Source organism: Actinoplanes cyaneus (assembly GCF_016862095.1).
Classification (GTDB): Bacteria; Actinomycetota; Actinomycetes; order Mycobacteriales; family Micromonosporaceae; genus Actinoplanes; species Actinoplanes cyaneus.
Genome location: NZ_BOMH01000002.1, coordinates 1 through 55,617 on the forward strand (window position 1 = coordinate 1; position 55,617 = coordinate 55,617).

A 55,617-nucleotide genomic window follows, 5' to 3' on the forward strand; every position below is an offset into this window, starting at 1 on the left:
GCCCTCGCCCTCGCCCTCGCCCTCGCCCTCGCCCTCGCCCTCGCCCTCGCCCTCGCCCTCGCCCTCGCCCGCACCCGCACCCGCACCCGCACCCGCACCCGCACCCGCACCGGCAGCATCACTCTCACCCAGCAGGCAAGCTCCCCAGGGGGAACTCAGCCCACCCGCCACCCACTGACACCACGCCGCCCCTGTCGAAGCCAGGCATACCCACCCCGTCGGCCTCCAGCCGCCCACGGCAGGGGCGGCCCTCCACCTCCCACCTCCAGCCAGCAGCCAGCAGCCAGCAGCCAGCAGCCAGCACGCCACGCCACGCCACGCCACGCCACGCCACAGAGAATGATGTCGAAAGGCGTCCTCACCGCACCCGATAAAGGCTCAGCTACGCACTTAAAAGGCACACCCAAATGTCGGCGGACCACGCCCACTAGACACCTTGAAACCGCAGCGAAAAACCCCAATAATATCCGCTCTGAGCCGAACCAAAGCCCGGTGACCACAACGAACCCGGCGGCATCCCACCTTATCGAGTGCCACCTTGACCACCATCACACACCAGCCCACTAAAACAATGAACAACCCAGCTCGCCCACGGCCGTCCCCAAGCCGAAAACTTACGGGTGAGGACGATCCGGCCACGCGCTGCGGCGCGGGCTGCGCCGCGGGCAACGGCGCGAGCGGCGGCGCGGGCTGTGCCGTGGACGGCGGCGCGAGCGGCGGCGCAGGCTGTGCCGTGGACGGCGGCGCAGTCTCCGGCGCGCGCTGCGGCGTGGGCTGTGCCGCGGGCAACGGCGCGCGCTGCGGCGCAGGCCACGGCGCGGTCCACGGCGCGAGCCGCGGCGCGGGCTGTGCCGTGGACCGCGGCGCGAACTGCGGCGCGGGTGGCGGCGCGAGCCGCGACGCGGTCTCGGGCGCGGGTGGCGGCGCGGGTGGCGGCGCGAGCTCCGAGGACGGTGGTACTTCACCGGCAGCTTGGCCTGCCGACGGGGCGGCAACCGGTGCCAGCGGGCTCGGACCAGGGTCCACTGGCTGCGGCGGAACAGAAACTACTGACACCGCCTGCCGCTGCTGATCCTCACCTGCGGTGACGGCCGCCCACGCCGCCGAAGCACCCCAACCCGCCCGGACCAGCTTCCGCGCATGGCGCTGCCGTAAACCCCAAGCACGATGCCGCTCATGCTCACGCCGGAACTCCTCTCGCTCCGCCGAGTAATTGCGCGCCAGAGTGCGGTCCCGCATTCCTGCGACCTCTGCCCGACTGAACAACGACATCTGCGCCACCATTTGATTATCCCGCCCCCGAGACCCCGGCGTAAGTCTCACGACGTACCAAAAGTTATTTCCCCTAAAGAGCGCCGAAGCGGAACTTAGTACCGAACTGCGGGGATGGCCGAATTGCCCCCACCTGCGTTCCGGATGAATGGCGGCGCGTAATCTATGCCGATATCGCTGACGTCGCGAATCGCGCTCGGGCCGGCTTCCGCCGTCGCACGCCCAGCCGGCCGCCTGCCCGAGCCGATGACCGGCCGCCTGCCCCGAGCCGATGAGCGGAGGCGACCTCGCGTGACATGCCGGGTCAAGGACGCGCGTTGCGAGATCCACCGCCGGGTCAAGGATGCGCGTTGCGGAATCCACCAGGTGACAGCTGAGCGCGCTCGCCCTGCACGCCGAAGAGGGTGAGCAACTCGGCGGCCTGGTCGCCGGCGCTGCCGATCCAGTGCGGTGTCCTGGTGTCGAACTCGGCCGCTTCGCCGATGCCGAGCTGGAACACCTGCTCACCGAGCACGAAGGTGACGCTGCCGTTGAGGACGTAGAACCACTCGTACCCGTCGTGGGTCTTCAGGGTCTTCGAAGCCGCCTGCCCGGCGGGCGGATAGATCACCTTGTATGCCTGCACGCCGCCGGCCCGCCGCGTCAACGGGATGATCGTCAGTCCGGAGCGGCGTACGGGCCGCAGGTGGATGCGCGGGTCACCGGTGGGAGGCGCCGCGACCAGGTCGTCGAGCGGGACGCCGTAGGCGCGGGCCAGGGGCAGGAGCTGCTCCAGTGTGGGACGGAGCTTGCCGGTCTCCAGCCGAGAAAGGGTGCTGGTGGTGAGCCCGGTCTCGGCTGCCAGCGCACTCAGCGTGATGCCCCGGGTGCGACGCAGCGCGCGCAGGCGCGGCCCGACCCCCGCGAGAACATCCTCTGCCCTGTCGTCCATGACCGCATTTTGCGGATCTGCAAGTTCTCTTGCAACGGGCAACAGAGGGTGACGATCCTGACCGCGGAGGTCACCGTCATGATCGCAACAACGACGTCTGTGCAGCCCGGGCACCAGCCGCCCTCCACAGCCGGCGTCACCGACCACGTTCCCCTCATTGAACGGGCCGGCGCATGAGCCGACGGGTGAAGGACGCCGGGCCCCCGTGGACCGGCGCCGAGGAACGGGCCACGCTGCTGGGGTTCCTCGACTACCTGCGCGACTCGATCGCGGGCAAGGTCACCGACGTGCCCGAACCGCACGTCCGCACCCCTGGCGTGCCCTCCGGCACCAACCTCCTCGGCCTGATCAAACACCTGACCCGGGTCGAACGGTTCTACTTCCTCGGCGAACCGATCCACAGCGTCCGCCGCACCATGCGACCCGCCCGGGCCGAGACCGTCGACAGCCTGCTCGCCGATTACCGGCAGACGACCGCGCAGGCGAACGAGGTCATCGAGAGCTGGACCGACCTCACCCTCGACGCCCCTCGCCCACCCGGGCGCGGCCTGCCGCCGTCGAGGAGGTGGGTCCTGGTGCACCTGATCGAGGAGACCAGCCGGCATGCCGGCCACGCCGACATCCTCCGCGAGCAGATCGACGGATCGACCGGCCGCTGACAATCTCGGCCGACGGCGCCCACGGGACGACCTACGGGTCGCCGGTGGCGGGGATGGTGCTCACCGTGGCTTGCCTCCTCGTGCGGGCGAGGTGCTCTTCGGCGGGGCCGAGGTGCTGCAGGACCACCTTGGTTCAGCAGGTAGCCGCCGCACCCGCCTGCACCGGGCCGCGGGAGGCGGTCACCTCCGCGCTGGGCACCGCAGACGACGTCCTTCCGGCCGACCGGGAGTCCTCCCGCCAGCGCCAGCGCGTCATCACGGCACACCCCGACCTGCAGGAACGAGAACTCATCAAGCTCGCCACGCTGTGCGGGGCTCTGGCCGGCGCCCTGCAGCGGCGCGGAGTCCCGGAGCGCACGGCCCGGCTGGCCGCCGACACGGCGATCGCGGTCTTCACGGCCGCGTTCGCCCGCTGGCTGGAGACGCCGGAGCGACCGGACTTCGCCACGCTCGTCCACGAGGCAGTCGAGGAACAACGGGCGGTCGTCGGAGGGTAGTCAAGGCGCAGGCCGTACGGCCGGCGGCGATCAGCGGTCGGGAAGTGACGTTGCCAGCTGAGCCCGCTTGGTCACGGACAGTTTCTGGAAGATGTGGGTCAGGTGCGTCTCGACAGTGCGGCGGGTGACGTAGAGCTGGTCGGCGATCTGCTTGTTGCTGTGCCCGAGCGCCGCCAGCACGGCGACCCGCTGCTCGGCCGGGGTCAGCGCGCCCGGCCCGGAGACGACAGTGCGCCGCGGGCGGCCACCGGCGGCCAGCAACTCCTGGCGGGCGCGGCGGGCGATCAGGCGCATGCCGCCCTGCTCGGCCAGGTCCAGGGCCTGGGTGAGCGGCGCGCGGGCGGCGGTGCGCTGGTTGGCACGGCGCAGGGCGGCGCCCAGGTCGGTCAGGACGCGGGCGTGTTCCAGGCGCATCGGGGACGTGGACAGCAGGTGGGCGGCCTGGGTCAGCAGCGGGACGGCCTCGGCCGGGGTGACCGTGCGGGCCAGCGCGCGCAGGCCGGCGGCGCGCGGGCCGGGCAGTCCGACCCGTGCGGCCAGGTCCAGGTGTTCCTCGGCCAGGCGGCGGGCGGCCGGCGGGTCACCGAGCGCGGCCAGGGCGAAGCAGTCGTCGACGCGCCACGCCGCCAGGCCCGGATGCCGGATGTCCAGGGCACGCCAGGTCGCGGCGGCCGCGATCAGGTCGGCGTGCGCATCGGCCGGGCGGTGCTGGGCCAGCCGCAGCCGGGCCCGGCGCTCCAGCAGCAGTCCGGTCCGCAGCTGTCCCGCCCGCAGCCCACCCGGCGCCACTCCGGCCCGCCCGCTCGCAGCCCACCCGCTCCCAGGCTGGCCGCTCCCCGACTGGCCGCTCCCCGACTGGCCGCTCCCAGGCTGCCCACTCCCAGGCTGTGCGCTCCCAGGCTGACCCGTCCCAGGGCGGGCCGGCTTGGCGGAAACGGCGGCCGGGTGGTCCGGAAGGCCCCAGCCCCGGGACTCGGCGACGGCCAGCGCGGCGTCGGCACCCGACAGATCGTCGGCCTCGGTCAGCGCCTCCACCAGCGGGAACAGCGTCCAGACCAGGCCCGGCGCCGGCGGGTTGGCGAGCTTGAACTCGAACGCGAACCGGGCGTCCGGCACGGCGTCGCGCACCCGCCCGGCCGGCACCAGGGCGTGCGCTCGGAGGAAGCTGCCGTGGGCCAGCGCGGTCATCCAGCCACGCGGGCGGACCTGGTCGATCAGCCCGTCGCAGAGCGCCCGGACGATGTCCAGCTCTTCCGCGGCGACCAGGGCGAACTTGAGGACGGTCGCGAGCAGGGAGTCGATGTCGGCGTCCAGGACCGAGCTCAGGATCGCGGCGGTCTCGGCCGCCGGGCGGGCCTCGGCGATCGACAGGTGCCCGTGGTGGACGCCCCACATCGGGGACGCGCCGGGCCACGGATGCCGGAGCGTCCGTGCTCGCGCGTCAGCCTCGGTCGTGGCGTCGAGCCAGGCGGAACAGACCAGCTCGGCCTCGATGCGGTCGAGGACCGCCGGGTCGGCCGGACTCGCGGGGCCCGCGGCCAGGCTCGCGGGGCCGACGGCCGGACTCGCGGGGCCGGCCGCCGGGATCACCGGATCGACGGCCGGACTCGCGGGACCGACCGCCGGACTCGCGGAGCCGACGGGCGGGCTCGCGGGACCGAGGGCCGGGCCGGGCTCGAGGATCTGGTGGCAGAGCCGCAGGGCGTCGTCGTGGAAGCCCGCCATCCCGAGCGCCCGCGCCCCGGCAAGGGTGATCGCCGCGCGCTGATCAGGATCGGTCGCGCAGTCGACGGCCCGGGCCAGCAGCGGGTAGGACTCCGGTTTGACCTGCTCGGCGGTGACCAGCCCGAGACGACAGAGCAGATCCGCTTCGGCGTACGCCTCGATCGCGCCCTCGGCCAGCGCCCGGAGCAGGAAGGTGGCGGCGTTCTGCGGCGCGCCGCGGTGCCAGGCACGGTCGGAGGCGGTGCTCAGTGCCTCGACGGTCCCGGGTTCACCCGCGGGTTCGGTGCGCAGCAGGTGCAGCGCGACGGTCTCCGGGCCGGCCCGCTCGGTGACGAGCATGCGGGCGGCCCGGCCGTGCCACAGCGCACGCTCCCCCGGCGGCAGACCGTTGTAGAGCGCCGCCGCGACCAGGGGGTGCACCAGCGCGTACCCCTCAATCGTCTCCTCCAGGAGGCCGGCGGACCGCAACCGATCAGCGAGCCGCAACGCCCGCGGATGATCCAGACCGGTCAGATCGCGGGCCTGCCGCAGCGGCGCGCCACGGCCCAGCACGGCGAACGCACGGGCGAGATCGGCCGTGCCGTCCGGCAGCCGGGCGAGTTGGCGGTCGACCGCGCGGGCCACCTGGTCGGGGCCGAAGTCGCTGAGCCCGGCGGCGACCTCCTCGGACGGCTCGACGCGCTCGGCGGCGAGGTGGTCGAGCAGCGCGCCGAGCAGGAACGGGTTCCCGGCCGTCGCGCCGTGGCAGGCCCTGGTGAACGCGGGCCCGGCCGTGGGGAGGCGGTCCAGCACGATCGACCGGACCGCCTCCGGTCCCAGCGGGGCCGGCCGCACCGGTGCCCCGGCCGCGGCGAGCAGCTCGGCGAGCAGGTCCGGCTCGGCCGGTGGCTCGCCGGAGCGGACCGCGCACAGGATCCCGAGCGGCAGCCCGCTCATCCGGCGGGTGAGCTGCCCGAGCCAGCGCAGTGACGGCGCATCGGCCCAATGTACGTCGTCGACCAGCAGCAGTGTCGCCGCCCGCGCGGCGAGTCCACAGGTGAGCCACGTCAGCCCGTGCGCCGAGGCCTGCATGGCATCCCCGGCCGGGGCCTGTGTGGCACCCTCGTCGTCGAGCGCGCGCCGGGCCGGGGCGGCGGCGCCGACGGCCAGGGTGTCCCACTCGCCGCTCTCCCGCAGCGGGGCGAACAGTTGCCGGGCGATCCCCCAGCCGGCGTCGCGTTCGAGCGGGCCGCCCCACGCCGGGAGCACCCGCAGGCCGGCCGCGGCGGCTCCGGTGCCGGCCGCGGCGAGCAGACTGGACTTGCCGATGCCGGCCGGGCCCTCGACCACGATCACCGCACCGGTCCCGGAGCGCACCTGTCCGAGCCGGTGGACGAGCATCGCCAGCTCCGCATCGCGCTGTAGCAACAGCCGCGGCATGGCGACGACCGTACGTCGTCGTGGTCCTGCGCGAAACCTCGTGGTCGGATCCACGATTCAACACGTCGCCGGCGGGTCCAGCCTGGGTGCATGGAAACCACTGATTACGCGCTGGGACGCACCGACGCGGAGATCGAACGGGTGCGCGCGCAGGCACGGCTCTGGTCCGCGGACACCGCCCGGCTGCTGGACCGTCTCGGGCTCGCCCCGGGTGAGCGCTGCCTGGACGCGGGGTGCGGGCCGGGCGAGACGATGCGGTTGATGGCCGAGCGGGTCGGCCCGTCCGGCGAGGTGACCGGCATCGACGTGGACCCGGGGATCAGCAGGCTCGCGCCGGGCCGGGTGATCGTTCACGACCTGACCGCCGACGAGCCGGTGCCGGGCGGCCCGTACGACCTGGTGCACGCCCGGCTGCTGCTGTTCCACACGCCGCGGCAGGCGGACGTGCTGCGCCGCCTGTGGGACGCCGTCGCGCCGGGCGGGCGGCTGCTGGTGCAGGACTACGACATGCGCCCGGTCGGGATGAACCCGGTGCTCGACATCAGCGAGGAGATGACCGGGGTGGTCGTCGCGGCGTTCGGGGCGGCCGGCTGCGACGTGCGGGCCGGCAGCCGGTTGCCGTACCTGATGGCCGAGGCCGGGATCGGCGCGCCGGACGGCACCGACGTCGCGGGCCGGCTGGTCCCGTCCGCCGTGGGCCTGCCGATCCTGGAGAGCGTCTACCGCAGCCTGCTGCCGGTGGCGTTCGCGCACGGCCTGACCACGCCTGAGGAGTCCGCGAAGGCCATCGACACGCTGCGGCGCGAGACCGCCGCCGAACCGCACCGATACGTCCTGCTTCCCCTGCTGAACGGCGCGTGGAAGACCAAAGGGGAGTGAGGGCTCAGTCCAGCTGGACGCGGTCGATGAGCCCGGCGCCGGTGAACGCCTTGACCAGCGGATCGTGGCCCTCGGTGAAGTGCGCCCAGCTGTCGAAGTGCACGAGGACGATCTGTTCCGCGCCCAGGATGCGGGCCGCCTCGGCGGCCTGCTCGCTGTCGAGGGTGAGCAGCGCGCCGTCGAAGAGGCCGGTGCGGACGGCGCCGGCGAACAGGATGGCGGTGTCGACCGGGCCGAAGCGCCCGGCGATCTCCCGGACGTTCTCCAGGGACGCGTTGTCGCCGCTGACGTAGACGGTGGGCAGGCCCGCACCGGTGAGGACGAAGCCGGTGACGTCGCCGGTGATCGGCTCGCAGCCTTCGGGGCCGTGCCGCGCCGGGACGCCGGTGATCGTCACGTCGCCGAGCACTGCCGACTCCCACGGGGCCAGGCCGCGGGCGGTGCCGCCGAGACGTCCGGCGCCGCTGACCGTGGTGAGCGTGAGCGGCACCTCGGCGAGCAGGGCGCGGCCGGAGTCGTCGAGGTTGTCGGCGTGCTCGTCGTGCGAGAGCAGGACGGCGTCGACGCGGCCGAGCGTCTCCGGGCCGGCCTTCGGCGGGGCGAGCTTGGTCAGCTCCGTCCCGGACGGGGAGACGTACGTCTGCGGCTCGTCGAACGTCGGGTCGGTGAGGAAGCGCAGGCCGCCGTACTCGAAGAGCGCCGTCGGACCGCCGAACGCCTTGACAGTGATCATGGAAACCTCACGGATAGAAGGGGTGTCATCCGTGAAGCTAGTGGTTTGTCACGGATAAAAGCAAGCGGTACCGTGAGACTCGTGATCGAGACTGCGCCCGGGGCGGACGTGCATCCCGGCCTCGACCTGGCCAACAGCGTCCTCGTCGCGCCGGGCGGCGTGGTGACCGATCTGCTCGACTCGCCCGCGACGGCGGCCACCTGGCTGACCGAGCGCGGGCTGGCGCCGGCCGACGCGGTGCTGTACGAGATCTGCGCGGGCCGGCTGCGAGCGCTGCGCTCGGCCCTGCGTGACCTGTTCACGGCAGCCGTCCGGCACGAACCACCGCCGGCCGAGGCCCTGTCCGTGGTCAACACGGCACTGACCAGGGTGCCGACCGCGGCGGAGCTGCACTGGGATCCGGCGCGCGGGCTGCACCGGTCGGTCCCGCACCCGACGGACCAGGTGGTCGATCATGCGCTCGGCGTGCTCGCGGCGGACGCGGCCGACCTGCTCACCGGGGCGGACGCGGCTCGGCTGGCGGCGTGCGACTCCCGGCCGTGCCAGCGGTTCCTGGTGCGCGGCGGACGGCGGCAGTGGTGCTCGGTGCGGTGCGGGGACCGGGCACGGGCGGCCCGCGCCTATGCCCGGCGATCCCCGGAACGCCCGGTCGACCTCAGTCCGCTGTGACCCGCCGGTCGAACAGGGCGTAGCGCAGCAGCGGAACGTAGATCCGCGCCGAATCGGCCAGGCCGCTGAAGTGCGAGCCCGCGTTGCCACTGAGGTAGGTGGCCGGAATCGGCACCTCGTCGATGGGGTGGCCGGTGGCCGCGGCGTGCAGCAGCACGTTCATCTCGTACTCGAAACGCTCGCCCGGCACCGCGCAGAGCCGGTCGAGCAGATCGGCCGGGTAGGCCCGCAGGCCGGTCTGGGTGTCGGTGACGGTCCGGCCGGTCGCCGCCCGGAACACGGCCTGGGTGACGGTGTTGCCGAACCGGCTGCGCGGCGGCATCCGATCGAACCGGCGCACGCCCAGCACGATGCGCCCGGGCTCGCACCGCCCGGCGACCGCGCTGATGTCGGCGACGCTGTGCTGGCCGTCGCCGTCGGCGCAGACCACGGCCGAACCGGGGTATCGCGACCGGATGTGCCCGAACCCGGTCTTGAGCGCGACGCCCTTGCCCCGGTTCACCGGAAGCCTCAGCACCGTGCAGCCCAGCGCTTCGATCTCGGCCAGCCGGGCGTCGGCGGCCGGGCCGGTGCCGTCGTCGACGATCACCACCCGCGCCGGTTGGTACCCCTCGGCGAGCAGCGCGGTGACCAGTTCGGACAGATGCGGGCCGGGCTTGAACACCGGGAGCAGGACGATCGTGTTCTCGGTGTGCGGCACCGGTTCTCCTTCACTGCTGTTCGACGGTGCGGCGTCTATACCCAGGCCGGCCGTTGATCACCCGCCGGGCCAGCCGGCCGGCGGCAACCATCCCCCGTTCGCGTCGCAGCAGCTGATCGGCTCGTGCGCCGAGGAAGCCGAGCCGGGCCAGCAGCAGGGCACCGCGGTCGTCGCGCACCTCGCCGCCGTACGCCGGCACGTCCCGCAGCGCCGCGCCGGTCAGCCCCAGCACCCGGCCGGCCAGGAACCGCACCCGCGGCAGGTGCCAGGCGTGCGTCACCAGGCCGAGCGGGGCCCGCGCGTCGAACGCGTACCCGCTCAGCAGCCCGTCCTCCACCGTGTTCAGCAGGTTCTCCAGGGTGCTGCGCGAGCGCGTCTCGGCGTACAGATCGGCGTGCTCGTCCAGGCCGGCCGCGTACGCGGCCCGCACCATGAGATCTCCCTCGCGCGCGCCCACCGGCGGTGCGGCGGCGCTGGCACTGGCCTCCGGCCAGCCACCGGTGAAGACGATCCGGATCCGGTCACCGCCGGCGAGGGCCGCGCGGTGAGCCGCCACATAGTCGGCGGCCGCGCGCACCCGCGCCGCTCCACCCGGCGTGAGGACGAAGTCATCTCCGGTACGCACGACGCCGCGCCCGAACACCAGCAATACCCTGGCCGGCGCCGTCATCGGATTCCCTCCTGTCCGCGGGCGCACCTTGATCGGCCGCCGCAGCCATTGTCCGCGACACCGCCCGGGCGAAGAGTCCTCACCGCCGGCAGCCGCCGATCACCGCCGCGATGCGGGGCACGTCGATCAAGATCACGGTCGCCTCGGCACGGCCTCCCCCCAGGCCGCCAGTTCGTCGGCGGCGAGGAACGTCGAGCGCAGGAACGTGGCCAGGACGGCGTCGGGATCCGACGAGTTCGCCACCGCCTCGTACGGCAGCAGGAACTCACCCAGCGTGGTGTCGTACCGGGCGTCGTCGAGCGGGATCAGCCAATCGCGGTAACCCGGGGGCTCCGGATACGCGTACGCGTAGAAGGCTCCCTCGGCCCCGCCGCCGGGCCAGAAACCACAGCTGGCCAGCTCGTGCGAGTAGCCTTCGCGCATCACCGACGGCGGGCAGTTCGGTGCGCCGCCCGGATGCGGCGGGGCGGTCCGGCCGGAGAAGCGGGTGTACGCCAGATCCATCGCGCCCCAGAAGAAATGGACCGGGCTGGCCTTGCCGGTGAACTCCGAACGAGCCCGGTTCATGACGTGCCCGGCCCGGGTCAGTTGCCGCCAGTAGGACTGGACGGCCGCTCCGTCGTACGCGCGATGGGTTCGGTCCTCGGCGAACGGGATCGCGTGCTCGACCTCGTTCGGGACGGGATGGATGGTGGTCGGCACGCCGAGCGCGGTCAACGACTCCATCACCTCGGCGTAGAAGGCGGCGACGGTCTTCGGTTCCAGGGTGACGACTCGCGACTGTCCGTGACTGGTGCGGATCCACAGCTCGTGGGCGAGGAAGTCGAACTCCACCTCGAACAGGCCATCGGCGTACGGGATCGCCATCGTGCTCAGACCACGGGCGCTCGGATGCAGAGTGACATGCCACCAGTGGTTGACCGGTGGCGCGTGCACCATCCGGACCTTGCCGACGATCTGGGTCCACAGCTGCAGGGTGTCCCTGGTGTCGGACCAGGTCGCGACTTCGAGTCGTGGCCACGTGACCATGAGCGTCTCCTCCGGTTCTCGCACACCCGGACACACCGTCATGGACAGTGCGGCTGAAGCCGACGACCTGCTAGGCGGTGATGACCGCGTCGCCGCTGGATCGCCCGGCCGCGCAGGCCGGCACCGGTGAGGTCGGCGTGGCGGGCGGCGGCCTCGCCAGTCTAGTCGGGCGGTGTTCCGCGTCGTCACCGATGCGGGCAAGAACGACAAGACGCACGTGCCGGACGGTAACCGGAAGAGCCCGCCACCGGCCGGAACCCCTCGCCGGTGGCCCTCGTGATCGCCGATCAGTACTTGGTGTACTTGGCCCAGTCGTAGCCCGCGGTCACCCGGCCCCGGTAGGTGAACCGCTGCAACCAGCTGTCGACGCCGACGCCGGGCCACAGGTTCATCATGATGCGCTGCGGGTGGGTGGGTAGTGGGCCGCGCGAGCCGTTCTCCTGGTGGACGAGCGCCCCGTCGACGAACCAGTTGATGGTGCCGCCCTTCCACCACTCGAAGGCGTAGTTGTGGTAGCCGGCTGAGGCGTCGAACCCCAGGTTGATGACGGTCTCGTGGCCGCCGGTGCCGTTGGTGAAGTAGTTGAGCTGGACCTGGTTGGTGTTCTTGCCGAGGATCTCGACGTCGATCTCGTCCCAGGGCTGGCCGTCGCTCGGCCCGGTGTAGGTGAAGAACGACGTCACGACGCCGGGGTTCTTGACGGCTTTGAGCCGGGCCTCGAAGCGGCCGTACGAGTACAGGTCGGTGGTGCGGTACTCCCCGGACGCGTACGGCTTGCCGGAGCAGCCGCCCGGGCACGGCTGGTTGTCGAGGTTGAGGTTCATGGTCCCGCCGACGGTGACGTGGTCGGCGCGCCAGCCGGCGTTGAACATGCCGCCGTTGCTGTAGCCGTCCGCCTTGTACCAGCGGCCGGTGTCGAAGCGGTCGAAGTTGTCGGTGAAGCTCGGGCCGATGGCGGCCCGGGCCGGTACGGCGCCGGGGCCTGCGAGAGCGATGGCCAGGCCGAGGATGACGCCGGCGGCGCGGGATCGGGTGATGAGCACGGGAGACTCCACTCCTCTGGGCGAGACTTGGAAGCGCTTCCAGACAGTCAGATCGATGAGAAGTCTGAAACCGGGCGTTAACGATTGTCAATAGACGCCTGCCCAGTCATCACAGCGAGCACTGCCCGCGCCCCTTCAGGAAACCTCTGCTTTACATAGATCGACGTCGGTCGTACCTTGTCACCGGAAGCGCTTCCAACGACGAGGAGGCAACATGCGCAGGCGAACCTTGCTGGGCACGGCCGCGACCGCCGCGGCCCTGGTGGTGTCCGGCACCGACGCTGCGAACGCCGGCCGGAGGACGACCCGCTACCTGGGCGTGTTCCGGGAGGGAGACCCGACGGCGACCGCCGGCGACGTCAGAGAGCTGTACGGCGTCACCCCGGCCAGCGTGATGTGGTTCGACAGCTGGGCGACCGGCCGGGCGTTCCCGGTGAACCAGGCCAGGATGCTCTGGCGGCGCGGCATCATGCCGCACTACACCTGGGAGCCGTGGAACACGGCGCTGGGCCTGAACGATCCCGCCCAGATCCACCTGCAGGACGTCATCGACGGCGCCTGGGACGGCTACATCACGGCACGGGCCCGGGAGTTCGCGGCCGTGCGACTGCCGATCCTGGTCCGCTGGGCGCACGAGTTCAACGGCAACTGGTATCCGTGGGGCATCGCCAACAACGGTGCCGACCCGTCGCGGTACGTGCGGGCGTACCGGCACGTCCACGACCTGGTCGAGGCGGCGGGGGCTCGCAACGTGCAGTGGGTGTGGGCGTTCAACAACGGCTCGTCACCGGACGAGGCCTACAACGATCCCGCGGCCGCGTACCCCGGCGACGACTACGTCGACTGGGTGGGAATCGACGGCTACAACTGGGGATTCGGCCCGTCCTGGGATCCGGCCGGTGACCACTGGACGAGCTTCGACGCGACCTTCGACGCCGCGTACGCCAAGGCCCGCGCGGTCGCCCCGGACCGGCCGGTGATGCTCGGCGAGTTCGCGTCCGGCGAGGACGGCGGCGACAAGGCCCAGTGGCTCCGGGACCTGAACACGACGCTGGCCACGGGCGCGTACCCGGAGCTCAAGCTGCTGACCTACTTCGATGTGATCAAGGAGGAGGCCTGGTCGCCGTCGTCGTCACCGGCCGCGCTCGCCGCATTCACCTCCTGGGTCCACCAGAGGTACATGAGCGGGCAGGGCCACCAGCTGGCCCGCGTGGCGTCATGCCGATTCCCGTAGGACCATCCTCGTCGGCAGGATGAACGGCTCCGGCTGCGCGCCGTCCAGCAGGTCGATCAGCATGCGGGCGGCTTCGCGGCCCAGAGCCTGCACCGGCTGGTGCACGGTGGTGAGCTTCGGGTCGGTGTGCACCGCGACGGGCAGATCGTCGAAACCGACCACCGCCACGTCACCGGGGACCGTGCGGCCGGCCTCCCGCAGCACCCGCAGGGCCCCGGCCGCCATGTTGTCATTGGCCGCGACCACGGCGTCGAGGTCCGGATGCGCGCTCAGCAGCGCGCGCATGGCCCCGGCGCCGCCCTCCTCGAGGAAGTCGCCCGGCTCGACGGCGTACGGCCCGGAGCCCGCCAGCAGCAGCGCCTCGGTGTACCCGCGGCGGCGTTCCCTGCCGACGGCGGTGTCCTCCGGGCCGGTGATCATGGCGATGCGGCGGCGGCCGTTGCGCAGCAGGTGCTCGGTCGCCGCCCGGGAGCCACCGGCGTTGTCGACGTCGACGTAGAAGGGCGGCGTCCCGTGGATCGGCAGCCCGACGAAGACGGTCGGCAGCCCGGACTGCGCGGCGATGTCGATGAGCGGGTCGTCGCCGCGCATCGCCACCAGCATCACCCCGTCGGCGCCCCGGGTCTGCAGGAAGGCCTTCAGCCGCTGCCGGCCGTGAACGGGCGTGGCCAGGCTGAGCATGAGATGCAGCTCGGTCTTCTCCAGGGCGGCGGACGCCCCGACGATGATCTGCGCGAAGAACGGATCCCCGAACACCTCCGGCCCGTCACCGGAGACCGCGAGGACCACCACGCCCGTCTGGCGGGTGACCAGCGCTCTGGCGGCCCGGTTGGGGGTGAACCGCAGCTCGCGGATCGCCTTCTCCACCGCTTCGCGCTTGGCCGGGCTCACGTGCGGGCCGTTGTTGATCACGCGGGAGACGACGGTGCGGGACACCCCCGCACGCTCGGCGACCTCGTCGAGGGTCGGCGGCCGGGACCGGGCGGGTGACGGCATTGCGTGGGGTCCCTCCGCTCGCGCCGATCACCAGGGGGATCGTTGCGCCGGCCTGGTTCCGGGCGATCCTAGTTGACATCGTCCCCGTCCTGAAGGACGCGGACCGGCCCGCGCGGCGCCCGGAGGCGGCCGGGCCGCTCAGCTCGACTCCTGCGGCGAACGCCACCCGGCGGATCGGCGGCGGCGCCGGCCGGATCGCGGGCGAGTATGGTCGCGCCCGGAACGGGCTTGATCAAGTCCGTGGGCACGTGGGAGGGAACCGCTGTGGCCGACGGTCGGCAGACGACGTCGCACGGGCACGACAGTGTCCGGCCGGCCGTGGTGGTCGGCGCGCTCGGGGTGGTGTTCGGCGACATCGGGACCAGCCCGATCTACACCCTGCAGACGGTGTTCAGCCCGGAGGACCCGCACCCGGTGCCGGTCAGCGACGCCAACGTGTACGGCGTCGTGTCGCTGATCTTCTGGTCCGTGATGATCATCGTGACGGTCACCTACATCCTGCTGGCGATGCGCATCGACAACGACGGCGAGGGCGGCATCATGGCCCTCATCGGGCTGTTGCGCCGCCAGGCCGGGGCCGCCGGGCGACGGACCGCGCTGCTGCTCGCCGCCGTCGGGATCTTCGGGGCCTCACTGTTCTTCGGCGACAGCATGATCACCCCGGCCATCTCCGTACTGTCCGCGGTCGAGGGCATCGAGCTCGTCGAGCCGTCCCTCGACACGTTCGTCGTGCCGATCACAGCCGTCATCATCGTTCTGCTGTTCCTGGTGCAGCGCCGGGGAACAGCCGCGGTCGGCCGGGTCTTCGGCCCGATCATGATCGCCTGGTTCACGGCGATCGGCGGGCTGGGCATCGCCGGCATCAGCGACCATCCGCAGATCCTCGAGGCCCTTTCCCCGGCGTACGCCGTGGGGTTCCTCGCCGGGCACTTCGGGATCGCGTTCTTCGCGCTGGCCGCGATCGTGCTCGCGGTCACCGGCGCCGAGGCGCTCTACGCCGACATGGGTCACTTCGGCCGCCGGGCGATCAGCCGTGGCTGGCTGTTCCTGGTCCTGCCCGCGTGCACGCTCAGCTACTTCGGCCAGGGCGCGCTGATCCTCGCGGACAGGGCCAACATCAGCAGCCCGTTCTTCCTGCTCGCGCCCGGCTGGGCCCGGCTGCCACTGGTCCTGCTCGCCACCGCGGCCACCGTGATCGCGTCGCAGGCGGTCATCACCGGCGCGTTCTCGGTGGCCGCGCAGGCCGGACAGCTCGGCTACCTGCCGCGGCTGCGGATCGCGCACACCTCCGAGTCGTCGATCGGCCAGATCTACGTACCGTGGATCAATTGGCTCTTGATGGTTTCCGTGCTGACCCTGGTCTTCGCGTTCCGCAGCTCGGCCGCGCTCGCCTACGCGTTCGGGATGGCGGTGACCGGCACGATCACCATCACCACCCTGCTGTCGCTCTACATGGCCCGGTCCCGCTGGGGCGCCCCGATGTGGCTGGTCGGCGCCGCCGCGGCCGTACTGCTCTCGGTGGATCTGCTGTTCGTCGCGGCCAATCTGACCAAGCTGGTGCACGGCGCCTGGCTGCCGCTGGCGATCGCGCTGACCGCGTTCACCCTGATGACGACGTGGCAGCGCGGCCGGCAGGTGGTGACGGCCGAGCGTGAGCAGCTCGAAGGCCCGCTGCGGGAGTTCATCGAGAGCATCCGCAACGGCACGCAGCCGACGCAGATCGTGCCGGGCACGGCGGTCTTCCTCAACCGGGGCAAGCTGACCGCACCCCTGGCGTTGCGCGCGAACGTCAAGCACAACAGCATCCGCCACGAACACGTCATCATCATGTCGATCGAGACCCAGCCGGTCCCCCGGGTTCCGGAGGCGGAGCGCATGGTCATCGACGACCTCGGGTACGCCAACGACGGCATCTTCCACGTCATCGCCCGGTACGGCTACGCCGAGACGCCCGACGTCCCGGCCGCGCTGCGCGCCCTCGACCCGGACACCACCGAGGGCCGGGTCGACGTCGACGACGCGTCGTACTTCCTGTCGAAGATCGAGCTGCGGCCCGGTGGCCGGACCAAGCGGCTGCCGCCCTGGCGCAAGCGGCTGTTCATCGCGACCGCGCACGCCACGGCGGATGCCGCCGACTACTTCGGGCTACCCCGCGACCGTACCGTGATCATGGGTTCCCGCATCGACGTCTGACCCGGCCGCGGCCTCACCGAACGCCGCGGCCCGCGGTGGAGCCACGGCGGGCTCATGTCCACCTGGGCCGTCGGCCAGACCGACCGAATCGGCCCGCAGCCCCATGACGCGGTCAGCCCGATCTCCTTCGCCTGCCGCATCCGTGCCCCGGTGCTCATCCTGCACGGACGTCAGCGGTCACGTCGTCGTGCCGTTCCATCGTTCCGCGCAGATTCGGCCTGCCTCGGTACTGATCCGGTTGACGGTCGGAGTCGCGGCCGAAGCGGCGGCGGTACTCGGTGGGGGTCAGCCCGGTCTCGCGGCGCAGTAGGGTGCGCAGGTTCGTTGCCGTGCCGAGACCGCTGCGGCGGGCGACCACGTCCAGCCGTGACTCGCCGCGTTCGAGCAGGCGGCAGGCGAGGGCGACCCGCTCGCCGGTCAGCCAGGCCAGCGGTGTCGTGCCCAGTTCGGCCCGGAACCGCCGGTGCAACGTCGCAGGGCTCACCGCCAGATGACCGGCCAGGTCCGTGACCGTCAGCGGGCGGTCGAGGTGCTCCTGGACCCAGGCCAGGAGCGGGGCCAGCGAATCGTCCGGGATGGTGGGGATCGGGCGCTCGATGAACTGCCGCTGGCCGCCGTCGCGGTGGGCGAAGACGAGCCGGCGGCTGACCGCGTTGGCGATCTCGGCGCCGTGGTCGCGCCGCACCACGTGCAGGCCCAGATCGAGGGCCGCGGCACTCCCCGCCGCTGTGAGGATGTCGCCGTCGTCGACGAAGAGAACGTCGGTCTCCAGGTGCACCCGGGGGAAACGCGACCGGAACTGAGCAGCCCACTGCCAGTGGGCGGTGGCTCGTCTCCCGTCGAGCACCCCGGCTTCGGCCAGCGTGAACGCTCCGCTGCAGAATCCGATCAGGCGGGCGCCCCGGGCGTGGGCACGGCGGATCGCGTCCAGCACGGCCGGACGCCGCGGAACCTCCACGTCGGGCCGGTTCGGGACGATGATCGTGTCCGCATCGTCGACCGCGTCGAGCGGGGCGATCCCGGTCAGATCGAAGAAGCCGTCGCGCATCCGAGTGGTACGGGTGGCCGAGCAGAGACGGAAGTCGTACAGGTCACGGCCCAGTTCCGGGCGGTGAAGTCCGAACACCTCGGTGGCGCAGCCGAGCTCGAAGGGATTGGAGCCGGCGTCGATCAGCGCCACGACGCGGTGCAAGGATTCTTTCGTCATGTGCGATTCCTAGCACTCACGCCGTACGCGGGAAAGGTCCCACGATGAGGGGCGTGACCGAACCGATCTCCCTGACCACCGCCCTGGCGTCCTTCGCGGAGCTGTGGAGCCCGCGCATCGTGACCCGGGTCAACGACTACGACATTCGCGTCGCCAAGGTGCGCGGCGAGCACATCTGGCACACGCATGACCACACCGACGAGTTCTTCCTGGTGCTGGAGGGCGAGCTGACGATCGCCCTGCGCGACCGCACGGTCAGGCTGCACCGAGGTGACGTCTTCACGGTGCCGCGCGGAACCGAGCACAAGCCGTCGTCGGAGGGCGGCGCGTCGATCCTCATGGTGGAGCCGGCCGGGACCGTCACCATCGGCGATCAGCACGAGGACGTGCCCGGCCACGTCGACGCCACGACCGGGCACGCCTTGTAGCACCGGCAGCGTTCACCACGGCGCGGGCTGACCGGCCGCGGCGGATGACCCATGCTGCATCATCGAAGCGGTTCGATTGACATGGGAGCGTTCCCATGTCAACGTTTCTCGCCGGGCGCGGACCGGAGTCACCGCCGGTTCCCCCCGCGCTCGCAGGCACGAGAGGAACCCCTTATGAGTTCGATGGCAAGGAGGGCCGGGCTCGCCGCCGTCGCCGCCGCCCTGGCACTCACCGCAGCCGTGTACGGCGTGACCAGGCCCGCCTCGGCCGACGTCACCGCCCAGCTGACCGCTCCTCAACTGGTCGCCGACATGGGCGCCGGGTGGAACCTCGGCAACCAGCTGGAGGCGAGCAACAACGGCATCCCCAGCGAGACGGCGTGGGGCAACCCGGTCATCACCCAGGCCCTGATCAACCGCGTGAAGGCGTCCGGCTTCAAGACGATCCGCATCCCGGTCTCCTACCTGGCCAAGATCGGCGCCGGCCCGGACTACACGGTCGACGCCGCCTGGCTGAACCGGATCAAGGAGGTCGTCGACTACGCCTACGGCCAGGGGCTGTACGTCGTGCTGAACATGCACGGGGACGGCTACAAGTCGGTCGCCGGCTCCTGGCTGATCTGCGACGCCGCCGACCAGACGACCGTCAAGGCCAAGTACCAGAAGGTGTGGCAGCAGGTCGCGACCAAGTTCGCGAGCTACAACGAGCACCTCATCCTGGAGTCGATGAACGAGGAGTTCGACGGCCAGTACGGCAATCCGACCCAGCCGTGCTACGCGAACATCAACGCCTACAACCAGGCCTTCGTCGACACCGTCCGCAGGACCGGCGGCACCAACGCCTCGCGCTGGCTGCTCGTCCCGGGCTGGAACACCAACATCGACTACACCGTCGGCAACTACGGGTTCGTGCTGCCGACCGACCAGTACCGGTCGTCGTCCATCCCCACCGCCGAGCAGCGGATCATGATCTCCGTCCACTACTACGACCCGTGGGACTTCACCGGTCAGGAGGACGGCGTCATCACGCAGTGGGGCCCGAACGCGACCAACCCGGCGAAGACCTCGACCTGGGGACAGGCGGACTATCTCGACGGGCAGTTGAAGAAGGTGCACGACACCTTCGTCGCGCGCGGCTATCCGGTCCTCGTCGGTGAGTACGGTTCCATCGACAAGACCGCCGCCGACTCCACGAACAACCGGTACCGCGCCGACTACGCGCGCGCTCTGGTCTCCGCGGCCAAGAAGTACGGCGCGGCCACCGCCTACTGGGACAACGGCTACAACGGGGCGTACGGGTTCGGGCTGTTCAACCGCAGTTCCGCCACGGTGACCCAGCAGGGCATCATCGACGCCATCATCAGCGCGGCCGGCACGAGCACGCCCTCCAGCCCGTCGTCGCCGTCCACCAGCCCGTCAGCCTCCCCGTCGACCTCCCCGTCGACTCCCGGCCCGGTCGGCGCGTGCCGGGTCACCAGCGCGGTCAGCGCCTGGAACACCGGACTGACCAACAGCATCACCATCACCAACAGCGGCACCAGCGCCGTCAACGGCTGGAGCCTGACCTTCACCCTGGCCGCCGGCCAGTCCATCACCTCCGGATGGAGCGCCACCTACAGCCCGGCCAACGGGAATGTGACAGCCACCAACGTCAGCTACAACGGCACTCTCGCGGCGGGTGCCTCGACCACCATCGGGTACCAGGCCGGGCACACCGGCAACGCCGCCGCCCCCACCGGGTTCCGGCTCAACGGCGCCACCTGCAACTGACCCGCCATGATGGGCCGGGGCCGCACATCGGCCCCGGCCCATGCGGCGGGCGGCTGCCATCATGCTCAGCTATGAAGATCGCAACGCGGATGGCATTGCCGATGGCCGGGATGCTGGCCCTGCTGAGTGGCTGCTCCGGAGACCGGGCCGAGGACGCGTCGGACGCTCTGGGCAAAGCCGGCAGTTTCCGGTACGACATCCAGGTCGACGTCAAGACGCGACAACTCGCCGGTCCGTACACCTCGGCTACGTACCAGGGCAGCGGGACGGGCCTGCCCCAGCGGCACCAGCTCGACCTGACCTTCTCGGAGCCGGGAGCCGGTCCGCGGCACGTGATCACCGACGGGGAAACCCAGTATGTGCAGGTCAACGACAAGTGGGCCAAGGAACGGCGGCCCTCGTTCGGCAGGTCGCTGTTCGCCACGTCGCCGACGGCCACGTTCGACGGCGCGCTGTTCGACCCGGCCTCGTACCTTCCGCGCATCGGATCGGACAAGCAGTTCTTCAACACCGTCGGTGACGCCTTCGTCTACACCTGCTTCATGGACAGCTCAGTGAACGCCTCGTGCGACAACATGGGTCTGGACCTGGGGATGATCCAGGACCGGTCGACGATCGGCCAGGCCGACCTCAGGCTCACCCTCGACGGCGACGGCAGGCCCACCGGCATCGAGGCGGAGATCACGTACGGTGACGGGTCGACCTTCGGCGGGACGGTGACCACGAAGGCGACCCTGCGCGACTTCGACGACCCGATCACCATCCAGCTTCCCGCACTCTCCTGATCCGGGCGCCCGTGGTCGAGACTGGCAGCATGACGCGCTTCTATCTCGTGGACGTGTTCGCCGACCGCCCACTGACCGGTAACCCCCTGGCGCTCGTGCCGGACGCCGACGAGCTGACCGTGCCGCAGATGCAGGCGATCGCCCGGGAGTTCAACCAGTCGGAGACCACCTTCCTGCTGCGGCCCGGGGAGGAGGGTGTCGACTGGCGGCTGCGCTCGTTCACCCCGGCCGGTGTCGAGGTCGACGGCGCCGGGCACAACGCTCTGGGCGCCTGGCTGTGGCTGGCCGACCAGGGACTGAGGGGCGAGGGGCCGTCGGTGACGATGCATCAGCGGCTCGGCACCGAGGTCCTGCCCGTCGAGATCCTGCGCGTCCCGGGAGAGCCGGTCCGGGTCGTCATGGATCAGGGCACCCCGTGGTTCGGCAAGCAGGTCACCGACGGCGAGCGGCTGACCGCCGCGCTCGGCCTCGAGCCGCGGCACCTCTCCCCCGGCGCCGTCGCCCAGGTCGTCGGCACCGGCACCGGGCACCTGCTGGTCCCGCTCGTCACCCGCGAGGCGGTCGACGCGGCCGTGTCGCACGACCGGGAGCTGGCGGCGATCCTGGCCGAGGCCGGCGGTGAGGGGTGCTACCTCTACACGACCGAGGGCGACGAGGCCGCGTACACCCGGTTCTTCAATCCGACGGTGGGGATTGCGGAGGATCCGGCGACCGGTACGGCGGCGGGCCCGCTCGCCGTCAGCCTCGTGCGCTCGGGCCGGGCGCCGGTGGACGAGCCGGTCATCCTCGAACAGGGCCGCCGCCTGGGGCGTCCGAGCCGCATCCGGGTCGACGTGGCAGGTGACCGCGTGCGGATCTCCGGCTCGGGAGTGATCACCGCGCACGGAGAACTGCACCTCACCCCGTCATGAGTCTCCGCGCGCGGGCCTTCCTCAGACCAGGGCGCGGGTGGTGTTGACGCACTCGGCCACGTCCAGCACCAGCAACAGCCGGCCCTCGGTCTTGTACGCGCCGGTGACCAGCGACCGCGACGGGCCGGTCAGGGTCGCGGGAGGCTCCTCGAACATCTTCGCCTCCAGGTCGGCGACCTGCCCGATGCGGTCCACCAGTAGGCTCACCGGCTCGTCGTCGTACCGCACGATGACGTTCTGCACGAGGCCGGACATGTCACGGCGGGGCAACCCGAACTGCACCCGCAGGTCAACCGCCGCGATCACTTGCCCGCGCAGGTTGAACAGTCCACCGACGGCGTTCGGTGCCAGCGGCACGGGCGTGTACTCGCTGTACGACAGCACCTCCTGGACAGCGTCCACGTCCACGCCGAAGAACTGGTCAGCGACCTCGAAGGTGACGAACTGGCGACTGGACATGCGCTGCTCCCGGGGATGATGCCCACCAGATGGAAAAGCGCGGCGGACTGCCAGCATCATCGGGAGCCGGGGCGCCGAACCAAGGAATCCGGCGTGTCGGATCGGTCTCCCCCGTCGAGCGGCAGGCCCGCGCCCAGACCTCGGTCGAGGGCGCGGGCCGGTTCGTCACGTCGCCGGGATCACCAGGACCTGACCGGGAATGATCCGATCCGGGTTGGACAGGATGGCCCGGTTCAGGTTGAAGATCTCCGGCCACCGGTTCTGGTTGCCCAGCAGCGTCCTCGCGATGCCGCTGAGCGTGTCGCCCTTGCGGACCGTGTAGAGGCGCGGGATCGTGCCGACCGGCGTCTTCGGCGGCAGGTGCAGCACCTGGCCGGGGAAGATCACGTTCGGGTTCTTGATGATCGTCCGGTTCAGCACGAAGATCTGCGGCCACCGGTTCCCGTCGCCGAGTTGCGACTTCGCGATGCCGACGAGGGTGTCGCCCCGCTTCACCGTGTACGTCGTGGGCGGCGGCTGTGGCGTCGTGCCGGCGGACAGCACTCCGGCGAAACGCAGCAGATCGGCCAGCTCGAACGTGCCTGGTGTGGCAGCGGCCAGCGACGGCGCCCAGCCCGGCTGCCGCAGGAACGAGTCCTGACTGCGCCGGATCAGCCCGATCAGCACCTCGGCGACGAGCGTGCTGCCGACCGGGCCGAGGCGCTGCCCGCCGTGGGCATGGTTGGCCTCGGCGAGGACGTAGAACCACAACGGCGTCCTCGACTCGAAGCCCCCGGCCTGCAACGCGGTCACCTGCTCCGGGCTGCCCGCCGCGGCCAGGACCTCGTCCTTGGTCATCACCGGCAGGCCCAGGTGTTGCGCCAGGGCCTGACCGGTCGGCAGCCGCAGCCGGTAGCCGCGGAGCAGGTTGCGCACCGGCAGCCGCCCGGCGTCCGGCGGCGTCTCGGGTTTGCCGTCGACCTTGCGCAGCGAGAACAGTGCCGTGTCCCCGACGGCGGCCACGTTGGTGTCGAGCTTGCGGGCGCGCATGACGTTCGGCCCGTCGACGATGTTCTCCCACTCGATGATCCAGTTCTCCGGGAGCGTCGGGTTGTCCGGGCCACCGACCTCGCCGCTGAGCGCGGTGAACGAGAACAGCAGCTCCAGGCTCGCCGGGATGCCCCCGGGCCGGGTGTGGAAGTTCAGGTTGAAGTCGTACGCGGCGCGGACCATCGTGTGGCCCAGCCGGTACCCGGCGACCGCGAACTCCAGCGGCATCCGCAGCGGCTCGGCCGTGTAGTCGAACCAGCGGTTACCGTGCTCGACGATGTCGTCCACGATGCCCGGCTCGGCGATGCGCTTCAGGAAGTCGTGCACCACGATGTGCTGGTAGTGCTGGCGCAGCGTGCGGCTCGCCTGGCCGAACGAGAAGCCCTGGGCGATCAGCCGGTTGTGTGCCTTGAGGAACGCCACGTGCAACTGGGCGATGATCAGGTTCTCGTCGTTGCGCGGGTCGCCGGTCAGCGCCGCGCGGTCGTGCTCGATGTCGCCGCCGGCCGGCTCGCGGGGCAGGTCGTTGTCGTCGCCCTTGCCCGGCGGGCGCCGCCGCGGCCCGGTGGTGTTGTTCCGCAGCGTGGTGACCTTGCCGACCAGCATCTTCGCGGCGTTCGCCGGGTCCCGCGGGGCCGGCGCGCCGTAGACGCTGTCCAGATCGAGTTCGCCGGTGCGCAGATTGCGCAGCGCGTTGCGGACCTCGGCGAGCGCCAGGGGCGTCATGGTCGGGTCCAGCAGCTGGGCCATGGTCGCCGACGCCCCGGACTCCAGGGTGATGTCGTGGTCGATGAACTGCCCGAGGTACGTGTAGGCCGCCGGGATCGGGCTGTCCTGGCCGGACACGTCCGTGTCGACCATGGACGCGCCGAGCTTCTTCAGCAGTTCGGGTGTGTTGGCGGCTTCGGGCAAAAGGTTCGCTTCGTCGTCCTGCAGGGTCGGGAACAGGAAGTCGAAGTGGTGGCTGTCGGTCGGTGTGGTCACCGCGAACCGGGCCGGTGACCGGGCGCTGAACTCGGCGAGGTCGCGGGCCGCGCGGTTGAGCTCTTCCTCGGTGACGATTCGTCCGTGCAGGAGACGCGGCATGACGCCGCCCCCTTCCCCCTTAAGAGTGCTGTGGTGTGGTGCGACACCGCACCATAGGCCCGGATCCCGGATACATGTCGTCGCTAAATAGACAATAGGCAATGGTCAGACATTCACGACATTGATCAACCCATACGGAACTCCTGCAACAAACCTGCAAATGAGAATCGTTGACTCGCCTCTTCCGATGGTGGGAGATTCGGTCACGGCACCACTTCCGTTCCCCCCGGTACCGCCGGCTTGTTCATCCCCATCATTCGGGCCGCGGCGCAGGTCAGAGCTGCGTCGCCATGCACAATGACTGCACATTGAAGCAGCGCCCGGAAATGCTGGCGGGATCCCTTTCCGACAGGGAGAAGAATCGCATGGCACCATCCGTACGCCCTCGCCGCATGCGCCGGCTCGCCGGTGCTGGCGCCCTGGCCGCACTGGTCACCGCCGGACTCGCGGTGACCGTCGCGACCGCCGAGGCGGCAACCGTGTTCAGCGCCGACTTCGAGTCCGGCTCGACGAGCGGCTGGTCGAAATCGGGCGGCACCTGGTCGGTGGTCACCGACGGCACGAAGGTCCTGCAGCAGTCCGACACCAGCAGTGAGCGGGCCCGCGAATTCGGCGGCACCACGTCCTGGACGAACTACGCGGTGCAGGCGCGGGTCAAGGCGACCGCGTTCGGCTCCAGCAGCGGGGTGGTCGCGCTGACCGCCCGGGCCGCCGGAGCGACCAAGATGTACCGGCTGTCGCTGACCGGCGCGAACAAGGTGCAGCTGGAGGCGATGAACGGCAGCGCGGTCACGGTCCTGGCGAGCCTGAACCAGACGATCTCGACCAGCACGTTCTACACCCTGAAGCTGACCGTCAACGGGACCACGATCAGCGGCTCGGTCAACGGCGTCGGCGTGGGCAGCGTCTCCGACCCGTCCATCGCCAGCGGGCGGATCGGGCTGCTCACCGAGCACGCGGCCGGGCGCTTCGACGACATCGTGGTGGACGACAGCGGCACGACGACGCCGACCAGTTCCCCGGCCACCTCCTCCCCGTCGCCGTCCGCCCCGTCACCGTCCGCCCCGTCACCGTCCGCGTCGGTCTCGACCCCGCCGGCCTCGGGCGCGCTCTACGTCTCCCCCAGCGGCACCGACAGCGCGGCCGGCACCCAGTCCGCGCCGACGACGCTGACCTCGGCGATCACGCGGATCGCGGCGGGCGGGACGATCTACTTGCGCGGCGGGACCTACAACTACGCACAGACGGTGACCATCGCGCCCGGGAACAACGGGGCGGCCGGTGCGCTCAAGACTCTCTCGGCGTACCCGGGCGAAGTTCCGATCCTGAACTTCTCGGCGCAGACCGAGAACTCGGCGAACCGCGGACTGGCCCTCAACGGCAACTTCTGGCGCCTGTACGGCATCGTCGTGGAACGCGCCGGCGACAACGGCATCTTCGTCGGCGGCAGCAACAACACCATCGAACGCACGGTGACCAGGTTCAACCGTGACAGCGGCCTGCAGATCTCGCGTATCGCCTCGGACACGCCGAACTCGCAGTGGCCGTCGAACAACCTCGTGCTCAGCTCCGAGTCGCACGACAACGCGGACTCCGACGGCGAGGACGCGGACGGTTTCGCGGCGAAGCTGACCGTCGGCACCGGCAACGTGTTCCGTTACACGGTGTCGCACAACAACATCGACGACGGATGGGACCTCTACACCAAGACCGACACCGGGCCGATCGGGCCGGTGACGATCGAGGACTCGCTCGCCTACGACAACGGGACGCTGACCGACGGCTCGCAGGCCGGCGCGGGTGACCGCAACGGCTACAAGCTGGGCGGCGAGAACATCCCGGTGAACCACGTGGTGCGGCGCAGCATCGCCTACCAGAACGGCAAGCACGGGTTCACCTACAACAGCAACCCGGGCTCGCTGACCATCTCCAACAACCTGAGCATCGACAACAGCGAACGCAACTTCAACTTCGACGCCGGTACGTCGGTGTTCCGCAACAACACGTCGTGCCGGTTCAGCAGCGGCACGAACGACCGGATCATCGGCGACGCGGACAGTTCCAACCAGTTCTGGTCCGGCACGAACGGCTCCCGCTGCGCGAACTACAGCGGCGCGCTGGCCTGGTCGTTCAGCTCCACCGGCACCCTGGTCGTCACCATCGGCGGCCGAACCGTCTCCCTGTAGCCCCGCCGAGACCCGGGCCGGCGCGGATCACTCCGCACCGGCCCGGGTCCGGTCACTGCGGAACGGCGACGACCTGGCCGTCGGCCCACCGCAGACGCGGCGGCGGCCGGGTGACGACTTCGGGTGCCCCGGCCCCTCGTAGCGCGTGGCCCTTGTCGCGAACGCCGGGAGAACGGTTATGGTGCTGCGATGGAGCGCACCGCACTGATCACCGGAGCGTCCTCGGGAATCGGCCTCGCCACCGCCGCCGCGCTGGTCAAGCGGGGTTACCGGGTGATCGGCACCAGCCGGCACCCGGAGTCGGTCAGCACGCGGGTCGCCGGTGTCCGGTACGTGGCGCTGGACCTGGAATCCGACGACTCGATCACCGCGCTCCGTCCGCTCCTGGGAGACGTCGACGTCCTCGTGAACAACGCCGGGGAGAGCCAGTCCGGCCCCCTCGAAGAGCTGCCGATGGACGCGCTGCGACGGTTGTTCCAGGTCAACGTGCTCGGGCCGGTGCGGCTGACGCAGTTGGCGCTGCCCGGGATGCGCGAGCGCGGCTACGGCCGGGTCGTCATGGTCGGCTCGATGCTGGCGTCGTTCCCGCTGGCGTACCGGTCGTCCTACGTCGCGTCGAAAGCGGCGATCAAGGGCTTCGCGAACGGCGCCCGGCACGAGTACTCGCCGTACGGCGTGTGGCTGACCACCGTCGAACCCGGCTCGATCAACACCGGGCTCAGCGAGCGCCGCACGAACTACCTCGCTCCCGGCTCGCCGCACCGGGCCGAGTTCGAGAAGATGCTGACCGCGCTGAACCGCAACGAGGAAGCGGGCACGTCCGCCGAGCGTGTCGCCGCCACCATCGTCACCGCCATCGAGAGCGACAGGCCCCGGCAGCGGTACGCCGTCGGCAGCAACGCCCCGTTCGTCTTCGCCCTGCGGCGCGTCGTCCCCGTCCGGCTGGTGGAAAAGATCACTCACCGTAAGCACGACCTGAGCCGGTAAGCTCGTCGGGTGCCGGACACGGGTGGGTTGCTGCTGGTTCTCGACGGGAACAGCCTGCTGCATCGGGCGTTCCACGCCAGTGACGGCTCGCTCGAGCCGGCGCCTGCCCTGCGGGGCCTGATCGGTTACCTCGCGCGCGCCGCGGCCCAGCTCCGGCCGGACGCGGTGCTGGTCGGCTTCGACTGCCCGCACGACTCGGCCCGCCGCGTCGACCATCCGGGCTACAAGGCGCACCGCCCGCCCAAGCCGGCCGATCTCACCCGCCAGCTGGAGCTCGCCCCCGAGGTGCTGCGCAACTGCGGAGTGGGCACTGTCGTCCCGCCGGCCTACGAGGCGGACGACGTCCTCGCCAGCTCCGCCGCGGCCGCCCGCGCGCTGGGCTGGAGCTCGGTGCTGATGACCAGCGACCGGGACGCGTTCGCCCTGATCGACGACGTCACGTCGGTGCTGCGCATCCGCAACGGCGGCTTCGACCGCTCGGTCCTGGTCGACGCCGCGTCGCTGCCGGAGCTCTACGGCGTGCACCCCTGGCAGTACCGGGATTTCGCCGCGTTGCGGGGCGACCCTTCCGACAACCTTCCGGGGGTACGCCGGTTCGGCGCCCGCACAGCGGCCCGCCTGCTGGCCGCCTTCGGGTCGGTCGACGCCGCCTGGCAGGCCGATCACGCTACGCTGCGTGACGCCGTCGGTGAGCAGGCCGCCACGAGCTTCCGCGACCCGGCCTCGCGGGAGATCGTCGACCGCAACCGCCGTCTGATGGCGATGCGCCACGACCTGCCGGTGCCCAGCCCCGAGTCGGCCCGGCTCCCCCTGGACTACCTGGTGATCCGCCGTGCCCTGCGCGAGCACGGCATCAACCTCGGCCCGTCGCTGTGGTCCCTGGTCGGTGGCGACGCCCCGGTCGGGGCCCTGCCGGAGGTCCCGCCCGAGCCGCTGCCCGCCTGGGCGCACACGCTGAAGCCGCGCGTCCTGCACGGCTCGATGTCCGGCCGCCGCGACCCCATCCCCGGCCAGACCGCCCTCTTCTAGCCGGCTCTCACCGTGGTCGTCCGTCCCGGACAACCACCCTGACCACCAGCCGAAGCCCCGCGCCTGAACGACTCTTCGCGACGTCACCCGTGGCCGGGCCCGCGGCGCGCGTCGCCGTTGCCAGCTGGTGCTCATGGTGGCTATTCGTCCCGCGGAACCACCGTGAGCACCAGCCGGCAACTAGCCTGCGGGTGACGAACGGGGGCTCGCTCATGCGGAACGTCACGCTCTCCGCCGGAACCGTCGAGTACGACGACAGCGGCTACGGCCCGATCCTGGTCTTCCTCACCGGCATCTTCGCGAACACGACACTGTGGCGGCACGTCGTCGCCGACCTCGGCCGGGACCATCGCTGCATTGTCCTCGAAGTGCCGCTCGGCGGGCACCGCGTGCCGATGGACGCCGACGCGGACCTCAGCTCGCCCGGGCTCGCGCGGCTGGTCGCCGAGTTCCTCGACGTGCTCGACCTGCGCGACGTGACATTGGTCGGGTGCGACTGGGGCGGCGCGCAGCTGGTCGTCGCGCACGGGCTCGGCGAACGCCTGGCCCGGCTCGTGCTGTTGCCGCAGGAGTCGTTCGAGAACTTCCCGCCCGGTCTGCCCGGCAAGGTCCTGTACCAATCGTCGAGGATTCCGGGCGCGACGTTCCTGGCGTTGCAGACGCTGCGGATCCGCGGGCTGCGCCGCTCGCCGATGAACTTCGGCCTGATGTCGAAACGCCCGATCCCCGACGACATCCTCGACGCCTGGTTGCGGCCGTCCCTCACCTCCCGGCTGATCCGCCGGGACCTCCTGAAATACCTGCGTACGACGCGAGCCGCCGAATACCTCGACGCGGCCGCCCTCCTGACCACCTTCGACCGGCCGGCCCTGGTCCTGTGGGCGCCCGAGTCCACGATGATGCGCCCCGAGAACGGCGCCCGCCTCGCGAAGGCACTGCCGCGGGGCCGCCTCGTCGAAGTCCCCGACAGCTACACGCTCATGCCCGAGGACCAGCCGCTCCTCACCGCCACCCACCTCCGGGACTTCGTAGCCACAACCTGACCGCGGCCGTGCGGCCGGCGCTCGCCGAGCGCCGGAACAACCGTGAGCACCAGCCGAACACCGCGACCCGCGGCCGGGACCGCAAGAACAGCGGGCACCGCGCGGGGCACACCACCGCGCCGCAGGGCCGGAAGGCTGCGCGGTGAGGGCTTTCCGGCTGGTGCGCGGCTGGGGCCGGACCAGCGGCGGGATCGCGTGGGGGCGCGGCGGGCGCGGGCTCGGCAGGCGCGGGCTCGGCGGGCGCGGGCTCGGCGGGCGCGGGCTCGGCGGGCGCGGGGCTCACGCCGTACGGGGAGCGGCAGTTGATCTTGATTTTGGTTGTCGGCTGTGTGGAACCTTTGCGGGGGCTGATGTCTTTCGAAGGGTGATGAGCGGCGGACGAGCGTGGAGCGAGCGGTGACGGAACGCATCAGGGAGTTGCTGGACGAGGCGGTGGCGGGGCTCGAACCGGAACACCGTGATCCGGTCGGGGCGGTCGTCCGGCGGGGGCGGGCAGCGCGGCGGCGGACCACGGCGCTGGCCGGGATCGTGACGTTCGTGCTGCTCGCCGGTGGTCTGATCGCCGGGCAGCGACTGACCGGCGCCGCGCCGTTCCCGACCGTGGACGGGGGCATCGAGCAGTCGGCGACGCCGCGGGTCGTGAACGGCATGGTCGTGGCCGGCGCGATGCAACTGCCGATCCCGCAGGGGTGGCGGGTGGTCACCGCTGACCCCGCCAACAAGTGCGAGACGATGGCCCGGACCATCCTGCTGATCGGCTCCGGCAACCGCGGCTGTCAGAACGCGGTGGTCGAGGTCTCCCGGGCGCGGAGCCGTAATCCCGGCGGAACCCTGATCCCCGCGAAGGAGGGCAACGGCACCTCGCCCTTCGACTCGGGCATCATCACGTCGCCCGTGTCGATCACCCTGGCCGGTGGCGAGCCGGGCTGGTTGAGTTCCGACCTGGACTCCGCCGAGATGAAGACCGGCCGCTTCCCGGCGAACAACTACCACAACGAGCTGCTCCTGCCCTGGTCCCAGGTGCTGGTCCAACTCCGGATGGACGGCACCGCCGACCGCCGGATCATTGAGTCGATCCGGAGCAGCCCGCGCCGCGGCGGAGTGCTCACGCTGCCCGCGAAGGTCGAATCGGTCAACCTCATCCTGTCGGACGGGTACGGCAAGAAGTCGGACCCGCCGACCGTCGACCAGGTGATGCGGCTACTGCGCGGGCAGACCGACACCGTGCGGGACGCGGACGCCTGCGCGAGCCCGGGGCAGGAGAGCGTCCGGCTCATCGTGGACCCACCCGATCCGGTCCCGGGCACGTCGAACGCCACCACCGTGATCATCGCGATCGGCGACGGCTGTCAGGAGGCCGTCTCCTCGACCGGCGGACGGGTCCGGCTGAGCGACACGACGCTGTTCCGGCTGAAGAGCCTGCTCGGGGTCGGCGACCGGTGAGCGATCCGTTCGGCGAGTTCGTCACCTCGCGATATCCGGCGCTGGTCCGGTACGGCGCGCTGCTCACCGGTGACCGCGGGCACGGGGAGGATCTGGCGCAGGACGCGCTGGTCAAGACGTACCGGGCGTGGCGCAGGCTGCATCCGGAGGGCGATCCGGAGGCGTACACCCGGCAGGTCATGACGCGGGCCGCCTGGCGCGCCGGGCGACGGTTGTGGCGCTTCGAGATTCCCGCGGCGGTCCTGCCCGACCGGCCCGCAGACGGCGACTTCCCCGAGCGGCAGGGCACCGCCGACGTCGTCCTCGCCGCGCTGCGGGACCTGCCGGCCACGCAGCGGGTGGTGCTGGTCCTGCGCTACTGGGCGGGACTGTCCGAGCAGGAGATCGCCGCCCAGCTGGGCTGCTCGGCGGGGACCGTGAAGAGCCGTGCCAGCCGGGCGATCACGGCGCTGCGCCGGGCGGACGGGCCGCTCGCCGACGCGTTCACGCTCACCGACGACCGGCATCGGTGAGCGCGCGGCACCGCGTCGCCGGCCTGGACGGGCTGCGCGGCCTGCTTGCGCTGTACGTCGTCGTCCACCACTGCTGGCTGATCTGCTTCCCGGGATACCCGGCGAACACCGGGCCGGCGTGGGGCGGCTGGCTGATCCACGGGCGGCTCGCCGTGGTCGCGTTCATCGTGCTCTCCGGGTTCTCCCTCGCGATCGCCCCGGCGCGGGACGGGTGGCGGCTCGGCGGCGGGTGGCGGTTCGCGGGGCGGCGGGCCCGGCGGATCCTGCCCGCCTACTGGGCGGCGCTGCTGGTCAGCCTGGTCCTCGCGGCCGTTGCCGGGCCGCTGCCGATGTCGCACGCGCCGAGCTGGCGGACCGTCGTGGTGTACGGGCTGATGCTGCAGGACTTCGTCGCCGTGCCCGCCCCGAACGGCGCGTTCTGGTCGATCGCCGTGGAGGCCGCGCTGTACGTCGCGTTCCCGCTGCTGTTGCTCGTCATGGCCCGGTGCGGCCCGATCGTGACGCTGGCCGTGGCGTGCCTGCCGATGGTCCTGGCCGGGCCGGGCGCGGCGATCGGCTACACCTGGGAGATGGCGCCGCTGTTCACGATGGGCATGGTCGCCGCCGGTGTCGCCACGCGCGCGGCGAGCACCGGGCGTCGTGGCTGGTGGTGGCTCAGCGGGCTGGCCGGCGCTCCGGTGCTGGCGGTGATCCTGGGGAACGGGCCGGTGTGGACGGCCCGGCACTACTTCTGGGTCGACCTCGCGAGCGGGCCGGCGATCGCGCTGCTGCTGGTCGCGATCGCCACCGGCCGCCGGGACGGTTTCCTGACGAGCCGGCCGATGACGCTGCTCGGGAACTGCTCGTACAGCCTCTACCTGATGCACGTGCCGGTGATCGCGCTGGTCGCGCTCGCTGTCGGCACCACGTCGTTCTTGCTGCTCGTCGCGCTGGCGGCGCCCGCGGCCGTCCTGACCGCGACGATGTTCGCCGCCCTCTTCGAGCGCCCGTTCCTGTCTCCCGGACGGGACCGCGCCGGGGAGGCCGGGACCGTGGTCGCCGCACGGACGTGAGCCGGCACCCTCCGCGCCCGCGACGCGGGCGGCTCGGGCAGCGGTCAGGACGGCGGGGAGGCGGACGCCACGAGGCGGTCGGCGAGGTCGGAACGGCGGTACAGCACCGACCGGCCGTGCCGCGCGCTGACCAGCAGACCCGCTGCCCGCAGGGCCCGCAGGTGCTGGTTGACCGCTGTCGTGGTGACGCCGAGCCGGACCGCCAGCTCGGTCGAGGACGCCGGGGTCGCGAGCCGCACCAGCAGCCCGGCCCGGTGCGCGCCGAGCAGACCGGCCAGCGCGCCCGGCGCCGGCAGCGGCTGCGCCTCCCACAGTGTTCCCAGGCCCCGCGCCCGATAGATGATCATCGGGGGCTCGTCCGGCAGGATCGGCGCCGACGCGCTGCTCGTCCACATCGACGGCACCAGCGTCAGCCCGCCGGTCACCGGCCGCGTCCAGTGCACGTCGGACCGCACGTGCACCTCGACCGTGTCCCCGGTCAGCCGCACCCGCCCGGCCAGCCCGGCGAACATCGCGGCCAGCCCCCGCTGGGCGATCTCCCGCCCGCGATACGTGACGTCCCCTTCCAGCAGCGCCCGCATCCGCGGCCAGTGCGGCGCGAAGCAGATCTCCCAGTAGCCGGCCAGCGCGTCCAGGATGCGGTCGAGCACGTCGCTGCCACGCAGCACCGCGGGCAGCCGGCTCCCGCCGGTCACCAGGCGCAGATCACGATCGACGACCTCTTGCGGCGTACGCCGGATCGCCGCCAGTTCGTCCTCGAGTCGCGTCAGCGGCGACCACGGCCGGGGCGTGAGGAAGTCCGGGGTCCACAGGTCGCCGTTGACCAACTCCACCAGCAGGTCCGCCGCGAGCCGCCCGCGCAGCCGCTGCAACTCCCGGATCCACGGCAGGTGCAACGGATAGCGGCCCGGGTCCTGCCAGGCGTGCAGCGACAGCACCAGCTCGTTGAGCGGCGAGATCGCGAACCGCACCTCGCCCAGGTCCCGCCCGGCCAGCTGGTAACGCACCACCATGAAGCGGAACGCTACATCGTTCGTGACGGCGCGGGACGGCTGGCAGAACTGACGCGTGACACTTACCGCCAGCCGGCTGATCGGGAACGGTTCGGTCGAGCGAGCCCTCACCCTGTCCATCGCCGCCGCCTCCCTGGCCAAGGGCGTGCTGTTCGCCGTCAGTGCGCTGTTCTTCACCACGGTCGTCGGCCTGTCCCCCGCGGCCGTGGGCGCCGGGCTCACCATCGCCGGCGCGGTGGGGATGGCCGGCGCGTTCGGGGCCGGCTTCCTCGCGGACCGGCTGGGCGCGTACCGGGTCCTGGTCGTCGGCACGGTCGTCCAGGGCGCGGCGCTCGCCGCATACTGCTCGGCCTCGTCGATGCCGCAGTTCACGCTGATCGCCTGCGCGGCGGTGGGGGCGCAGGGCGCCCAGCGCACGGCCCAGGCGACGCTGCTCGCGCTGCACTTCACCGGGCCGGACCGGATCACCGTCCGGGCTCGCCTCCGGGTGGTCACCAACGTCTTCGTCGGCCTCGGGTCGGCCGCGGCGACGGCCGCCCTGGCCTCCGGGACGGCGGCGGGCTACCTGATCGCGATGATCACGGCGTCGGTCCTGGTCCTGGCGTCGGCCGTTCCGGTGCGCGGCCTGCCGTCCCCGCCGGTGACCACCCCGCCGACGGGGGCGGTGCCCGGCGGGACGCGGTCGCCGCTGCGGGACCTGCGCTACGTCGGGATCGCCGCGCTCTACGGCATCATGACCATCCAGTTCGGCCTGCTCACGGTCGGGATGCCGCTGTGGGTCACGCTGCACACCCGGGCGCCGGCCACCACCGTGGCGCTGCTGCTCGTGGTGAACACGGTGCTGGTCGCCGTCTTCCAGCTGCCGGCGGCGCGGCTCGTCACGGACGTGCGCGCGGCCGGGCGTACCGTCCTCGTGTCCTGCGTCCTTCTGGTGGCGACCTGTGTCCTGTACGCCGCGGCGGGACCGGCGCCGGCCGTGCTCGCCGTCGCGGTGCTGGTCGCCGCGCTGATCGCCGCCAGCGCCGCCGAGGTGTTGTCCGAGGCCGGGGCGTGGTCGCTGGCCTTCGAGCTGGCCGACCCGCGCAACGCGGGCGCCTACCAGGGCGTCAGCCAGACCGGTTTCGCCGCCGGGACCATGCTGGCGCCCGTGGTCGTGACCAGCACCGCGATCGCGCACGGCACGGCCGGCTGGCTGACGCTCGCGGCCCTGTTCCTGGCCGCGGGAGCCGGCACCCACCGACTCGCCACGCCGCGATGACGACCCGCGATGACGGCGATCAGGCGGTGCGCCTCGGCCTGAGTTTCGTGAGCCACGACATCACGTCGAGAGCGTGCGAGGCGGGATCCGGGATCGGGTGGAAGACGTGCTCGACCACGTCGTCGGCGATGATCAGGGTCAGACGGTCGTAGAAAGCAAAATCCGCCGACGTACGGGTCGGCAAGCCGGCCGCCGAGGCGAGAGTGAGCTTCGGGTCCGGGATCAGCGGGTACGGCAGTCGCAGCCGATGGGCGAGCTCCCGCTGATACCCGGTCGACTGCGCCGACAGCCCGTAGACCCGGGACGCGCCCGCCGCGAGCAGCTCGGCGTGATGGTCCCGCAGCCAGATGGCCTGATCGGTGCTGCCGCGGGCGCCGTGCACCTCGAGCAGACAGCGCGGCAGGTCGACGCCGGGACGCCCGGTCAGCGGGTAGACGAAGATGACCGTCCGTCCGGGCCCCAGGTCACTCAGGTCGACCGGCCGCCCGTCACTGGCGTAGAAGTGCAGCGCCGGCAACGTCGAGCCGACCAGCCGCCCCGGATCACTCTCGGTCAGCGGCGTGGCGGTCACGACGCGGCGGGCGGCCTCGTCGATGCGGGCGTCGAGCGCGTCCCGCTGCGCGGTCAACTCGCCGATGCGCTCCTGGAGGCCGACGACCGTACTGCGGAAGGTCGCCAGGGCGGCGGCGCAGACGTCCTCGTCACCGCCGGCGATCGACTCGACGAACGGCCGGGTCTCCTCGACCGCCAGCCCGAGCGCCATCAGCTCACGGATCTGGGCGACCTGGCGCTCGGCGATCGGCTCGTACTCCCGGTAGCCGTTGCTCAGCCGCCGTGGCACCACCAGACCGACCGATTCGTAGTACCGCAACGCCCGGATCGTCGTCCCGGTCCGGCGTGCCAGCTCACCCACCCGCATGGCGGCACCCTAAACCCGTACCCCAGGGTCCGGGTCAAGGGCTAGATCCTCTGCCCGTAGACGTGGGTCACCTTCAGAGCTAGCAGCACGCGGCGGTCGGCGACCATGACCGAGCGGTACTCGTCCCAGTCCGGGTGCTCGCCCGCGGCCCGGCGGTAGTAGTCGACCAGCGCCTCGACCTCCGGCCCGTGCGGGTCCTCGCCGGGGCCGATCAGCGTCGCGTCGCCGTCGGCGGTCGCCCAGGCGCGACCGTCCGCGCTGGTCACCTCGATGGCGGCACGCGGATCGCGGCGCAGGTTGGTGGTCTTGGCGCGGCCCTCGGTCATCGAGACGTAGATCGTCCCGGCGTCCCGGTCATAGAACGGCGTGACCGGCGACAGCTGCGGCCGCCCGTCCTTGCGGATCGTGGCGAGAACGCCGAGGCGGCTCTCCGCGAGCAACGCGTACGGATCGAAGGTAGTCATATCTGTCGCCAAGTCCCTCCCCGCGGACCGTATTCCCCCGGTTCTGCCGTGCGCAGAGATCCTCGCCGGTCCGCGGCCGGAGGTGCTTGGCTGACCACATGGAACTGTTCGACGACATCTACGCGGCGTTCAACCGGCGCGACGTCCCCGCGGTCCTGCGCCGGATGACACCGGAGGTGACCTGGCCGAAGGCGTTCGAGGGCGGCACGGTCAGTGGCCGGGACGAGGTCGCCGCCTACTGGCAGCGGCAGTGGACCGAGATCGACCCGGAGGTCACCCCGGTGGGCTACGCGACCGAGCCGGACGGCCGGGTCGCGGTCACCGTCGCGCAGACCGTCCGCGACCTGGACGGCAAGGTCCTCGACGAGGCCACGGTCACCCACGTGTACCGGCTGGACGGCGACCTCGTGGCCGCCATGGAGATCCGCTGACCACGACCGGCACGCACGGCCGGAGGCGGGCATAATCGCCGGATGACGGTGGTGCTTGTCGACGATCTGCGGTCGTTCGTGGACGGGCGGGCCGCCGAGATCGCCCGGAACAGCGCGGACGGGGTCGCGCTGCTCGGCCGTCACCGGGACCGGCGGGTCGACGAGCTGTGGCTCGACCACGACCTGGGCGGGGAGGACACGATCTGGCCGGTCGTCGAGGTGCTGGAGCGCGCGGCGTTCGAGGGTCACCCGTTCGACATCGGCGCCATCCTGATCCACTCGGCGAACCCGTCCGGCGCGGCGAAGATGGCGCAGGCGCTGCGGCACTGGGGTTACCCGGTGCGCCTCGCCGCCGGCTCCCCCGCCGTCGGCTACCGGGACGCTCCTCGGACGTGACCGCACCCTTCCACAACACCCGTCGCGGGCCGGGTACAGCAGTTTCAGCCGTCCTCCCGCTCACGCTGCCATGTTCCTCCGACTTCGAAGGTTGTCGGTCCATACAGCTCACCGACCTGTTCGTCGAACTTGCGGCGGTGTTCGTCGTCGAGGCTCGCTTCCCACTCCCGGTACCGCTGGATCTGTTCCCCGAGAATGCGCGAGTAGACCGACGAGCGAGTCAGATCGCGAAGGGAGATGCGACCTTTCCGGAGGTCACGCGCAATCTCCTGCATCTCCGGCCCACCGCTACCGTTCTCCAACCGCTCCAAGCTGTCCTTGACGACCCGGGCAACCTGCGGTGACGGAACCCTTACTTCGATATCACGTTCCAGCTCCTCGTTCATCTCGTTCACAACTCAGGTGACACGTAGGGAACGTTCGGGAGCGGAACACTCGACAAGTCGCCACCCTGGTAGGCGAGCGACATACCTTCCCCGACAAGGCCGAGGATGGCCGTTCCGGCGGTGTTCATGATCACGGAGGCCTTGTTGATCAGTGAAAGCATTTCCAGTGCGATCAAGCCGGCGGCACCCATACCGGCGGTGCCCACCACAGCACCCGCGCCGGTTCCATAGAGAGCGCCACTTGCCCCGACTGTCAAGCACCACAGAACAGCGCTGTCCGCAAGGGCCTGGAAGATGTTGCCGAGCTGGTTCGAGACCTGCCATGCGCCGGTGGCAGCTTTACGGTACGACTCGGCGACCGGACGTATCGCTGTTTGCTGGCCGCTGGTCCTGGTTGCCAGGCTGGAGAAGTAGGCGTAGGCGGATTCACTGGCATTGCCGTCCCACGACCGATCGAGTTGATTCATTCCAAGCTGAATGTCAACTCCGACCTGTTGTACGCATTGGGCAAGGTTGGCCATGGCGTCGCCGAACTTCCAGATGCCCTCCCAGTCGCCGGCGAGCCATTCCGTGAACCACCCGAAAACGTCGACTCCCGTGATTCCTTCGATCGCTTCGTTCAGCCAGGCGGAAGGACTGGCAGCATTGAACAGATCGAGAGGATTGACGAAACCGTTGCTGATGGATTCGTCCGGATCACCGGGTTCGGCCAGAAAACCGGTCGGATCTCTCCACCCAAGTATCGTCAACGGCCGATTACTGCCATCGTCCACCGAAGTTCCCCGTTCAGTGACTGCTACGACGTGTTCTGCATCAAGCCCGGGCCGGACGTGCCGAGATTCAAACGCGCCTCAGTCGCGTGAAGGGCTGGCTTCGGGTGTCCGCGGAAGCGACTCGTCGATCTGGGCTGCCGACGTTCTGTCATGACGCGAGTAGTTGTCGGCTGATCTCTTGAGGGCATCGCTCGAGGACTCGAGAAGCTTGGAGAGGCTGTCCAGCGTAGCGTTAACTTGTGCGAGGTAGGTGTCGTGGTAACCGGCGAACTTCCCGATCAGACCCTGCTCATGAACACTCATCCCGCCGTACTTGTTGACGTACGCCTTCGCCTTTTGTGCCGCATGCTGCAGCCCGGCAAGATGGATCGCGTAGATTCTCAGCGCTTCCGGATCGACATCGAGTGTCATGATCCGTTCACCTCGATGATCGAGTAGGCCGTGGCGATCAGCAGAACAAGACCGATCAGGGTGTAGAGCGCACAGTGCCTCCAGAGCGGCTTCAGCCTCTCGGGATCGAGCGTCCTGTGCAGCTTGACCCCGTCCACTACCGCCGGAACAAAAGCAACTGCCGGTAGCAGGAACAGACCCCATGTCACCGGGTTCGTCTCGATCCCACGCGCCAGCCTTGCCGCGCCGCTTATCAGGATCATGAGATAGATGAAGGTAAGCAGGACTGCGATCTTGCCCACCAGCCGCTGCATCCCGATCGTCGCTTCCTGAGGCGTCTCCACACTTCCTCCGACTGGTCACGAACCGGATGGGCAGCAAGTAGCTGTTGGCGCCGCTCCGACTGGGCACCGCCGGCAATAGCTATCAGGGGGTACACCCCGCGCGACCTCCGCGGTTCAATCCTTCGGCCGTGGGCAGCAGTCAGTCACCGACCCGACAGCGGCAACGTCCCGGCGCGGGCCGGCCGCCGGGTGCGTCCGTACAGCTCAATGCTCAGCTGAATGACTACGACGACGGCCGGTCACGACGACCCCGTTGTGCCAACTGCCATGCGGATCCGGCGGCGCCGGACGACACAGCGAGCCGGAGCGAGTCTCGCGGCGCGGGATCCGTGCCGTCATTCGGTGAGCGGGGTGAGGTAGGCGCGGACGAAGAAGTCGCCGACCACCGCGCGGTGCAGGTGGCCGGCGACGACCACGTCCTCGCCCGCGAGGGTGACGTGGACGTGGACCCGGCCGTCGACGACCTCGCCGGTGCCGGTCAGCTCGAACGGCTGATCGTAGGAGCGGATCAGGTCGGTGTGGGCGTCGTCCTCGCGCATCACCGAGATGGTCGCGTGCTCGACGGCGCCGATCAGGGTGATCACGCCGGCGACGGTTCCGGTCGTGGTCACGGCCGCCTGGATGATGTCGAGGACCTCGTCCCCGCGGTTCACGGTGATCAACCGCATGGCGTGCCTCCCGGTGCCCGGACCATCATGACGGCGTGAGCGAGGACCTTCCGCTGCGCGACCGGCACGCAGTGTGCGACGGCTGCCAGGATGGTGTGGTGTTGCTCGACGATCATGCCCTGCACGCCTCCTCCGTGGTGGCGAACTGCGCGATGAACCGTGAGCGTCAGCTCGCCGGCGTGAACAGCTACGCGAAGGCGCTCGGCTTCGACCCGGCCGACGGGTTGAGCGGCGCCTGGCTGGATCTGTGCTGCGGGAGCGGCCGCGCGCTCATCCAGGCCGCCCAGCGCCTGAACGGCAGCGTGACGCTGGTCGGCGTCGATCTGGTGGACGCGTTCCTGGCGACTCCACCCGGGGTGACCTTCGTCGCCGCGCCGATCGAGAGCTGGGCGCCGGACCGCGTGTTCGACTTGATCACGTGCGTGCACGGCCTGCACTACGTCGGCGACAAGCTGGGCGTCATCAGCCGGGTCGTGAGCTGGCTCGCTCCGCGGGGGCGGTTCGCCGCGGACCTGGATCTGAGCAGTGTCCGGCTCGAGGACGGCAGCCCCGCCGGCCGCCGGCTCGTCGCGAGGCTGCGTGACGCCGGGGTCGACTACGACGCACGGCGCCGGCGGGTGAGCTGTGTCGGCCCGAAGGAGCTGACTCTCCCGTACGAGTATCTGGGCGCCGACGATCGTGCCGGCGCCAACTACACCGGCCAGCCCGCGATCCACTCCTATTACCGGAAGTGATCAGGGCCGTGGCGGCAACCTTGGCATGCTCACGAGATGCGCCCGTGCCTCGTGGTCGTCGCCCTGCTGCTCACCGCGACGGCCGGCTGCGGCACGGATGAGCCGTCGCCGGCACCATCCCCGAGCCCGAGCCCGAGCCCGAGCGAGAGCAGGAGCCCGAGCCCGAGCGCGGACGTGACCGGTGCACCGACCGTCGCCCGGACCACGACCGCGGCGCGGAAGGGCGGGCCGGGCACGGAATGGGAGATCACGGTCTACTACACCGCTGTCGAGGACTTCCACGACGGCGCGGACACCGAGGTCACCGGGTGCACGAGGCTGGAGTGCAAGGACGGGCAGGACGATCTGGGGTCGTACCCTGCGGACTTCGTCGAGGCGGTGCGGGACGAGGGCACCGGTCGCACCTCGTCCGGGCAGTACCTGAACTGGTCGTACGACGTCGGCTTCTGGCTCGACTCGGCGCCCCGCACCAGCGACGGGCAGCGTCTGACGCCGTTCTTCTCGGCCGCCGCGGACCCGGACGTGCTGCCGCAGGGCACCCGTTTCAGGATCACCGGCTGCGGCGTGCAGGATGACGGCTCCGCCCCGCAGGAGGCGGTCTGCGCCGCGCTGCGGGACGGCGCCTGGACGGTCACCGACGAGTTCACCCCGGGTCTCGGCGGCTCGCACCACCTCGACGCCTACATCGGCCCGGAGACCGGTGAGAACTTCACCGACTCGGACTGGTACGTCACCCTCACCGGCGCCCGGCTCACGATCGGCTGAGAACCGCGGGCCGGGGGGTCAGGCGGCGTTTCGCAGTGCGGCCGAGAGCGAGGCGAGGTCCGGCCGCACTGCGAAACACCGTCTAGGCGGCCGGCTTGTCCTTGGGGGCCGGTGCGAGCTTCTGGCACTCCTGTTGTGCCTGGCGCACCTTCGGGTCGCCCGGGTCGACGCCGAGCTTCTTCGTGTCGATGGAGGTGCCGCCGTTCGCGTCGGGATCGGGCCAGTTGGTGAGCCCGTGGTCGCGCATGCATTGGGCCACCTGCCGGAGTTTCGCCAGGTCCTCCGCGGGGATCGGGGTCTTCGGGCCCTCCCACGGCGCGTATTTGCGGCACGCCTGCTCGGCCGCCTCGACCTTCTTCTGGTCGACGCCGTCCGGGTTGTGCACGGTCAGGCCGCCCTGCGGATCCGGGTCGGGGAACCAAGTCTGCCCCTGGGCACGCATGCACTTCGAGTACGCCAGGGCGGACCGCTCCTCGCCTCCCGCGGCGCCGCTGGCCGTCGCGCCCGGATCGGCAGTGGCGACGGTCGGTTCCCCGGCCTTGGTGCAGCCGGCGATCGTGAGGACCAGAAGCGCTGCTGTCAGCATTTTTCGAGACATGCCCATTGTTGTACGCCGGGACCGGTCACACCACGGGCACAAAGCGGACCAGGATCGTGAGGCCGCCCCCGGGGCGGGCGCTGACGGACAGCGCGGCGCCGTGCGCGGCCGCGATCGCCTGCACGATGGACAGTCCCAGTCCGTGATGACGGTCGTCCGCCGTACGCGCAAGCCTCTGGAAGGGGTGGAGAAGCCGATCCACGAGCTCCGGCGCGATGACGGGACCGGTGTTCGCCACCGTCAGCGCTGAGCCCTCGGTGCGCACTTCGAGCCGGCCGCCGGGAACGTTGTGGCTGATCGCGTTGTCGACCAGGTTCGCGATCAGGCGCCGCACCAGAGCGGGATCGCCGAGCACCGCGGCCGGCCGCAGCTCCGTCGCCGTCGTCAGCCCGGCCGGCCCGGTGCCCAGCACCTGCGCGGTCAGCGCGGCCAGATCGATGTGCTCGCGACGGTCCAGGCCGCGTTCGCTGGTCGCCAGGGCCAGCAGGGACTCCAGGAGGCGCGCCTTCTCCTCGCTGACGGTCATCAGTTCGGCGAAGTGCGCGCGATAGGTCTCCACGGTCGCGCCCGGGTCGAGCAGGGCCTCCTCCAGCAGAGCGTGCTCCCAGGTCAGCGGCGTGCGCAGCTCGTGCGCGGCGTTCGCCACGAACCGTTTGTGCGAGTCGAGCGCCGTCTCCAGCCGCCGGGTCATCACGTGCAGGGGCCGCAGCACCCGGCCGGCCAGCAGCCAGCCGATGCCGAGCGAGACGAGCAGCATGATCGCGAGCGCGAGGCCGGCTCTCAGGAGCAGTTCGTGGCCGATCACCGGCTGCCCGCGCAGCGTCTCGGTGGAACCGGTGACGGACGCGCCGGATCTGTTCTCGGTGGATCGGATCACCGTCGTCGCACTGCGGCTGACCAGCAGGTAGGTCACGCCGAGCAGCGCGGTTCCGGAGAGCAGGAAGAGCGCCCCGTACAGCAGGGTCATCCGCACCCGGACGGCCATGGTCTAGATCCGATATCCGCAGCGCGGAACGGTCTCGATCACCGATGGTTCCCCGAGCTTGGCCCGCAGCCGATTCACTGTCGCCTTCACCGTGGTCGTGAACGGATCGGCAGCGGAGTCCCAGACCCGGTCGAGCAGTTCCTCTGCGGAGACCACCCGGCCGCGGGCGGAGAGCAGGTATTCCAGGACCGCCAGCTCCTTCGGGTTGAGCGCGAGCCGCGCACCGCTGCGGGTGGCCGACCGGCGCGCCGGGTCCAGAGTCACATCTCCGCTGGTCAGCGTGGGTGGCAGGGCGTTCTGGGTGCGGCGGGCGAGCGCCCTGATCCGGGCCACCAGCTCCGGATAGGCGAACGGTTTCGCGAGGTAGTCGTCGGCGCCGATGGTCAGCCCGTGCACCCGGTCGGCCAGCGTTCCGGCCGCGGTCAGCATCAGCACCCGGGTGCGGGCCGGCTCCCGCATCAGCTCGTGACACACCTGGTCCCCGTGCACGCCGGGCAGGTCGCGATCGAGAACGACCACGTCGTAGTCGCCCTCGGCGGCCCGTTCCAGGGCGGCGGGCCCGTCGTGGGTGACGTCGACGGCCATGCCCTCGCGCCGCAGCACCCGCGCCACCGACGCCGCGAGCCGCGCGTGATCCTCCACCACCAGGATCCTCATGCCGGCCAGCCTAGGAACGTGCTCGTCAACTGGCCGTCAACGTGCGTGGCGAAGCGACTCGCGCGACCGCGGGCAGAGACGGTCGCCGATCTGCGCGTGCCGGGTGGGCGGGACCACCGTCGTACCGGGGTAGGACCGGGGATCAAGTGGGTAGTGGCGGGTGCGTATTTTGAGTGCGATCTGTGCCGGTGAGGAGATATTCGTACCGTGAATGACGTCTTCGCCGCGGACGCCGAGGTGGGCCGCGATCTGGATGCGGTCGACTGGGAAGCCACTCCCCTCGGCCCGCCGGAGGGCTGGCCGCAGAGCCTGCGGACGGCGGTCAGCATCCTGCTGTCGTCGCGGTTCTCGATGTGGATGGCGTGGGGCCCGGAGCTGACGTTCTTCTGCAACGCGGCCTATCGGCGCGACACCCTGGGCGAGAAGTACCCGTGGGCGCTGGGCCGGCCGGCGCGCGAGGTGTGGGCGGAGATCTGGAACGACATCGGCCCGCGGATCCAGAACGTGCTCGACACCGGCCAGGCCACCTGGGATCAGAGTCTGCTGCTGTTCCTGGAGCGCTCCGGGTACTCGGAGGAGAGCTACCACACGTTCTCCTACAGCCCGCTGCGCGACGACGACGGCACGCTGGTCGGCATGCTCTGCGTGGTCAGCGAGGAGACCGACCGGGTGATCGCCGAGCGGCGGATGGCCACGCTGCGCGACCTCGGCTCCGACCCGAGTGTGATCCGCACCGAGCGGGAGACCCTGACGTTCGCCGCGCGGCAGCTCGAGAAGAACCGGCGTGACCTGCCCTTCACCCTGACCTACCTGTACGACGAGGACGGCCGCCCCCGGCTGCGCTCGTCGACCGGCATCGCGGCGGACCATCCGCTGACGGCCACCTTCGACGGCGGGGAAGGACTGGTGGCCCTGGCGGGGCCGGACCTGCCCACCGGTGCCTGGCCGGAACCCCCGCGTCAGGCGCTGGTGGTGCCGCTCGCCGCGGACGGGTTCTTCGTCGCCGGCCTCAACCGCTACCGTCCGCTGAACGACTCCTACCGGGGCTTCGTCGAGCTGACCGCCGCTCACGTCGCGGCCGGGGTCGCCAGCGCCCGCAGCTACCAGGCGCAGGAGCGGCGGGCCGAGGAACTCGCCGAGCTGGACCGGGCCAAGACCATGTTCTTCTCCAACATCAGCCACGAGTTCCGGACCCCGCTGACCCTGATCATGGGCCCGCTGGACGAGCTGCGCACCCGCCTCGACGGCGCCGGTCAGGAGATCCGCGACGAGCTGGAGGTGATGCACCGCAACGGGCTGCGGCTCGGCAAGCTGGTCAACGCGCTGCTGGACTTCTCCCGGCTGGAGGCCGGCCGGATGCAGGCGCGTTACGAGCCGGTCGACCTGGCCGCCACCACCGCCGAACTGGCCAGCGTGTTCCGGTCCGCGGTGGAGCGGGCCGGCCTGACCTTCGACGTGGACTGCCCGCCGCTGCCCGAGCCGGTGCTGGTCGACCGCGGCATGTGGGAGAAGGTCGTCCTCAACCTGCTCAGCAACGCGCTGAAGTTCACCTTCGACGGCGGCATCCGGGTCGCGGTGCGTGCCGGGGACGGGTTCGCCGTCGTCACGGTCGCCGACAGCGGCATCGGGGTCTCCGCCGAGGAGATGCCACGGCTGTTCGAGCGTTTCCACCGGATCGGCGACGCGCGCTCCCGCTCGAACGAGGGCAGCGGCATCGGCCTGGCCATGGTCAAGGAGCTGGTCGGGCTGCACCACGGCACGGTCACCGCGGACAGCACGCCGGGCACGGGCACGACGTTCACGATCCGGCTGCCGTTCGGTGCCGCGCACCTGCCGGCCGACGCGGTGGTCCCCGCGCGGGAGGCCACCACGGTGTCGGCGACCGCCGAGCCGTTCCTGGCCGAGGCGGCCCGCTGGCTGCCCGGGGACACCCCGATCGACGCGCCACCCCCGGCCCGGCTCGCCGGGAACGCGGCCGACGTGCTGGTGGCCGACGACAACGCGGACATGCGGGACTACCTGACCCGGCTGCTGCGCTCGGCCGGGCACCGGGTCACCGCGGTCGCCGACGGCCGGCAGGCGCTCGACGCGGTTCGCGCCCAGCCGCCGGATCTCGTGGTCAGCGACGTGATGATGCCCTGGATGACCGGGCTGGAACTCCTCGGGGAGCTGCGCCGGGACAGCCGTACGGCCGGGGTGCCGGTGCTGCTGCTCTCCGCCCGCGCCGGCGAGGAGGCGTCGATCGAGGGCCTGGAGGCGGGCGCCGACGACTACCTGTTCAAGCCGTTCTCGGCGGCCGAGCTGCTGGCCCGGGTCCGGGCGAACGTGGAGCTCGCCCGCCTGCGCAACCGTCACGCGCGGTGGCGCACCGCCCTGGTCGACTCGCTGCAGGAGGCGTTCTTCGTCTGCGACGAGGACGGCGCCGTCATCGAGATCAACGCGGCGTTCACCGACATGATCGGATTCGGACCCGAGGATCTGCCGTACGCACCCGTGCACCCCTGGTGGCCGGATCAGTCCACCGACGCCGAGGCGTACGCGCAGGTGCAGGAGGCGTTCGAGCTGCTCATGCAACGGCGGCAAGGCGACTACACGATCCCGGTCCGGCACCGCGACGGCCACCAGCTGTGGGTCGCGGCCGCGTTCAACCACGTGCGGGACCCGGACAGCGGGCGCCGGGTGATCGTCGGGACGTTCCGGGACGTGACCGACGAGCACTACGCGATCCAGCGGGAGACCGCGCTCGCCTCGCTGAGCCTGCGCCTGTCCGACGCGGAGGACCTCGGGGACGCGCTCGGCGGGGCGCTCGACGAGTTGCGGGGGCTGTGGCAGGCGTCGTACGTCGTGGCCGTGGTCTTCGACAGCGTCGGCAAGCCCGCGCTGACCGCCACCGACCCCAGTGTGACCTGGGCGAACCTGCCGCAGGAGCGACTGCTCGCCCTGCGCGACCGGCCCGCGCTCACCCCGCTGGGCGAGCGTGACGGCGGCGCCGGCATCACCCTCGAACACCCGCAGGGCACCATGGTCGTCTGGATCGAGCCGAGCGCCCGGCGGCCGTTCACCGAGCAGGACCGGACGCTGCTCGCCCTGCTCGCCGGGCACCTCGGCCAGGGGCTGCGCCGGGTGCACCGGATCGACCAGCAGCGGGAGACCGCCCTGGCCCTGCAGCGCGCGATCCTCGGCCCGGCCCAGCTGCCGGCCGGTTTCGCGGTCCGCTACGAGCCGGCGACCCGCCCGCTCAAGGTCGGCGGCGACTGGTACGACACGATCCCGCTGCCGGACGGCAAGATCGGCATCGTGGTCGGCGACTGCGTGGGCCACGGCCTGCAGGCGGCCACGGTGATGGGCCAGCTGCGCTCGGCGTGCCGCGCCGTGCTGCTGCAGGATCCCAGCCCGGCCCGGGCCCTCGCCGCGCTGGACCGGTTCGCCGCGCTGCTGCCCGGCGCGAGTTGCGCGACGGTGTTCTGCGGCGTCCTCGACCCGGGGAACGGGCAGCTGCGCTACTCCGCGGCCGGCCACCCGCCGCCGATCGTCGCGCTCGCCGACGGCGCCACCCACCTGCTCGACCAGGGGCGTGGCCGGCCCATCGCGATCCGGCCGGACGATCCACGCGACGAGGCGACCTACGAGCTGCCGCCACGGACCACGCTGCTGCTCTACACCGACGGGCTGGTCGAGCGGCGCCGGCAGCCACTGACCGCGGGCATCGACGAGGCGGTGACGGCGGTGCGGCTGGGACGCCGTACGCCGATCGAGGACCTTGCCACCGAGGTGATGGCGAGCCTGGCGCCGACCGGCGGGTACGACGACGACGTGGCGCTGCTGCTCTATCGCCAGCCCGGCCCGCTGGAGCTGGAGTTCCCGGCCGAGTCCACCCGCCTGGCGCCGGTCCGCACCGCGTTGCGGGGCTGGTTGGAGCGCTGCGGCGTGGACCCGGTCATCGCGCAGAACGTGCTGGTCGCCGCGGGTGAGGCGTGTGCCAACGCGATCGAGCACGGCCACCGTGACCTGACCGGGGGCCTGATCCGGCTGCGCGCGGCGGTGACCGCTGACGCGCTGCGCCTGATCGTGACCGACAGCGGCCGCTGGCGGAGCCCGCAGCCGGGCGACAACCCGCATCGCGGGCGGGGCATCATGCTGATGCGCGCTTTCATGGGCGAGGTCACCATCACCACCGGCAACGCCGGGACCATCATCGAGATGCAGACGGAGATCGCGTCATGACCACGGCGCTCACGCTGACCACGGGACAGGACCCCGACGGCGTTGCGGTGCTGACCGCGGCCGGGGAGATCGACATGAGCAATGCCGAGACGTTCGCGGCGGCGCTGGTCGAGGCGGTGCCACCGTCCGGGCGGCCGCTCGTGGTGGACCTGACCGCCGTGGAGTACCTGGACAGTGCCGGCCTGGCCGCGCTGTTCCACCACGCGGAGCGGATCGAGGTCGTGACCGGGCCGCTGCTGAGCCCGTTGCTGACCATTTCCGGTCTCGCCGACCTGACCACCGTGCGGACGCGCTGACCGGCACGGTTTCCCCGCGCCTCGTGTTCGTTCATGTTCGAGTCACGAACAGTCACGTGATGTGACCACTTTGATCACGCTCGCGCGCGTCCCCGTTACCCACCCGTTAGCGCGGGCGGCCTTGACGCGACTCCGGACCCGGGGTTGACTCTGACTGTTCGTGAGTGAACGCGTCGGAATTTGTGCGCTCCACATCGAGCCGGACCTGCGAGGAGGAGACGCGTGCCACCCTTGATCTCCGGACGGCCCACGGCCACATGACCCGGATGCGCGCGGCCCTCACGGCCGGCAGGTCGGTCACGGTGACCTCCGGCGACACGACCCTCTTCCGGTACGACTTCGGCGCGCCGGTGCCACACGCCGCCGAGCTGCGGACCCGGGCCGGCGTCACGGTGCCCGGCACGATCGCCTGGTCCCCGCCGCACGACGATCCCGGGGCCGCCGCCCACCGGATCCTCACCGAGCTCTCCGCCACCGCGACCACCGCGACGATCGCGCACCGGCTGCGCTGGCCCGCCGTCGACGAGTGGCGTTCCCTCACCACGTCGCTGACCGGCGACGACACCTGGCTGCTGCTCTTCGAGAACACGGTCACCAATGTCTGCGGCCGCGCTCTGCCCCTGGCCGGCCCGTCCTTGACCGGCCCGTCACCGACCGACCCGCCACTGACCGGCCCATCACCGACCGACCCGCCGTTGACCGACCCGTCGCTGATCCTGGGAGCGATCGCGGCGCCGTCCGCCGCCCGCGCGGAGTGGCAGGCGGCCCGTCTAGCCGGCGGCACCGTGGTCGTCGTCGACGACAGCGCCAACCTCGCACATCCCCCGCACTGGTCGGCGGGCCTGAGCCCGGCACCGTTCGGCAGCGGGAAGCTCACCCTCGCCACCGATCAGACCATCGCTTTCCGGTACGCCGTGATCATCGCCCCCGCGAGTCACGACGCCCGCCTCCTCCCGGTCCTGGCCGCCCTCGGCCGTGACGCCCTCGCCGGCACGCTCCCCGCCGGCCGCGGCCGGATCTGTCACGGCGAGCACGCGAGCCGCGGCCCGATCCACCGGACCCGGACACGAGTGCTCACCCGCCAATGCATCGGCGGCACCCCGCCTGTCGCCTGACTCACCCGCCGCTGCCCGGCGCGAGCTTCCCGGCTGGTGCTCATGGTCGTAATGAGGCACGAATAACGCCCATGAGCACCAGCCGGCAACGGCGAGCCGCGGCACTGCCTCGACAACAGCCCACACCGCGCAACACCGGCAGGCGGCCACCCGCCGCTGCCCGGCGCGGGCTTCCGGCAGGCGCACACCCACCGCAGCCCGGCGCCGACTTGCCGGCGGGCGTCACGACGTACGCGCGAAGGGGGTTGATCGTGAGGTCAGGGGTGGGTGTCGCCGTCGCCGGTGCGCCGCTGGGCCTCGTTCACCGCCTTGTCGATGTGGGTCGAGTACTTGCCGCCGGTCCGGTCGTCGATCTGCTCGCCGACCTTCTCGAGGGCCTTGTCGACCTGCTCGTCGTGCTTGTCGATGAAGTCCTTGGCCTTGTCCAGAAAACTCACGCCGTCACTCCCTCGGGGTTGTTGATCGAGCCAAACACGCACGCCGCGTGGCTGCGAGCGGACGCGCCGTTGATGGCGTACGCAATAAGAAGGGTGACAGAAAGCGCCGCATCGTCGCCCTCTAGCATTTGCGACGGTTCGGCACGCGGTGTGGAGACGAGGCGACATGCGCTGGCTGCGAGGGCTCGGCAAACGACGGGTTGATCTTGATCCCGTCCGGCAGCAGGAGATCCTGCGCGAGCTCCGGCAGTTCGGGCCGCACGGGATGGGCAAGCTCGCCGATCAGGCCGTGCGGGCTGCCGCGCTGATGGAGGGGCCGGACGGGGTCGCTGTCGCGGCGGTCCTGCTGCGCGAGTTCGCCGACGCCGCGTTCGCGGATTTCGCCCGGCAGAGCGCGGCGCTGGGCATGACCGCTGACCGGCGCAACTACCGGCAGTTGTGGGAGAGCGCGGGCAAGCGCGTGCGGTCGCCGCTGTTCGCGACGCCGGGGGGCATCCATCCGTACGTGCACGTCGCCGCCGCCGTGAACGTGGTCGGCGCGCAGGCCGCCGCGGCCGTGAAGATCGTCGACCCGGTGCCGTTGCTCTCGCACATGTTCGAGGTGCTGGACCTGACGCTGGCCGGGTGGGAGTTCGGGCGGGTGCTCGTCGACGTCAACGGCGCGACCCTGGCGGTCAACCTGATCACCGCGGCCACCGCGCTGCGCGGGGAGATGGCCGACCCGCCGCCGCTGCCCCAGCCGGCGCGGACCCAGATGCGCAGCAACAAGAGCGTGAACGTGCTCGACCCCGCCGTCAGCCGGATCGTCGGCCAGTGGAATCCCGGCAAGCAGATGCGGGAGTGTCTCCTGGCCTGAGTTTCCTCAACCCGTGGCGCGGCGGACCGATGTTCGCGGCAGTTCCACCACGGAAGGGGGAAGACATGGCGCAGGATGCCCCACGTCGCGTGCCGGCTCGCGCCGACGGCTGGCGACCCGACGACCCGGTGCTCAACGGGCTGATCCACAAGTGCATCGAGCAGTCGCACCGCAAGAACGCGGAGACCGGCAGCATGACCGCGTTCTTCGGAGGCGGCATCGTCCTGACGATCTTCGGCGTGATCCTGGCGGCCGGCACCGGCAATCCGTTGCTCGCGATCGCCGTGGTGATCGCGATGGCCGCCGCCGGCCTGCTGTACGCCGGCATCAACGCCCCCGCGCCCAGGGCCGACCCGATTCGCATCCTGGACGTGCTGGGCGGCCCGGGCAACCTGCCGGCCGGCTACCTGGTGTACCCGGCGGCGTGGCGGGCCGGCATGCCGGAGTTCCTGGCGAACGTCGGCAACCGGCAGCTCTCGGTCGCCACGCGGCTGTGCCGGGAGCACCCGGGCTCGGTGACCGACCTGATCCGCCTGGTCGCGAACGCCGAGGTGCACGCGCACCAGCACGTGTACGGCCGGGCGGTGACCGAGGCGGACGTCTACCGGTTCGCGCACCGGGCGACGGTCGAGTGGGCCCGGATCGCCCCGGTGTCGATGAACGCGGCCTGATCCGCACCTGAGAGGCCCGGTCCCGCTGAGCGGGGCCGGGCCTCTCGCCGCGTGACACCCCGGCCGCGACCGGTCAGTCGTAGGGCGCGGCCTCGGCCACGAACGAACGGAAACGGTCGGCCGCCGGCGTCAGCCGGCGGTCGGCGCGCCAGGTCAGGCCGACCACCCGCTCGCCGCCCGGCGCGGCCAGCGGCAGCCCGACCGTGCCGGAAGCGCCGGCGATCCGCTCCGGCACCAGCGCCACCCCGAGCCCGGCGCCGACCAGGCTTTCCACCGTCGCCAGGTCACCGATCTCCAGCGTGACCCGCGGGGTGACGCCGGCCGCCGCGAACAGGTCGTCGATCAGCCGCCGGAAGCCGTAACCGGGCGGGACCGTCACGAAGTCCTCCCCCGCCACGTCGGCCAGGCGCGCGCGTCCGCGGCCGGCCAGGCGGTGTCCCGGCGCCACGATCAGGGCCAGGGCCTGTGTCTGCAGAGGCACCCAGCCGTACGGCTCATGCTGCGGCCCCCAGTTCAACGCGAGCTCGGCGACCCCGGAGTCCAGGTGGGGCATCATCTCGTGACCGGGTTCCTGGCGCAGTTCGATCCGCAGGCGCGGGAAGCGTTCGCGCACGTCGCGCAGGATCCGCGGGACGAGCGACGTGGCCATCGAGTCGAGGAACGCGAGCCGGACCGTGCCCGCGTCCGGGTCGAGCAGTCCGGCCAGGTCGCGCCGGAGGCGGTCGTACCGCTCGATCAGCTCCGCGGCCGCGGCGAGGGTGACGTCGCCGAGCGGGTTGGGGTGCACGCCCCGCGCGTCGCGTTCGAAGAGGCGCGCGCCGAGCTCGGTCTCGACCCGCGCGAGCAACCGGGACAGCGTGGGCTGGCTGACATCGAGCGCGGCGGCCGCCGCGGTGACGTGGCGATGCTCACCGAGAGCCAGGAGTCCGCGGAGATCCTCGAGGTGCATGACGCTCATCATACGGACCACGTATCGAAACCATGATCCTCATGCATTGGACGTATCGCCGGATCAGGCACACGGTGAAGGGGTGAGACGCACCTCGTTCGCCCTCTTCGCCGCCGGTGTCGCGACGTTCGCCCTGCTCTACAGCACCCAGGCGGTGCTGCCGGAGCTGTCCGCCGCGTTCGGCGTGACCCCCGCCCAGAGCTCCTGGTCCCTGTCGCTGACCACTATCGGTCTCGGCGTCGCGCTCCTGATCACCGGGCCGCTGTCGGAGAGGACCGGCCGCACGCCGCTGATCCACCTGTCGCTGACGCTCTCCGCGCTGGTCGGGCTCGGGTGCGCGGTCGCACCGGGCTGGCACGTCCTGCTCGGCCTGCGACTGCTGCAGGGGGTGACACTGGCCGGTCTGCCCGCGGTCGCCACCGCCTACCTGCGCGAGGAGTTGCCGGCCGAGGTCCAGGCGCGCGTCGCCGGGCTCTACATCGGCGGCACCGCGCTCGGCGGCATGGCCGGGCGCCTGGTCACGGGGACTGTCGCGCAGGCGTTCGGGTGGCGCTGGGCGCTCGCCGCGGTCGCCGTCATCGGCCTGCTCTGCGCCGTGTTCGTGCTGGTCACGTTGCCGCCGTCGCGCAACTTCGCCCGCCGGGCGTCGGCCGCGGCGAGCCGGCGGGCGCTGACCGACCCGGCCCTGCTCAGCCTGTACGCGATCGGTGCCTGCGCGATGGGCGCGTTCGTCGCCGTCTACAACGCGATCGGCTTCCGGCTGACCGCCGCGCCGTTCGGCCTGGGCGCCGCGGCGGCCGGGGCGGTCTTCCTCGTCTACCCGGCCGGCACGGTCAGCTCAGCGCTGGCCGGGCGTCTCGCCGACCGTTTCGGACGGCGGGCGGTGCTGCCGTTCGGGTGCGCGCTGATGCTGCTGGGCCTGCTGCTCACGCTGCCCGACCGGTTGCCGGTGCTGATCGCCGGGCTGGCCGTGCTGACCGCCGGTTTCTTCTGCGTGCACGGCCTGGCCAGCGGCTGGGTTCCGGTGCGGGCCCACGCGGGCGGCGTTCCCGCCGCGCAGGCCGCGTCCCTCTACCTGTTCGCGTACTACGCCGGCTCGTCGATCCTCGGCAGCCTTTCCGGTACGGCGTGGTCCACCGCCGCCTGGCCGGGAGTGGTCACCCTGGCCGCCGTGTTCGTGACGGTCACCGGCGTCCTCGCGGGCGCGCTGCGCCGGGTGCCGGTCCTGCTCCCGGCGGGCCGGTGAGTCACTTCCAGGCGCACTTGTCCCCGGGGGCGCCACTCGGCAGGTAGACCACCCGCAGGTGGTAGCCGTACGGCTCGGTCGTCATCGAGAACCACCACGGGCAGCCGTCGCCGGAGTCCTTGAGCGCCGAGTAGACGCCGTAGTCGCGCTCGACCGGCCGCCAGCCCGAGTCCTCGGCCAGCTTCGTGTAGAAGCCGAGCACGTCCTCGCGGGCGACCGATCCGCTCAGTGGCCGGCTGACCGAGGCCAGGTAGCCCGTCCCGCCGCACAGCACCTCGCTGTCGTCGACGTCGCCGAACCTGTCCGGCCGCGGCGCCTTCTGCAGCACCGGCTCCTCGAGGATGGCCCGCACGGTGTCCGGCCTGGTCGCGCACTGCCCGGCGGCGGCCGGCTCGGGCCCGTCCTCCCCCGGAAGGTAGCGGGAGCCGAAGAAGCCGTACAGGATCACGCCGACCACGACGACCGGGCCGGCCCCGAACCGTATCCACCTGGGCACACTCACTCGGCTCTCCCCCGTCGCACCTGAGCGGCAAAGCCGTGATCATAGATGCGCGCTCAGCACACCGCGACCACGCCCGGTCATCGGGAAAGAGCCTGCGGATCGCGTACGTCGTGAGCCCCCAGCCTGCCGCACATCCCCCACCCGGGCACGCCGCTCTCCGGGGCGCTGAACACGGCGGCTCCCAGCAGATGACGGCCGTCCCCGGCGGCCAGCGCGTCGAGCACCGCGCCGGATCCGGGCGGTTGTGCGCGCACGATCGCCCGCCACTGCTCGACGTGCGGCCGGACCAGTGCGGCGGCCAGCTCGTAGAAGGCCTCCGGCCCGTCGCGCCGGAGCCGCCGGAAACCCTCGAGGGCGAGCGCACGACGAGCCCGTACCGCGTCCTCCCTGCCGTCGGCCGGCAACGTCGCCGCCGCTCGATAGCGATCGGGGTCGGCCACCACGTCGGCGGGGAACGTCATCACCGCGTCGCCGGACTCGGGCAGCCCCGCGTTCGACATCACCACCAGCAGTTCGAGGCCGCCGTGGTTGATCGCGCGATGGATCACGCCCGGCGTGAACCAGACCGTGTCGCCCGGTTCCAGTGGTGTCTCGCGGAAGCCGGACGGGTCGAGCGTCTGGACCGCGCCGGCGCCGGCGATCACCACGTACGCTTCGGTGGACGTGGTGTGCAGATGCGGGGTGCCGCCCTCGTCGTACACGGACACCCTGGTCACGGACGTGCCACCGGGGAACGTCGTCATGGCGTGACCGCCGCGCGCAGGGCCGCGCGACCGTGCCCGGCCAGCGTGGCGGCGTCGGGCTCGCCGGTGGCGACGACGACGGCGTACCGGAAATCGATCGTCTCTCGGTCGGAAAGGTCGAGCTCCTCGCTGAAGAACGGGGCCGGGTTGAGGCACGCGAACTGCTCGCTGCGGGCGAACCATCGCGGCGGATGATGCGGATTCCCGGGGTCGTCGACCATCAGCACCGTCGACCGGCGTCCGCTGCCGTCGTGCACGCCCCGGAACGCGAACCACTCGGCCCGCTCGCCGCGCAGTTCGTCGCCGCCCTCGGCGGACGGCGACCGGATCACCCCGCCGGTGAACGAGCGCGGGCCGCGCCAGAACAGGCCGCCGTATCCGGCGTTCTCCCGCCCCTTCGTCGTGGGTGATCCGAACGCGAGGGTCGCGCCCGAGACGTTCGTGAGCGCGGTGCCGAACGTCAACACCCAGCTCGCGTCGTCCACCAGCCCGAACGTCAGCGTGCGACGCTCGGTGAGAACCGGCGCGCCGGCCTGGGAGAACCAGTCCAGCTCGTGCACGAGCCGGTCGCGTGCCAGGTCCAGAATGCGCCGGTGGATCGCGCTGCCGTTGTTCTCCCGCTGGACGTAGGACCGGCCGTGGACATAGGTCGGGCCGCCCCAGAAGTTGTGCTCGCCCACGTGCGGCAGCGACCAGGCGATCCCCTTGTGCCACACGTGGTCGTGCGGGCGGAACAGCGACACCGGATCCCCGGCGAGCGTACGGATCGGGTGCAGATAGGGCTTCGGCGATTCCCGCTGGGCGGTGTCCGGCCGATAGACGTACGTGAAAAGCTCGGCGCCGGGGGCGGAAACCGTCACCGACCGTTCGAGGGTGTGGTCGACGCGTAGCTCTGCCATGTGATTCCGGTTCCGTTCATACGGGCGGCGAAAGGATGATCCGGGCCGATCTCGCCCCGGCGCACCGGCTTCCCGGTGGCCGCCGAGGCGTAGAGCGCGGCGATGAACTCCATGGTCAGGCGAGTGTCGGGCAGCGTGACCGGCAGTGGCTCCCCGGCGTCGAGCGCGTCGAGGATCGCGGCGAGCTGGTCGGCGTGGCTGCTCTTCTCGGTGCTCGTCCGGGGAAAGGCGAGCGCCAGATCCTCGTACGCCGGAGCCGGGGTTATCGTCCAGTCCTGGTCGCTGTAGCCGTACAGATGCTCCACTTCGACCGTCGCGTGCT

At 71.3% G+C, this 55,617-nt stretch carries 56 protein-coding genes (1 of these 56 only partly in view); 28 read left to right on the forward strand and 28 right to left on the reverse strand.

The window, feature by feature from the left end; translation table 11 throughout:
• Positions 1-1,609: 1,609 nt before the first annotated feature.
• On the reverse strand, positions 1,610-2,203 hold the full coding sequence (locus tag Acy02nite_RS00930) for a helix-turn-helix domain-containing protein (RefSeq protein ID WP_203737579.1): 594 nt from the start codon (positions 2,201-2,203) through the stop codon (positions 1,610-1,612).
• Positions 2,204-2,376: 173 nt separating this feature from the next.
• Here Acy02nite_RS00930 and Acy02nite_RS00935 point away from each other — a divergent pair, with 173 nt between their 5' ends.
• On the forward strand, positions 2,377-2,862 hold the full coding sequence (locus Acy02nite_RS00935) for a DinB family protein (RefSeq protein WP_203737581.1): 486 nt from the start codon (positions 2,377-2,379) through the stop codon (positions 2,860-2,862).
• 128 nt (positions 2,863-2,990) lie between these two features.
• On the forward strand, positions 2,991-3,359 hold the full coding sequence (locus tag Acy02nite_RS00940; protein ID WP_203737583.1) for an acyl-CoA-like ligand-binding transcription factor: 369 nt from the start codon (positions 2,991-2,993) through the stop codon (positions 3,357-3,359).
• Between the two features lie 30 nt (positions 3,360-3,389).
• On the opposite strand, the gene Acy02nite_RS00945 is transcribed toward Acy02nite_RS00940, so the two are convergent.
• Positions 3,390-6,503, reverse strand: a complete 3,114-nt coding sequence (locus Acy02nite_RS00945) for a helix-turn-helix transcriptional regulator (RefSeq protein ID WP_203737585.1) — start codon at positions 6,501-6,503, stop codon at positions 3,390-3,392.
• Positions 6,504-6,593: 90 nt separating this feature from the next.
• Between Acy02nite_RS00945 and Acy02nite_RS00950 the strand changes: the two genes are divergently transcribed.
• Positions 6,594-7,382 (forward strand): class I SAM-dependent methyltransferase, encoded by a 789-nt coding sequence (locus Acy02nite_RS00950; RefSeq protein WP_203737587.1) that lies wholly within the window; start codon positions 6,594-6,596, stop codon positions 7,380-7,382.
• Positions 7,383-7,386: 4 nt separating this feature from the next.
• Here the strand turns inward: Acy02nite_RS00950 and Acy02nite_RS00955 are convergent, their stop codons facing one another.
• A complete protein-coding gene (locus Acy02nite_RS00955) occupies positions 7,387-8,115 on the reverse strand; it encodes an MBL fold metallo-hydrolase (protein WP_203737589.1) in 729 nt (242 codons plus the stop codon).
• Between the two features lie 72 nt (positions 8,116-8,187).
• Here Acy02nite_RS00955 and Acy02nite_RS00960 point away from each other — a divergent pair, with 72 nt between their 5' ends.
• Complete coding sequence (locus Acy02nite_RS00960; protein WP_239174027.1) at positions 8,188-8,784, forward strand: CGNR zinc finger domain-containing protein; 597 nt, start codon at positions 8,188-8,190, stop codon at positions 8,782-8,784.
• Here Acy02nite_RS00960 and Acy02nite_RS00965 read toward each other — a convergent pair.
• The 4 genes from Acy02nite_RS00965 to bglS form a co-directional block, all read right to left on the reverse strand.
• Positions 8,771-9,484, reverse strand: coding sequence for a glycosyltransferase family 2 protein (locus Acy02nite_RS00965; RefSeq protein ID WP_203737591.1), 714 nt, complete (start codon positions 9,482-9,484; stop codon positions 8,771-8,773). The genes Acy02nite_RS00960 and Acy02nite_RS00965 overlap by 14 nt on opposite strands.
• A 10-nt stretch (positions 9,485-9,494) precedes the next feature.
• Positions 9,495-10,154: an ElyC/SanA/YdcF family protein gene (locus tag Acy02nite_RS00970; RefSeq protein WP_203737593.1), complete on the reverse strand. Its 660-nt coding sequence runs from the start codon at positions 10,152-10,154 to the stop codon at positions 9,495-9,497.
• A 132-nt stretch (positions 10,155-10,286) separates the two neighbouring features.
• Positions 10,287-11,183 carry a DUF5996 family protein gene (locus tag Acy02nite_RS00975; RefSeq protein ID WP_203737595.1) on the reverse strand — a complete coding sequence of 299 codons (897 nt, stop codon included), beginning with the start codon at positions 11,181-11,183 and terminating at the stop codon, positions 10,287-10,289.
• Between the two features lie 287 nt (positions 11,184-11,470).
• The gene (bglS, locus tag Acy02nite_RS00980; protein WP_203737597.1) at positions 11,471-12,226 is read right to left on the reverse strand and encodes a beta-glucanase; all 756 of its coding nucleotides are present in this window, start codon (positions 12,224-12,226) and stop codon (positions 11,471-11,473) included.
• 214 nt (positions 12,227-12,440) lie between these two features.
• On the opposite strand from bglS, the gene Acy02nite_RS00985 reads away from it, so the two are divergent.
• Positions 12,441-13,460 (forward strand): glycoside hydrolase family 26 protein, encoded by a 1,020-nt coding sequence (locus Acy02nite_RS00985; protein ID WP_203737598.1) that lies wholly within the window; start codon positions 12,441-12,443, stop codon positions 13,458-13,460.
• Here Acy02nite_RS00985 and Acy02nite_RS00990 read toward each other — a convergent pair.
• Complete coding sequence (locus Acy02nite_RS00990) at positions 13,443-14,456, reverse strand: LacI family DNA-binding transcriptional regulator (protein WP_203737600.1); 1,014 nt, start codon at positions 14,454-14,456, stop codon at positions 13,443-13,445. The two genes, Acy02nite_RS00985 and Acy02nite_RS00990, sit on opposite strands and share 18 nt — an antisense overlap.
• 264 nt (positions 14,457-14,720) lie before the next feature.
• Between Acy02nite_RS00990 and Acy02nite_RS00995 the strand changes: the two genes are divergently transcribed.
• The gene (locus tag Acy02nite_RS00995) at positions 14,721-16,649 is read left to right on the forward strand and encodes a potassium transporter Kup (protein ID WP_239174029.1); all 1,929 of its coding nucleotides are present in this window, start codon (positions 14,721-14,723) and stop codon (positions 16,647-16,649) included.
• A gap of 154 nt (positions 16,650-16,803) precedes the next feature.
• On the opposite strand, the gene Acy02nite_RS01000 is transcribed toward Acy02nite_RS00995, so the two are convergent.
• Complete coding sequence (locus Acy02nite_RS01000; protein WP_203737615.1) at positions 16,804-17,856, reverse strand: GlxA family transcriptional regulator; 1,053 nt, start codon at positions 17,854-17,856, stop codon at positions 16,804-16,806.
• Between the two features lie 53 nt (positions 17,857-17,909).
• On the opposite strand from Acy02nite_RS01000, the gene Acy02nite_RS01005 reads away from it, so the two are divergent.
• The 4 genes from Acy02nite_RS01005 (at position 17,910) to Acy02nite_RS01020 (ending at position 21,750) form a co-directional block, all read left to right on the forward strand.
• The gene (locus Acy02nite_RS01005) at positions 17,910-18,284 is read left to right on the forward strand and encodes a cupin domain-containing protein (protein ID WP_239174031.1); all 375 of its coding nucleotides are present in this window, start codon (positions 17,910-17,912) and stop codon (positions 18,282-18,284) included.
• Between the two features lie 174 nt (positions 18,285-18,458).
• Positions 18,459-20,054 carry a cellulase family glycosylhydrolase gene (locus Acy02nite_RS01010; RefSeq protein WP_203737619.1) on the forward strand — a complete coding sequence of 532 codons (1,596 nt, stop codon included), beginning with the start codon at positions 18,459-18,461 and terminating at the stop codon, positions 20,052-20,054.
• A 71-nt stretch (positions 20,055-20,125) separates the two neighbouring features.
• Positions 20,126-20,839: a hypothetical protein gene (locus Acy02nite_RS01015; protein WP_203737621.1), complete on the forward strand. Its 714-nt coding sequence runs from the start codon at positions 20,126-20,128 to the stop codon at positions 20,837-20,839.
• 29 nt (positions 20,840-20,868) lie between these two features.
• Positions 20,869-21,750, forward strand: a complete 882-nt coding sequence (locus Acy02nite_RS01020; protein WP_203737623.1) for a PhzF family phenazine biosynthesis protein — start codon at positions 20,869-20,871, stop codon at positions 21,748-21,750.
• 21 nt (positions 21,751-21,771) lie between these two features.
• On the opposite strand, the gene Acy02nite_RS01025 is transcribed toward Acy02nite_RS01020, so the two are convergent.
• Together Acy02nite_RS01025 and Acy02nite_RS01030 are read right to left on the reverse strand one after the other, a co-directional pair.
• Positions 21,772-22,209, reverse strand: coding sequence for a chemotaxis protein CheW (locus Acy02nite_RS01025; RefSeq protein WP_203737625.1), 438 nt, complete (start codon positions 22,207-22,209; stop codon positions 21,772-21,774).
• A gap of 165 nt (positions 22,210-22,374) precedes the next feature.
• Complete coding sequence (locus Acy02nite_RS01030) at positions 22,375-24,324, reverse strand: LysM peptidoglycan-binding domain-containing protein (protein ID WP_203737632.1); 1,950 nt, start codon at positions 24,322-24,324, stop codon at positions 22,375-22,377.
• A 365-nt stretch (positions 24,325-24,689) separates the two neighbouring features.
• Here Acy02nite_RS01030 and Acy02nite_RS01035 point away from each other — a divergent pair, with 365 nt between their 5' ends.
• The 7 genes from Acy02nite_RS01035 (at position 24,690) to Acy02nite_RS01065 (ending at position 32,576) form a co-directional block, all read left to right on the forward strand.
• Entirely contained in the window at positions 24,690-26,510 is a 1,821-nt protein-coding gene (locus Acy02nite_RS01035; RefSeq protein WP_203737634.1) for a right-handed parallel beta-helix repeat-containing protein, read from the forward strand.
• Positions 26,511-26,699: 189 nt separating this feature from the next.
• The gene (locus Acy02nite_RS01040) at positions 26,700-27,497 is read left to right on the forward strand and encodes an SDR family oxidoreductase (RefSeq protein WP_203737636.1); all 798 of its coding nucleotides are present in this window, start codon (positions 26,700-26,702) and stop codon (positions 27,495-27,497) included.
• Between the two features lie 9 nt (positions 27,498-27,506).
• On the forward strand, positions 27,507-28,526 hold the full coding sequence (locus tag Acy02nite_RS01045) for a 5'-3' exonuclease (protein WP_239174033.1): 1,020 nt from the start codon (positions 27,507-27,509) through the stop codon (positions 28,524-28,526).
• Positions 28,527-28,738: 212 nt separating this feature from the next.
• Positions 28,739-29,569: an alpha/beta fold hydrolase gene (locus Acy02nite_RS01050; protein ID WP_203737638.1), complete on the forward strand. Its 831-nt coding sequence runs from the start codon at positions 28,739-28,741 to the stop codon at positions 29,567-29,569.
• Between the two features lie 396 nt (positions 29,570-29,965).
• Entirely contained in the window at positions 29,966-31,012 is a 1,047-nt protein-coding gene (locus tag Acy02nite_RS01055; protein WP_203737640.1) for a hypothetical protein, read from the forward strand.
• Entirely contained in the window at positions 31,009-31,524 is a 516-nt protein-coding gene (locus Acy02nite_RS01060) for a SigE family RNA polymerase sigma factor (protein ID WP_203737642.1), read from the forward strand. Before Acy02nite_RS01055 ends, Acy02nite_RS01060 begins: the two co-directional genes overlap by 4 nt.
• Complete coding sequence (locus tag Acy02nite_RS01065) at positions 31,521-32,576, forward strand: acyltransferase family protein (RefSeq protein ID WP_203737644.1); 1,056 nt, start codon at positions 31,521-31,523, stop codon at positions 32,574-32,576. The genes Acy02nite_RS01060 and Acy02nite_RS01065 overlap by 4 nt, the downstream gene beginning before the upstream one ends.
• Positions 32,577-32,620: 44 nt before the next feature.
• Here Acy02nite_RS01065 and Acy02nite_RS01070 read toward each other — a convergent pair whose 3' ends face one another.
• A complete protein-coding gene (locus tag Acy02nite_RS01070; protein ID WP_203737646.1) occupies positions 32,621-33,589 on the reverse strand; it encodes an ArsR/SmtB family transcription factor in 969 nt (322 codons plus the stop codon).
• A 55-nt stretch (positions 33,590-33,644) separates the two neighbouring features.
• Here Acy02nite_RS01070 and Acy02nite_RS01075 point away from each other — a divergent pair, with 55 nt between their 5' ends.
• Positions 33,645-34,847: an MFS transporter gene (locus tag Acy02nite_RS01075; RefSeq protein WP_203737648.1), complete on the forward strand. Its 1,203-nt coding sequence runs from the start codon at positions 33,645-33,647 to the stop codon at positions 34,845-34,847.
• A 19-nt stretch (positions 34,848-34,866) separates the two neighbouring features.
• Here Acy02nite_RS01075 and Acy02nite_RS01080 read toward each other — a convergent pair whose 3' ends face one another.
• Positions 34,867-35,766 (reverse strand): MerR family transcriptional regulator, encoded by a 900-nt coding sequence (locus tag Acy02nite_RS01080; protein ID WP_203737649.1) that lies wholly within the window; start codon positions 35,764-35,766, stop codon positions 34,867-34,869.
• Between the two features lie 41 nt (positions 35,767-35,807).
• On the reverse strand, positions 35,808-36,230 hold the full coding sequence (locus Acy02nite_RS01085; protein ID WP_203737651.1) for a PPOX class F420-dependent oxidoreductase: 423 nt from the start codon (positions 36,228-36,230) through the stop codon (positions 35,808-35,810).
• Between the two features lie 98 nt (positions 36,231-36,328).
• Here Acy02nite_RS01085 and Acy02nite_RS01090 point away from each other — a divergent pair, with 98 nt between their 5' ends.
• Together Acy02nite_RS01090 and Acy02nite_RS01095 are read left to right on the forward strand one after the other, a co-directional pair.
• Positions 36,329-36,661, forward strand: coding sequence for a nuclear transport factor 2 family protein (locus tag Acy02nite_RS01090; protein ID WP_203737653.1), 333 nt, complete (start codon positions 36,329-36,331; stop codon positions 36,659-36,661).
• A 42-nt stretch (positions 36,662-36,703) separates the two neighbouring features.
• Positions 36,704-37,057 carry a cyclic-phosphate processing receiver domain-containing protein gene (locus tag Acy02nite_RS01095; protein ID WP_203737655.1) on the forward strand — a complete coding sequence of 118 codons (354 nt, stop codon included), beginning with the start codon at positions 36,704-36,706 and terminating at the stop codon, positions 37,055-37,057.
• 44 nt (positions 37,058-37,101) lie between these two features.
• On the opposite strand, the gene Acy02nite_RS01100 is transcribed toward Acy02nite_RS01095, so the two are convergent.
• The 5 genes from Acy02nite_RS01100 to Acy02nite_RS01120 form a co-directional block, all read right to left on the reverse strand.
• Positions 37,102-37,443 (reverse strand): hypothetical protein, encoded by a 342-nt coding sequence (locus Acy02nite_RS01100; RefSeq protein ID WP_203737656.1) that lies wholly within the window; start codon positions 37,441-37,443, stop codon positions 37,102-37,104.
• Between the two features lie 5 nt (positions 37,444-37,448).
• The gene (locus Acy02nite_RS01105; protein ID WP_203737658.1) at positions 37,449-38,216 is read right to left on the reverse strand and encodes a hypothetical protein; all 768 of its coding nucleotides are present in this window, start codon (positions 38,214-38,216) and stop codon (positions 37,449-37,451) included.
• Positions 38,217-38,294: 78 nt separating this feature from the next.
• Positions 38,295-38,627, reverse strand: a complete 333-nt coding sequence (locus Acy02nite_RS01110; RefSeq protein ID WP_203737660.1) for a type VII secretion target — start codon at positions 38,625-38,627, stop codon at positions 38,295-38,297.
• Positions 38,624-38,950 (reverse strand): hypothetical protein, encoded by a 327-nt coding sequence (locus Acy02nite_RS01115; RefSeq protein WP_203737661.1) that lies wholly within the window; start codon positions 38,948-38,950, stop codon positions 38,624-38,626. Before Acy02nite_RS01115 ends, Acy02nite_RS01110 begins: the two co-directional genes overlap by 4 nt.
• A gap of 335 nt (positions 38,951-39,285) precedes the next feature.
• A complete protein-coding gene (locus tag Acy02nite_RS01120; RefSeq protein ID WP_203737665.1) occupies positions 39,286-39,618 on the reverse strand; it encodes a PPC domain-containing DNA-binding protein in 333 nt (110 codons plus the stop codon).
• Positions 39,619-39,653: 35 nt separating this feature from the next.
• Between Acy02nite_RS01120 and Acy02nite_RS01125 the strand changes: the two genes are divergently transcribed.
• Positions 39,654-40,352 (forward strand): class I SAM-dependent methyltransferase, encoded by a 699-nt coding sequence (locus Acy02nite_RS01125; protein ID WP_239174035.1) that lies wholly within the window; start codon positions 39,654-39,656, stop codon positions 40,350-40,352.
• A gap of 36 nt (positions 40,353-40,388) precedes the next feature.
• Positions 40,389-41,117, forward strand: coding sequence for a hypothetical protein (locus Acy02nite_RS01130; RefSeq protein ID WP_203737667.1), 729 nt, complete (start codon positions 40,389-40,391; stop codon positions 41,115-41,117).
• Between the two features lie 82 nt (positions 41,118-41,199).
• On the opposite strand, the gene Acy02nite_RS01135 is transcribed toward Acy02nite_RS01130, so the two are convergent.
• From Acy02nite_RS01135 to Acy02nite_RS01145, 3 genes are read right to left on the reverse strand one after another with little or no spacing between them, the layout of a single operon-like run.
• Positions 41,200-41,715, reverse strand: a complete 516-nt coding sequence (locus tag Acy02nite_RS01135; RefSeq protein WP_203737669.1) for a hypothetical protein — start codon at positions 41,713-41,715, stop codon at positions 41,200-41,202.
• Positions 41,716-41,740: 25 nt separating this feature from the next.
• Entirely contained in the window at positions 41,741-42,700 is a 960-nt protein-coding gene (locus tag Acy02nite_RS01140; protein WP_203737671.1) for a sensor histidine kinase, read from the reverse strand.
• 3 nt (positions 42,701-42,703) lie between these two features.
• Positions 42,704-43,357: a response regulator transcription factor gene (locus Acy02nite_RS01145; RefSeq protein ID WP_203737673.1), complete on the reverse strand. Its 654-nt coding sequence runs from the start codon at positions 43,355-43,357 to the stop codon at positions 42,704-42,706.
• Positions 43,358-43,564: 207 nt separating this feature from the next.
• Here Acy02nite_RS01145 and Acy02nite_RS01150 point away from each other — a divergent pair, with 207 nt between their 5' ends.
• The 3 genes from Acy02nite_RS01150 to Acy02nite_RS01160 all read left to right on the forward strand — a co-directional run bounded on the left by Acy02nite_RS01150 (position 43,565) and on the right by Acy02nite_RS01160 (position 48,992).
• Entirely contained in the window at positions 43,565-47,581 is a 4,017-nt protein-coding gene (locus Acy02nite_RS01150; RefSeq protein WP_203737680.1) for a SpoIIE family protein phosphatase, read from the forward strand.
• Positions 47,578-47,877: an STAS domain-containing protein gene (locus tag Acy02nite_RS01155; protein WP_203737682.1), complete on the forward strand. Its 300-nt coding sequence runs from the start codon at positions 47,578-47,580 to the stop codon at positions 47,875-47,877. Before Acy02nite_RS01150 ends, Acy02nite_RS01155 begins: the two co-directional genes overlap by 4 nt.
• 266 nt (positions 47,878-48,143) lie before the next feature.
• Complete coding sequence (locus tag Acy02nite_RS01160; RefSeq protein WP_239174037.1) at positions 48,144-48,992, forward strand: DUF6807 family protein; 849 nt, start codon at positions 48,144-48,146, stop codon at positions 48,990-48,992.
• A 257-nt stretch (positions 48,993-49,249) separates the two neighbouring features.
• On the opposite strand, the gene Acy02nite_RS01165 is transcribed toward Acy02nite_RS01160, so the two are convergent.
• Complete coding sequence (locus Acy02nite_RS01165; RefSeq protein ID WP_203737684.1) at positions 49,250-49,429, reverse strand: antitoxin; 180 nt, start codon at positions 49,427-49,429, stop codon at positions 49,250-49,252.
• A 166-nt stretch (positions 49,430-49,595) separates the two neighbouring features.
• Between Acy02nite_RS01165 and Acy02nite_RS01170 the strand changes: the two genes are divergently transcribed.
• Together Acy02nite_RS01170 and Acy02nite_RS01175 are read left to right on the forward strand one after the other, a co-directional pair.
• The gene (locus tag Acy02nite_RS01170; protein ID WP_203737685.1) at positions 49,596-50,285 is read left to right on the forward strand and encodes a hypothetical protein; all 690 of its coding nucleotides are present in this window, start codon (positions 49,596-49,598) and stop codon (positions 50,283-50,285) included.
• 65 nt (positions 50,286-50,350) lie between these two features.
• A complete protein-coding gene (locus Acy02nite_RS01175; RefSeq protein WP_203737687.1) occupies positions 50,351-50,956 on the forward strand; it encodes a hypothetical protein in 606 nt (201 codons plus the stop codon).
• A gap of 73 nt (positions 50,957-51,029) precedes the next feature.
• Here the strand turns inward: Acy02nite_RS01175 and Acy02nite_RS01180 are convergent, their stop codons facing one another.
• Entirely contained in the window at positions 51,030-51,905 is an 876-nt protein-coding gene (locus Acy02nite_RS01180) for a LysR family transcriptional regulator (RefSeq protein WP_203737689.1), read from the reverse strand.
• 82 nt (positions 51,906-51,987) lie between these two features.
• Here Acy02nite_RS01180 and Acy02nite_RS01185 point away from each other — a divergent pair, with 82 nt between their 5' ends.
• A complete protein-coding gene (locus Acy02nite_RS01185; protein WP_203737691.1) occupies positions 51,988-53,151 on the forward strand; it encodes an MFS transporter in 1,164 nt (387 codons plus the stop codon).
• A 1-nt stretch (position 53,152) separates the two neighbouring features.
• On the opposite strand, the gene Acy02nite_RS01190 is transcribed toward Acy02nite_RS01185, so the two are convergent.
• The 4 genes from Acy02nite_RS01190 to Acy02nite_RS01205 all read right to left on the reverse strand — a co-directional run.
• Complete coding sequence (locus Acy02nite_RS01190; protein WP_203737692.1) at positions 53,153-53,653, reverse strand: hypothetical protein; 501 nt, start codon at positions 53,651-53,653, stop codon at positions 53,153-53,155.
• A 77-nt stretch (positions 53,654-53,730) separates the two neighbouring features.
• Positions 53,731-54,396 (reverse strand): cupin domain-containing protein, encoded by a 666-nt coding sequence (locus Acy02nite_RS01195; protein WP_203737694.1) that lies wholly within the window; start codon positions 54,394-54,396, stop codon positions 53,731-53,733.
• Entirely contained in the window at positions 54,393-55,295 is a 903-nt protein-coding gene (locus Acy02nite_RS01200) for a DUF6807 domain-containing protein (protein WP_203737696.1), read from the reverse strand. Before Acy02nite_RS01200 ends, Acy02nite_RS01195 begins: the two co-directional genes overlap by 4 nt.
• A protein-coding gene (locus Acy02nite_RS01205) for a Gfo/Idh/MocA family protein (RefSeq protein WP_203737698.1) crosses the window boundary here: on the reverse strand, positions 55,253-55,617 show its end. Its footprint extends 730 nt past the window's final position; the window shows 365 of its 1,095 coding nt (coding positions 731-1,095); its start codon lies off the right edge, out of view; its stop codon occupies positions 55,253-55,255. The genes Acy02nite_RS01200 and Acy02nite_RS01205 overlap by 43 nt, the downstream gene beginning before the upstream one ends.

Bases quoted from the DNA above. Each gene is read 5' to 3' on its own strand.
- Acy02nite_RS00930 (WP_203737579.1), bottom strand. From the start codon at position 2,203: ATGGACGACAGGGCAGAGGATGTTCTCGCGGGGGTCGGGCCGCGCCTG.
- Acy02nite_RS00935 (WP_203737581.1), top strand. From the start codon at position 2,377: ATGAGCCGACGGGTGAAGGACGCCGGGCCCCCGTGGACCGGCGCCGAG.
- Acy02nite_RS00945 (WP_203737585.1), bottom strand. From the start codon at position 6,503: ATGCCGCGGCTGTTGCTACAGCGCGATGCGGAGCTGGCGATGCTCGTC.
- Acy02nite_RS00950 (WP_203737587.1), top strand. From the start codon at position 6,594: ATGGAAACCACTGATTACGCGCTGGGACGCACCGACGCGGAGATCGAA.
- Acy02nite_RS00955 (WP_203737589.1), bottom strand. From the start codon at position 8,115: ATGATCACTGTCAAGGCGTTCGGCGGTCCGACGGCGCTCTTCGAGTAC.
- Acy02nite_RS00970 (WP_203737593.1), bottom strand. From the start codon at position 10,154: ATGACGGCGCCGGCCAGGGTATTGCTGGTGTTCGGGCGCGGCGTCGTG.
- Acy02nite_RS00975 (WP_203737595.1), bottom strand. From the start codon at position 11,183: ATGGTCACGTGGCCACGACTCGAAGTCGCGACCTGGTCCGACACCAGG.
- Acy02nite_RS00985 (WP_203737598.1), top strand. From the start codon at position 12,441: ATGCGCAGGCGAACCTTGCTGGGCACGGCCGCGACCGCCGCGGCCCTG.
- Acy02nite_RS00990 (WP_203737600.1), bottom strand. From the start codon at position 14,456: ATGCCGTCACCCGCCCGGTCCCGGCCGCCGACCCTCGACGAGGTCGCC.
- Acy02nite_RS01000 (WP_203737615.1), bottom strand. From the start codon at position 17,856: ATGACGAAAGAATCCTTGCACCGCGTCGTGGCGCTGATCGACGCCGGC.
- Acy02nite_RS01010 (WP_203737619.1), top strand. From the start codon at position 18,459: ATGAGTTCGATGGCAAGGAGGGCCGGGCTCGCCGCCGTCGCCGCCGCC.
- Acy02nite_RS01015 (WP_203737621.1), top strand. From the start codon at position 20,126: ATGAAGATCGCAACGCGGATGGCATTGCCGATGGCCGGGATGCTGGCC.
- Acy02nite_RS01020 (WP_203737623.1), top strand. From the start codon at position 20,869: ATGACGCGCTTCTATCTCGTGGACGTGTTCGCCGACCGCCCACTGACC.
- Acy02nite_RS01025 (WP_203737625.1), bottom strand. From the start codon at position 22,209: ATGTCCAGTCGCCAGTTCGTCACCTTCGAGGTCGCTGACCAGTTCTTC.
- Acy02nite_RS01030 (WP_203737632.1), bottom strand. From the start codon at position 24,324: ATGCCGCGTCTCCTGCACGGACGAATCGTCACCGAGGAAGAGCTCAAC.
- Acy02nite_RS01035 (WP_203737634.1), top strand. From the start codon at position 24,690: ATGGCACCATCCGTACGCCCTCGCCGCATGCGCCGGCTCGCCGGTGCT.
- Acy02nite_RS01040 (WP_203737636.1), top strand. From the start codon at position 26,700: ATGGAGCGCACCGCACTGATCACCGGAGCGTCCTCGGGAATCGGCCTC.
- Acy02nite_RS01050 (WP_203737638.1), top strand. From the start codon at position 28,739: ATGCGGAACGTCACGCTCTCCGCCGGAACCGTCGAGTACGACGACAGC.
- Acy02nite_RS01070 (WP_203737646.1), bottom strand. From the start codon at position 33,589: ATGGTGGTGCGTTACCAGCTGGCCGGGCGGGACCTGGGCGAGGTGCGG.
- Acy02nite_RS01080 (WP_203737649.1), bottom strand. From the start codon at position 35,766: ATGCGGGTGGGTGAGCTGGCACGCCGGACCGGGACGACGATCCGGGCG.
- Acy02nite_RS01085 (WP_203737651.1), bottom strand. From the start codon at position 36,230: ATGACTACCTTCGATCCGTACGCGTTGCTCGCGGAGAGCCGCCTCGGC.
- Acy02nite_RS01090 (WP_203737653.1), top strand. From the start codon at position 36,329: ATGGAACTGTTCGACGACATCTACGCGGCGTTCAACCGGCGCGACGTC.
- Acy02nite_RS01095 (WP_203737655.1), top strand. From the start codon at position 36,704: ATGACGGTGGTGCTTGTCGACGATCTGCGGTCGTTCGTGGACGGGCGG.
- Acy02nite_RS01100 (WP_203737656.1), bottom strand. From the start codon at position 37,443: ATGAACGAGGAGCTGGAACGTGATATCGAAGTAAGGGTTCCGTCACCG.
- Acy02nite_RS01110 (WP_203737660.1), bottom strand. From the start codon at position 38,627: ATGACACTCGATGTCGATCCGGAAGCGCTGAGAATCTACGCGATCCAT.
- Acy02nite_RS01120 (WP_203737665.1), bottom strand. From the start codon at position 39,618: ATGCGGTTGATCACCGTGAACCGCGGGGACGAGGTCCTCGACATCATC.
- Acy02nite_RS01130 (WP_203737667.1), top strand. From the start codon at position 40,389: ATGCGCCCGTGCCTCGTGGTCGTCGCCCTGCTGCTCACCGCGACGGCC.
- Acy02nite_RS01135 (WP_203737669.1), bottom strand. From the start codon at position 41,715: ATGTCTCGAAAAATGCTGACAGCAGCGCTTCTGGTCCTCACGATCGCC.
- Acy02nite_RS01140 (WP_203737671.1), bottom strand. From the start codon at position 42,700: ATGGCCGTCCGGGTGCGGATGACCCTGCTGTACGGGGCGCTCTTCCTG.
- Acy02nite_RS01145 (WP_203737673.1), bottom strand. From the start codon at position 43,357: ATGAGGATCCTGGTGGTGGAGGATCACGCGCGGCTCGCGGCGTCGGTG.
- Acy02nite_RS01155 (WP_203737682.1), top strand. From the start codon at position 47,578: ATGACCACGGCGCTCACGCTGACCACGGGACAGGACCCCGACGGCGTT.
- Acy02nite_RS01160 (WP_239174037.1), top strand. From the start codon at position 48,144: ATGCGCGCGGCCCTCACGGCCGGCAGGTCGGTCACGGTGACCTCCGGC.
- Acy02nite_RS01170 (WP_203737685.1), top strand. From the start codon at position 49,596: ATGCGCTGGCTGCGAGGGCTCGGCAAACGACGGGTTGATCTTGATCCC.
- Acy02nite_RS01175 (WP_203737687.1), top strand. From the start codon at position 50,351: ATGGCGCAGGATGCCCCACGTCGCGTGCCGGCTCGCGCCGACGGCTGG.
- Acy02nite_RS01180 (WP_203737689.1), bottom strand. From the start codon at position 51,905: ATGCACCTCGAGGATCTCCGCGGACTCCTGGCTCTCGGTGAGCATCGC.
- Acy02nite_RS01195 (WP_203737694.1), bottom strand. From the start codon at position 54,396: ATGACGACGTTCCCCGGTGGCACGTCCGTGACCAGGGTGTCCGTGTAC.
- Acy02nite_RS01200 (WP_203737696.1), bottom strand. From the start codon at position 55,295: ATGGCAGAGCTACGCGTCGACCACACCCTCGAACGGTCGGTGACGGTT.